Origin of the sequence: Novacetimonas hansenii JCM 7643 (assembly GCF_000964405.1) — a bacterium.
GTDB classification, from domain to species: domain Bacteria; phylum Pseudomonadota; class Alphaproteobacteria; order Acetobacterales; family Acetobacteraceae; genus Novacetimonas; species Novacetimonas hansenii.
Map to the genome: position 1 here is coordinate 1 of NZ_BANE01000050.1, position 57,671 is coordinate 57,671.

At 54.6% G+C, this 57,671-nt stretch carries 46 protein-coding genes (1 of these 46 running past the window's edge); 20 read left to right on the top strand and 26 right to left on the bottom strand.

Going from position 1 to position 57,671, the window contains the following annotated elements; all coding sequences use genetic code 11:
* Positions 1–39 precede the first annotated feature (39 nt).
* Positions 40–2,202 (bottom strand): alpha-ketoacid dehydrogenase subunit alpha/beta, encoded by a 2,163-nt coding sequence (locus tag B7G66_RS03390; RefSeq protein WP_003619239.1) that lies wholly within the window; start codon positions 2,200–2,202, stop codon positions 40–42.
* 221 nt (positions 2,203–2,423) lie between these two features.
* Between B7G66_RS03390 and B7G66_RS18945 the strand changes: the two genes are divergently transcribed.
* Entirely contained in the window at positions 2,424–2,552 is a 129-nt protein-coding gene (locus B7G66_RS18945) for a hypothetical protein (protein ID WP_003619237.1), read from the top strand.
* Positions 2,553–2,842: 290 nt separating this feature from the next.
* On the opposite strand, the gene B7G66_RS03395 is transcribed toward B7G66_RS18945, so the two are convergent.
* The 5 genes from B7G66_RS03395 to B7G66_RS03415 are packed head-to-tail and all read right to left on the bottom strand — an operon-like array spanning position 2,843 to position 8,576.
* The gene (locus B7G66_RS03395; RefSeq protein WP_040510669.1) at positions 2,843–4,345 is read right to left on the bottom strand and encodes an aldehyde dehydrogenase family protein; all 1,503 of its coding nucleotides are present in this window, start codon (positions 4,343–4,345) and stop codon (positions 2,843–2,845) included.
* 18 nt (positions 4,346–4,363) lie between these two features.
* Positions 4,364–5,188, bottom strand: a complete 825-nt coding sequence (locus tag B7G66_RS03400; RefSeq protein ID WP_040511813.1) for an aspartate dehydrogenase — start codon at positions 5,186–5,188, stop codon at positions 4,364–4,366.
* An 8-nt stretch (positions 5,189–5,196) separates the two neighbouring features.
* On the bottom strand, positions 5,197–6,885 hold the full coding sequence (locus tag B7G66_RS03405) for a thiamine pyrophosphate-binding protein (RefSeq protein WP_003619233.1): 1,689 nt from the start codon (positions 6,883–6,885) through the stop codon (positions 5,197–5,199).
* Between the two features lie 13 nt (positions 6,886–6,898).
* Entirely contained in the window at positions 6,899–7,717 is an 819-nt protein-coding gene (locus tag B7G66_RS03410) for an SDR family oxidoreductase (RefSeq protein WP_237700333.1), read from the bottom strand.
* A complete protein-coding gene (locus B7G66_RS03415) occupies positions 7,704–8,576 on the bottom strand; it encodes an IclR family transcriptional regulator (RefSeq protein WP_003619229.1) in 873 nt (290 codons plus the stop codon). The genes B7G66_RS03410 and B7G66_RS03415 overlap by 14 nt, the downstream gene beginning before the upstream one ends.
* A 489-nt stretch (positions 8,577–9,065) precedes the next feature.
* Between B7G66_RS03415 and B7G66_RS03420 the strand changes: the two genes are divergently transcribed.
* Positions 9,066–9,992 carry a cupin domain-containing protein gene (locus B7G66_RS03420; RefSeq protein ID WP_003619227.1) on the top strand — a complete coding sequence of 309 codons (927 nt, stop codon included), beginning with the start codon at positions 9,066–9,068 and terminating at the stop codon, positions 9,990–9,992.
* Positions 9,989–10,828, top strand: coding sequence for an alpha/beta fold hydrolase (locus B7G66_RS03425; RefSeq protein ID WP_003619225.1), 840 nt, complete (start codon positions 9,989–9,991; stop codon positions 10,826–10,828). Before B7G66_RS03420 ends, B7G66_RS03425 begins: the two co-directional genes overlap by 4 nt.
* 9 nt (positions 10,829–10,837) lie before the next feature.
* On the opposite strand, the gene B7G66_RS03430 is transcribed toward B7G66_RS03425, so the two are convergent.
* From B7G66_RS03430 to cofH, 11 genes are all read right to left on the bottom strand, one after another.
* Positions 10,838–11,662, bottom strand: coding sequence for an IclR family transcriptional regulator (locus B7G66_RS03430; RefSeq protein WP_080545428.1), 825 nt, complete (start codon positions 11,660–11,662; stop codon positions 10,838–10,840).
* A gap of 205 nt (positions 11,663–11,867) precedes the next feature.
* A complete protein-coding gene (locus tag B7G66_RS03435; protein ID WP_003619221.1) occupies positions 11,868–12,833 on the bottom strand; it encodes a cupin domain-containing protein in 966 nt (321 codons plus the stop codon).
* A gap of 49 nt (positions 12,834–12,882) precedes the next feature.
* The gene (locus B7G66_RS03440; protein ID WP_003619219.1) at positions 12,883–14,220 is read right to left on the bottom strand and encodes an MFS transporter; all 1,338 of its coding nucleotides are present in this window, start codon (positions 14,218–14,220) and stop codon (positions 12,883–12,885) included.
* 87 nt (positions 14,221–14,307) lie between these two features.
* A complete protein-coding gene (locus B7G66_RS03445) occupies positions 14,308–16,635 on the bottom strand; it encodes a TonB-dependent receptor (protein WP_048858847.1) in 2,328 nt (775 codons plus the stop codon).
* Between the two features lie 453 nt (positions 16,636–17,088).
* A complete protein-coding gene (locus B7G66_RS03450) occupies positions 17,089–17,889 on the bottom strand; it encodes an IclR family transcriptional regulator (RefSeq protein ID WP_003619215.1) in 801 nt (266 codons plus the stop codon).
* Between the two features lie 76 nt (positions 17,890–17,965).
* On the bottom strand, positions 17,966–19,237 hold the full coding sequence (locus B7G66_RS03455) for an MFS transporter (protein ID WP_040510667.1): 1,272 nt from the start codon (positions 19,235–19,237) through the stop codon (positions 17,966–17,968).
* Positions 19,222–19,899: a 2-phospho-L-lactate guanylyltransferase gene (gene cofC, locus B7G66_RS03460; protein WP_003619210.1), complete on the bottom strand. Its 678-nt coding sequence runs from the start codon at positions 19,897–19,899 to the stop codon at positions 19,222–19,224. The genes B7G66_RS03455 and cofC overlap by 16 nt, the downstream gene beginning before the upstream one ends.
* Position 19,900: 1 nt before the next feature.
* Positions 19,901–20,866, bottom strand: coding sequence for a 2-phospho-L-lactate transferase (gene cofD, locus B7G66_RS03465; RefSeq protein WP_003619208.1), 966 nt, complete (start codon positions 20,864–20,866; stop codon positions 19,901–19,903).
* Positions 20,863–21,633, bottom strand: coding sequence for a coenzyme F420-0:L-glutamate ligase (gene cofE, locus B7G66_RS03470; RefSeq protein ID WP_003619206.1), 771 nt, complete (start codon positions 21,631–21,633; stop codon positions 20,863–20,865). Before cofE ends, cofD begins: the two co-directional genes overlap by 4 nt.
* Positions 21,630–22,640, bottom strand: a complete 1,011-nt coding sequence (fgd, locus tag B7G66_RS03475; protein WP_003619205.1) for a glucose-6-phosphate dehydrogenase (coenzyme-F420) — start codon at positions 22,638–22,640, stop codon at positions 21,630–21,632. The genes cofE and fgd overlap by 4 nt, the downstream gene beginning before the upstream one ends.
* A gap of 35 nt (positions 22,641–22,675) precedes the next feature.
* Entirely contained in the window at positions 22,676–25,078 is a 2,403-nt protein-coding gene (gene cofH, locus B7G66_RS03480) for a 5-amino-6-(D-ribitylamino)uracil--L-tyrosine 4-hydroxyphenyl transferase CofH (protein WP_003619203.1), read from the bottom strand.
* 256 nt (positions 25,079–25,334) lie between these two features.
* On the opposite strand from cofH, the gene B7G66_RS03485 reads away from it, so the two are divergent.
* The 7 genes from B7G66_RS03485 (at position 25,335) to B7G66_RS03515 (ending at position 35,188) form a co-directional block, all read left to right on the top strand.
* Entirely contained in the window at positions 25,335–26,606 is a 1,272-nt protein-coding gene (locus B7G66_RS03485) for a threonine synthase (protein ID WP_003619201.1), read from the top strand.
* A 36-nt stretch (positions 26,607–26,642) separates the two neighbouring features.
* Complete coding sequence (locus tag B7G66_RS03490) at positions 26,643–28,721, top strand: hydantoinase/oxoprolinase family protein (RefSeq protein ID WP_040510664.1); 2,079 nt, start codon at positions 26,643–26,645, stop codon at positions 28,719–28,721.
* Positions 28,718–30,499 carry a hydantoinase B/oxoprolinase family protein gene (locus B7G66_RS03495; RefSeq protein ID WP_003619197.1) on the top strand — a complete coding sequence of 594 codons (1,782 nt, stop codon included), beginning with the start codon at positions 28,718–28,720 and terminating at the stop codon, positions 30,497–30,499. The genes B7G66_RS03490 and B7G66_RS03495 overlap by 4 nt, the downstream gene beginning before the upstream one ends.
* A complete protein-coding gene (locus B7G66_RS03500) occupies positions 30,496–31,506 on the top strand; it encodes an LLM class flavin-dependent oxidoreductase (RefSeq protein ID WP_003619196.1) in 1,011 nt (336 codons plus the stop codon). Before B7G66_RS03495 ends, B7G66_RS03500 begins: the two co-directional genes overlap by 4 nt.
* A gap of 4 nt (positions 31,507–31,510) precedes the next feature.
* Positions 31,511–32,479 carry an LLM class flavin-dependent oxidoreductase gene (locus B7G66_RS03505; RefSeq protein ID WP_003619194.1) on the top strand — a complete coding sequence of 323 codons (969 nt, stop codon included), beginning with the start codon at positions 31,511–31,513 and terminating at the stop codon, positions 32,477–32,479.
* 25 nt (positions 32,480–32,504) lie between these two features.
* Complete coding sequence (locus B7G66_RS03510) at positions 32,505–33,794, top strand: C4-dicarboxylate transporter DctA (RefSeq protein ID WP_003619193.1); 1,290 nt, start codon at positions 32,505–32,507, stop codon at positions 33,792–33,794.
* 479 nt (positions 33,795–34,273) lie between these two features.
* Entirely contained in the window at positions 34,274–35,188 is a 915-nt protein-coding gene (locus tag B7G66_RS03515; RefSeq protein WP_003619191.1) for a LysR family transcriptional regulator, read from the top strand.
* 113 nt (positions 35,189–35,301) lie between these two features.
* Here the strand turns inward: B7G66_RS03515 and B7G66_RS03520 are convergent, their stop codons facing one another.
* Both B7G66_RS03520 and B7G66_RS03525 read right to left on the bottom strand, forming a co-directional pair.
* Positions 35,302–35,916 carry a YceI family protein gene (locus tag B7G66_RS03520; protein WP_003619189.1) on the bottom strand — a complete coding sequence of 205 codons (615 nt, stop codon included), beginning with the start codon at positions 35,914–35,916 and terminating at the stop codon, positions 35,302–35,304.
* A gap of 320 nt (positions 35,917–36,236) precedes the next feature.
* Positions 36,237–37,301: a hypothetical protein gene (locus B7G66_RS03525; protein ID WP_003619188.1), complete on the bottom strand. Its 1,065-nt coding sequence runs from the start codon at positions 37,299–37,301 to the stop codon at positions 36,237–36,239.
* Between the two features lie 730 nt (positions 37,302–38,031).
* Between B7G66_RS03525 and B7G66_RS03530 the strand changes: the two genes are divergently transcribed.
* The 3 genes from B7G66_RS03530 (at position 38,032) to B7G66_RS03540 (ending at position 43,119) form a co-directional block, all read left to right on the top strand.
* Positions 38,032–38,487, top strand: coding sequence for a hypothetical protein (locus B7G66_RS03530; RefSeq protein ID WP_003619186.1), 456 nt, complete (start codon positions 38,032–38,034; stop codon positions 38,485–38,487).
* Between the two features lie 722 nt (positions 38,488–39,209).
* Complete coding sequence (locus B7G66_RS03535; RefSeq protein WP_080545423.1) at positions 39,210–41,558, top strand: TonB-dependent receptor; 2,349 nt, start codon at positions 39,210–39,212, stop codon at positions 41,556–41,558.
* A 1-nt stretch (position 41,559) separates the two neighbouring features.
* Positions 41,560–43,119 carry an oligopeptide:H+ symporter gene (locus B7G66_RS03540; protein ID WP_141312801.1) on the top strand — a complete coding sequence of 520 codons (1,560 nt, stop codon included), beginning with the start codon at positions 41,560–41,562 and terminating at the stop codon, positions 43,117–43,119.
* A gap of 210 nt (positions 43,120–43,329) precedes the next feature.
* On the opposite strand, the gene B7G66_RS03545 is transcribed toward B7G66_RS03540, so the two are convergent.
* Positions 43,330–44,553, bottom strand: coding sequence for an MFS transporter (locus tag B7G66_RS03545; protein ID WP_231105574.1), 1,224 nt, complete (start codon positions 44,551–44,553; stop codon positions 43,330–43,332).
* A 119-nt stretch (positions 44,554–44,672) separates the two neighbouring features.
* On the opposite strand from B7G66_RS03545, the gene B7G66_RS03550 reads away from it, so the two are divergent.
* Complete coding sequence (locus B7G66_RS03550; RefSeq protein ID WP_040510655.1) at positions 44,673–45,284, top strand: TetR/AcrR family transcriptional regulator; 612 nt, start codon at positions 44,673–44,675, stop codon at positions 45,282–45,284.
* A 244-nt stretch (positions 45,285–45,528) separates the two neighbouring features.
* On the opposite strand, the gene B7G66_RS03555 is transcribed toward B7G66_RS03550, so the two are convergent.
* The gene (locus B7G66_RS03555) at positions 45,529–46,425 is read right to left on the bottom strand and encodes a LysR family transcriptional regulator (protein WP_003619176.1); all 897 of its coding nucleotides are present in this window, start codon (positions 46,423–46,425) and stop codon (positions 45,529–45,531) included.
* Between the two features lie 115 nt (positions 46,426–46,540).
* Between B7G66_RS03555 and B7G66_RS03560 the strand changes: the two genes are divergently transcribed.
* Entirely contained in the window at positions 46,541–46,936 is a 396-nt protein-coding gene (locus B7G66_RS03560; RefSeq protein ID WP_003619174.1) for a (R)-mandelonitrile lyase, read from the top strand.
* Positions 46,937–46,966: 30 nt separating this feature from the next.
* Positions 46,967–47,710: an SDR family oxidoreductase gene (locus tag B7G66_RS03565; RefSeq protein WP_003619172.1), complete on the top strand. Its 744-nt coding sequence runs from the start codon at positions 46,967–46,969 to the stop codon at positions 47,708–47,710.
* An 87-nt stretch (positions 47,711–47,797) separates the two neighbouring features.
* On the opposite strand, the gene B7G66_RS03570 is transcribed toward B7G66_RS03565, so the two are convergent.
* The gene (locus B7G66_RS03570) at positions 47,798–48,658 is read right to left on the bottom strand and encodes an aldo/keto reductase (protein ID WP_003619170.1); all 861 of its coding nucleotides are present in this window, start codon (positions 48,656–48,658) and stop codon (positions 47,798–47,800) included.
* Positions 48,659–49,579: 921 nt separating this feature from the next.
* On the opposite strand from B7G66_RS03570, the gene B7G66_RS03575 reads away from it, so the two are divergent.
* The gene (locus B7G66_RS03575; protein ID WP_003619165.1) at positions 49,580–50,473 is read left to right on the top strand and encodes a LysR family transcriptional regulator; all 894 of its coding nucleotides are present in this window, start codon (positions 49,580–49,582) and stop codon (positions 50,471–50,473) included.
* A 366-nt stretch (positions 50,474–50,839) separates the two neighbouring features.
* Here the strand turns inward: B7G66_RS03575 and zigA are convergent, their stop codons facing one another.
* Positions 50,840–52,063, bottom strand: coding sequence for a zinc metallochaperone GTPase ZigA (gene zigA, locus B7G66_RS03580; protein WP_003619163.1), 1,224 nt, complete (start codon positions 52,061–52,063; stop codon positions 50,840–50,842).
* Between the two features lie 386 nt (positions 52,064–52,449).
* Between zigA and B7G66_RS03590 the strand changes: the two genes are divergently transcribed.
* A complete protein-coding gene (locus B7G66_RS03590) occupies positions 52,450–53,118 on the top strand; it encodes a DUF1826 domain-containing protein (RefSeq protein WP_159107947.1) in 669 nt (222 codons plus the stop codon).
* 125 nt (positions 53,119–53,243) lie between these two features.
* Here the strand turns inward: B7G66_RS03590 and B7G66_RS03595 are convergent, their stop codons facing one another.
* The 3 genes from B7G66_RS03595 to B7G66_RS19030 all read right to left on the bottom strand — a co-directional run bounded on the left by B7G66_RS03595 (position 53,244) and on the right by B7G66_RS19030 (position 55,464).
* Positions 53,244–54,158, bottom strand: a complete 915-nt coding sequence (locus tag B7G66_RS03595) for a dihydrodipicolinate synthase family protein (protein WP_003619158.1) — start codon at positions 54,156–54,158, stop codon at positions 53,244–53,246.
* 443 nt (positions 54,159–54,601) lie between these two features.
* The gene (locus B7G66_RS03600) at positions 54,602–55,249 is read right to left on the bottom strand and encodes a DMT family transporter (protein WP_307723142.1); all 648 of its coding nucleotides are present in this window, start codon (positions 55,247–55,249) and stop codon (positions 54,602–54,604) included.
* Positions 55,213–55,464: a hypothetical protein gene (locus B7G66_RS19030; RefSeq protein WP_003619155.1), complete on the bottom strand. Its 252-nt coding sequence runs from the start codon at positions 55,462–55,464 to the stop codon at positions 55,213–55,215. The genes B7G66_RS03600 and B7G66_RS19030 overlap by 37 nt, the downstream gene beginning before the upstream one ends.
* Before the next feature lie 170 nt (positions 55,465–55,634).
* Between B7G66_RS19030 and B7G66_RS03605 the strand changes: the two genes are divergently transcribed.
* Complete coding sequence (locus tag B7G66_RS03605) at positions 55,635–56,996, top strand: aminotransferase-like domain-containing protein (RefSeq protein WP_040511794.1); 1,362 nt, start codon at positions 55,635–55,637, stop codon at positions 56,994–56,996.
* A 481-nt stretch (positions 56,997–57,477) separates the two neighbouring features.
* Positions 57,478–57,671, top strand: partial view of an oxidoreductase gene (locus B7G66_RS03610; RefSeq protein WP_003619150.1) — the 5' portion only. Its footprint extends 877 nt past the window's final position; 194 of the gene's 1,071 nt are visible here — the first part of the coding sequence; the start codon lies at positions 57,478–57,480; its stop codon lies off the right edge, out of view.

Genomic DNA, 57,671 nt, shown 5'->3' on the forward strand with positions numbered 1-57,671 from the left:
CTTTGGGAATCCTATGATTCAAGCTATTCGCAGTGCGCTCTAGGCGAGCGCGAGCAGTTCCCCCAGGGCAATACTGATGTCATCCCGTCCGGCACATGCCGCACGTTCCAGAACTTTCGAGATGCTGGGCGAAGCTTCTCCCCCCGTCACCCGCATGACCGGGCTGTCCAGCCAGTCGAACAGACGCCGCTGGATTTCATCTGCCAGCCAGCCGCCATAGGATGTCCCACGTGCGCCCTGTTCCACCAGAAGTACACGGTTTGTCTTACGGATACTTTCCCCTATGGTATCCCAATCAAGGCTGGCCCGATCCAGCCAGCGCAGGTCAATGACATCCACATCCGCATTCAGTTCATCCACGATATCAATTACGGGCTGAACCATCGCCAGATAGGTAATAACAGTGACCTTGTCCCCGGTCCGGCGCAATGCTGCTGAACCGGGCGGGATAATACCATCAAGATCATGCGGCTCCGGCGATATGGTCTGGTAAAGATCAACATGTTCAATAACCAGAACGGGATCATTGATCGTAAGGGCAGCATTCATCAGCCCCACATAATCAGCAGGGCAGGACGGTGCGACAATACGCCACCCCGGAGCCGTCGCGAAAATACCAGCGGGGTCCATGGAATGCTGCGATCCATATCCCGTTCCCATTGCAACCTTGGTACGCAGGACAAGGGGAACATCAATCGCACCACCAAACATATGCCGCGCCTTCCCAACCTGATTAAAGACCTGATCAGCCGCCACCCACATGAAATCGGGATACATGAACTCCACCACCGGCCGGAAACGCCCATCCATGGCAAGGCCGCCTGCAAGGCCCATAAAGGCATTTTCGCTGATTGGTGTTCCAAAGACACGATCAGGAAAGCGCGTCGCAAGGTCACGTGTAGCACCGTTCGTGCCACCTTTGAGACGATGGACATCTTCTCCCAGAACAACGATACGGGGGTCACATTCCATACGTCGGTTCATGACATCTGCAACGATATCAACAAATTTTCGTTTCTTACCTTCAGATGAAACATCTTTCGACAGGATGGGCAGATTACCGATCTCACCAAGGTCACTGCGAATCCCGACATCGCGGAATGATGCTGCAGGCCAAAGCTCAGGTCGGATGCTGCGCTGGTTCCCTTCCATAATCGTCAATTCTGATGATATATTCTCCATAATCGCCCGGCATCGTTCACGCAGGTCGGATATGTCCTGCGATGTGATAAGCTGGCGCCGTATCATTTCACGCCCGACATGCTCTATCGGGTCCCGCTCACGCCAGGCGGCTTCTTCATTCTTGTCACGATAGCCAAAGGCACTGCCAGGAAGTTTTCCATTTTGGTGAAAGTAACGATAAACTGTGGCTTCGATGACCGCCGGACCATTGCCCGCCCGACATACCGCCAGGGCTTCGTTCATCGCCATGAAGGTCGCGACAGGATCCATCCCATCGACCTGCCATGAAGGAATTCCAAAGGCCAGCCCCCGTGACGACAATCGCGCTTCGGCCGTTGCCTCATTCACATGGGTGGAGACCGCATAAAGGTTGTTTTCAATAAAAAAGATCAACGGCAGTTTCCATGCCGCCGCAAGGTTCATGGTTTCAAGGACGGAACCGATATTGACAGCCCCATCCCCAAAATAGGTCACGGATACATTGTGTGTCCCAGCCAGGCGGTCTGCCCACGCTGCCCCTGCGGCAAGCGGGACACCACCACCGACAATGGCGTTTGTTCCCGTTACCCCGGCCTCGGCCCATCGCAGGTGCATAGACCCACCCCGTCCCAGGCAGAACCCGGTACGCAACCCCATGATTTCAGAAAGGGCACCATGCAGTGTTTCCCGGATTGCCCCATCGAAAGGGGCCGTGCATGTCAGCGGTTGATGTTGCGCGACATATCCCAGCGCCTTTGCCAGAAACTGGTGATGACCACGATGGGAACCATTGACCTGATCCCCCGGCAACAGGGGAAGAATGCTTCCCACGGCACCGCCTTCCTGCCCAATCGAAGAATGGGCTGGCCCATGGACCAGACCACTACCAGCAAGATCGAGAACACTTTCTTCAAACGCCCGTATCAGACTTAACCGAACCAGCATTGTATCCAAAATGGCAGGTTCCATCGCATCCCAGTCTTCCTGAGTAGAGCGAAGCTGCACCCATGATGCCTGGGGTTCCAGAGGAATGGTGCGCATCAGGCCTGTTCCTTATATGACGTCCCCCCACACGGGCGGGTAAGGTTGCCCGCAACGAGTATCAGTTAATTGGATACATTCGTATAAATATAACTGTTCTTTATGTAAAAAATAGGTGATATCCATCCCGAGTGGATACATTGTGGCGAAACATATCCACGCGTTTCCCATGGAAGAGGCTCCTGACACAATAAGATGCCAGCCGCCCATGGTATCCAACAATGGAAATGCTCAGGGTGCGCTATGATGGCGATCTGCACGATCATGACATGGCTGTGGTGCGGCTAAAGACCGTGAAGCCGGATCAACACACCGTCAGAAGGGAAATTGAAAAGCCAACTGAAAACTGAAATTTTCGTCCAGTTTCCGAAATGCCCAGCAACCGCAGTCCAATGCCTGAATTGCTTCGGCAGGCCTTTTACCATGGACTATCTGCACGGATTATCCATGATGGACGCTTGCCCATGACACATGCTGTTGATCTGTTGTGCCATTACATCGGGATGGGCGGTTATGTCCTGCCAATTTCAGCGGGCCTGTTCATCAGCCATCTGAAACATTGTGCAGATTTTTCTTTTGGATTTTTTATACAAAAAATCAGGATATGCCGTCCTCAAACAACGGGAATGCGCCTGCATTCTCATGACGCGGCCCAAGGATGCGGGATTTCAGACATACCAATATAATAGGATTTCTGCCGCATGTATGAAAGAAGTCCCTGAAGACCTTTTTCCCTGCCCATGCCGCTTTCCTTCTCTCCGCCAAAAGGCGTGGATATGGAAAACTGCTTATAGGTATTGATCCATACCGTGCCAGTGGTAATACGCCGCCCCACCTGCATGGCCTGCACGTTATCACGTGTCCATATACCGCATGCCAACGCGTAAGGATTATCATTGGCCAATGCAATAACTTCCCCAACATTAGAGAATTTCTGCACCGTCAGCACAGGGCCGAATATTTCCTCCCTACAGGCTTCGGACGTATTTGGCAGTCCAGCAATCACTGTCGGCTGGTAATAGATCCCTGCATCATACATGCTGCCTTCCGGTCGCCGCCCACCTGCAAGGATATCACCACCCGCCTTACGTGCTTTTTCCACCCATCCCTCCACCGTGCGCAGATGTGCGGCATGAACCAGCGGCCCAACCTGAGTCTGTGGGGCGAAGGGGTGTCCGACCTTCAGGCCTTTTGCTGCCCTGACAAGACGCTCCAGAAAACTTTCATATATGTCTTCATGGATGAAAAGTCGTGATCCCGCGACACAGGATTGTCCTGATGAAGAGAAGATACCATAAAGAATCCCGGCGATTGCCACATCCTGATCCGCATCGGCGAATACGATGGTGGGCGATTTCCCACCCAGTTCCAGCGATACCGGGATCATGCATTTTGCGGCATGCAGGGCGATGGCATGCCCGACACGGGTGCCACCGGTAAAAGAAATACGCCTGACCATGGGATGATTGACCAGATATTCGCCAACGATCTCCCCACTTCCGGGCAATACTGAAAACAGACCTTTCGGCAGGCTGGTTGTATCAATGATACGTGCGAATTCCAGCGCAACCAGCGGCGTCCATGTCGCAGTCTTCAGCACCACCGCATTGCCTGCCGCCAGCGCGGGGGCCACTTTCTGCGCATCGCTTGCAATGGGCGAATTCCATGGTGTAATCGCGCAGACAACACCGACCGGCTCATAACAGGACAGTGTCATATAAGGGCCACGGGCTGGCGTTATCGCTTCTTCGCGCGTCTCCACAACGGCGGCATAATAACGGAATGTCGCGGCGGCACTTTGGGCCAGCGCGCGCGTTTCCATCAGGGTCTTGCCTGTATCACGTGTCTGTATCCACGCGATCCTGTCAGCATTGCGTGCAAGTGCCTCCGCAATTTCATACAGATATGATGCACGCTGATGGGGAAGGAGGTTGCGCCAGGCAGGGGCCATCGCCGCCGCCTGCGCCCGTTCGAGTGCGAGCGCCGCATCGGCGGTTCCCGCACCACGCATGACCCGATTGATCCGCATATCCGCTGGAAAATAGGACGTAATTTCCTCGCCAGTACCAACACGGAATTCACCGCCGACATAAATCCTGCCATCGGGCATATCCGTTTCTGGAAAGGGATCTTGTAACGTCATTGCGTTGCTCCGGATTTTTCAGATCACTTCACATGTCACATGGTTTATCACCAGACGCGCCAGGCTGTACCCAGCAGTCTGGGAAGTGCGTGGATTATCAGGGGATGCACGTCCCTCCAAACGGATGGAAACGGTTGTACACCCTGAATCAAAAACAATCTCGTGGATGTTGCCCGTAATACCGGGATCCGCGATCAGCCTGACACGGGTCTTTTCAAAACCAACCCCGGCCAAGGCAATGGCGGCGGCCACATTGGCATTTTTGGGATAATCCAGGGCTGCGGCACGTGCCGTGCCATCAAAAAATACTTCTGGGACAGACAGTGTATCCAGCGACATTTTCTGCTCAGCCAGTGTGCCACGCCATGCCTGTGGTGGCTTGCGGGAATGATAGATCACCTCGCGCAGACCCGACAGACGGGCCGCCACCAGAACATCAAGCGCCCCGATCGCACCTGGCGCAACCAGATAACGTGTGCCGCCAAAAGATGCAGCACGCTGCAGGGATGTACGCACATCATCATCAGCCAATGCCCCGACAGAGGCCAGAACCAGCGGCACGCCCGCCGCCAGAACATCCGCGCCGTACATCGTGACCGCCTGCTGTGAGGCACATTCGACCACGATATCGGGACGGGCCGCCATAAACGCATCATATGTTGTCACGACCGTCGGGCAGGTATCGCCCTCCTGCCATGTTCCGATACGGTCGCGAACCCGCTCCGCACTTCCTTGCGGCACCAGGAATGTCAGGGTCGGGAAACGCATTCCCGCCGCGTACAGGGCCTGCATCATCGTGGCGGCCATCGCACCGCATCCGATCACCCCCATATTGACCCGCATGCATCCCATCAGGCCACACCACTGCCAGCGGCACCTGCGGGGGGGCCCGTAAAGCTGCGTGCGAACGGACCAATCGCAAGCATATCGACCTCCAGCAAGACCGGTCCTTCCATTCGCAAGGTCTGTGCAAATGTGCCGGGAAAATCCTGCGCATCATCGACACGGCGATAAGCCATCCCCATACCTTCCGACAGTTTTGCAAAATCGGGCGTATTCGATAATGTATAACAATGCCGCCCACCGTACTGGGAATCCTGGATATTGCGGATCACGCCATATCCCCGGTCATTCATCAGTACAAAGACAATATCGGCCTGCTGCTCAACAGCCGTGGCCAGTTCACCGATATACAGCATGGCCCCGCCATCCCCCAGCAATGCCACGGTTTTTCTAGAATGTGCGGCGCATGCAGCTCCAATCGCCATTGCGATCCCCTGCCCGATGCCACCGCCAAGCGCATGCACACCCAGATTCGGAGCGGCCAAAGTCACATAACGGTTGCCAAACATGGAATTTGCGATCGTGACATCACGCACGAACGGAAGCTTTTCCTCCGATACATGATGACGCAATGTATCCGCAACGACAGCATAAGGCCCCAGCGCCTGCCGCAGGTCTGCCTCGGCGCTATAACGTGCATGCCTGACATCTTCAAGAAATTTTCTGTCTGTATCAAGATCTTGAGGAATACGATCCACAACCCCCTGTAGTACGAGTTGCGCATCGCCATGCACAAACAGATCAACCGCGTAATTCCGTCCCCCCTGGGTTGCATCCGCATCCACCTGTATACGCGCCTGCCCCAATGGCATTGTATTATTACATGTCTCGTTTCCACGCAGGCGTGACCCGACAATCATGACAAGGTCAGAACGTGCATAGATTTCCTGTGCCGATAGAGACATATTGAATGCCCCCAACGTGGCCGGATGGTTTTCTGGCACGATAGCCCGCCCGTTCGTGCTGGTCACGACAGCGCATCCCCGATCCGCCAGCAAGACAGCCTGAGCCATGGCCTTCCTTGCCCCCCCACCCAACCACAGGACGGGCCGTCGCGCGCGGCGCAACATTGTCGCAAAGTGATCAAGCGCCACCGGATCGGGGATAACTGGCGCAACATATGGACGCGGCATATAGAGGGGAACAGCAGCACGTTCACGCTGGACATCAATCGGGATTTCAATGGAGACCGGCCCCATGGGGGCGCTGAGCGCCGCCGCCGCCGCCGCCGCCAGCATCGGCAGAAGGGTTCGTGCTTCCCACACACGGAACACGGATTTGGATACACCACGCAGCATGACGGGCTGGTGCGGCACATCATGAATGGCCGCACGGTCGCGATCCATCAGGGGGCGATCAACCTGCGTCGTGATATGCAGCACCGGTGAACAGGCGGTCAGGGCCTCTACCTGGCTGCCTGCTGCATTCCCTGCAGCCGTGCCGGTACTGGTAATCACCACCCCCAGACATCCGCTGACACGGGCATAGGCATCGGCCATGTTCATTGCACCTGCCTCCCCCCGCGCGGGAACAAAACGGATGCAGCCCTTTTGATATAATGCGTCCAGTATTGGCATGTTATGGATCGAAATAACGCCGAACACGGTCGTAACCCCGATTGTCTCCAACCATTGCGCAACCTGTTCGCCCACGGACATCCCCGTATCGGGAACCTCCCCGGTCATTGCATTCACCATGAAGTGTTTTCCATCATATCTGGCGTGAAAGACCGCCTGAGACCTCAATTCGGGCACCGGTAATATAATGCGCAGCGGAAGAGCCAAGAAATACGATCGCCTGAGCCACATCTTCCGGTTTTCCCAACCGGCCCAGCGGTATAGTCCTGCGCGCTGCGACATCAGCGAGCCATGCGTCATAACCAAGATTGCGGTTGGCCCGCACTTCGAAACGCCGTCGCCATTGACCGGATTCAATCAACCCGACCACAACCGAATTGACCCGGATGGCAGGCGCCAGTTCGCATGCAAGCGATTTCAAAAGATTCTGCACCCCGGCACGTGCCGCCGAAGTGCATACCATATGGGGTTCCGGCTGATATGCCAGCAATGAGTTCACCGCCACAATAGCCCCTGCGCCATCATGGGACAGGGTTTTACGAAATGCCCTGATCGTGTTTATCTGACTGAAGAATTTTAAATCAAGCTCTTCGCGCCACCCTGCATCATCCGTATCCGCAAATGTGGAAACACGCCCTTGGCCCGCATTATTGACCAGCAGATGGCACCCACCACGCCACGCCATCACCGCATCATGCAATGCCTGCACCTGCCCGCTTTCCAGAACATCGCATTGAACAGCCAATACCCGTCCCGCCCCTGCAAGACCTACCAATTCGGCATGGGCATGGGCCAACCGATTGGCGTCACGACCACAGATGGCTACATAAGCGCCATTACGCAGCAGTTCACGCGCCGTCGCCAGCCCGATCCCCGATGATCCTCCCGTCACGACGGCAACGCGGTCATTCAATCCCATGTTCATAGGAATACCCCCGTCATCTTCCGACATGCAGGTCACAATGGCTGCCGACTGGTGGCGCAGCCTCTTCACGATCACCGATACGCACCGACAATGTATGCGCAGCCTTGCAGACCTGTTCGATGATCTGTGTTTCCCTGCGAAGAGACATCTTGAACAAGGAGGTAGGACCAGTCACATTCAGCGCGGCCAGAACCTTGTGACCATGCCCGAAAATGGGTGCTGCGACAGAACTGACCCCATTGCTGTAGATACCATCACTGACAGAATATCCCATCTCGCGCTCCGCCCGAAGGCGTGCCTCAAGGCTTTCCCAGGTGGTTGGTGTCATGTCCGTATATTGCCCAAGCACACATCCCGCATACATTGCCCGCACTGTCTCTGCATCCATGACGGCAAGGATCGCACGACCCAGTGTGGTTGCATGTGCGCTGATACGCGAACCCACCGTAATATTGCTGGCCAACGGGACATTTGGCACCCGACGGGCAAGGTACATGGCATCCAGACCATCCAGAACCCCAAGATGCGCTGACAGTCCGGTTTCCTCCGCAAGCCGGGCGATCACCGGCATGCCGATCCGCACAAGGTCCTGCCCATAGGCGTGGTCGCCCACCATGCCGACCAGGTCGATACCAATCTGGTAATCCCCACCGCCAGAGACCTTTTCGATAAAACGTTCGGCCTCGAACGTATGCAAAAGCCGCAGCAATGTAGTACGACTTATGTCAAGTTGCGTTGCAACGGCCCTGATGTTCGCAAATGAACCACCCTCTGCAATATATCGCAAAAGCCGGCAGGCACGTTGTACCGGCGGGGACAGGTAATGACTTTCCCCCTCCGGCCTGACCACGGTGACTTCGTGCATATCCTGCCCATATTCGTCCATTTCGCAGCCACGCCTTTCATGTCCAGACAATCCTGCAGCAGCCCTGCCCGTAACTTACGCACACAAGCACATGCTTTTGTAAGCAAGTCAGCGCATCGCAAATATGTTCATATTTGAACATTTAATCACTATATGAACATTTTATATCCCAGATAAATATCTCGATCAACTTATTTCGGCATCACATCATTGGAATGACAACCAGCGTCATTAAAGACAAATTCCATTTATTTTTCTTTATTTAACAACATAATATTCATTTTTAGGCATATACAAGGCAACGTCCATTCAGACGAATTCCTGCAAATTCTGTCAGATTTCCACACAGACTCCGATCCATATATTTGATTGAATACGAACCTATGGTTATATTATGAACAATTATCGGCGTGTGGCAGGCGGCTTACACAAAGACTGAAAGCCTCCATCACGCACCCTCATCACCCGATCCAATCCCGGCATAAGGCCGGCAGGTCAGGAGTTCAGAACATGTCCCTGCAAGACGATTTCCAAGGCCACATACAACGTTATGCAACGCGACAGTTTGATTGGAATGCCTTCCCATCAAACGCCGGATACCCGGAACTGGCCCGCGCACAGATGCGCATGATCGGATCTGGTGGCTCGCCCAAAAATGGCGATACCACCACGTTACGCCCTGAACATTTCACCATGAGCCTGATTTATAAGGAACCGGGGAAATTTGCGGCATGCCACGCCCATGAAATCGAAGAAGCCTTCTTCATCCTGTCCGGCGTGCTGACCGTTGGATGGGAATCAGAGGGTGAAGTGGTAGAAGTCGCACTTGGCCCCAAGGATATGATACTGAATGCCCGTGACATAGCACATGGTTTTCGTAATTCAGGCATAGAACCTGTCATGCTGTCGGTCATGGTCGGGGCTGGAAAACCACTACCACCACGCTATCTTTACCACCCAAAGGATACCAGCGCGGAACTTGCGGCGGCCTTTGGCGCACAGCCTGGGCATACGCATCTGCTGACATCGGCAGATGAACTCCCGTTGCGTGAACTGATGGCCCGCAATGTCATCCGGTATGACAACCAGAAAACGCACTGGCTGCCCGCAGGGTTTGGACGCAAGATTTATGTGGGTGAAGGCGGTGTGAAGGCGACGACCGTGCGTAAGGAGATGTTTCTGATTCCACCCTTCGTCGGGGTCAGGCCTTACTGCCGTGACGTGGAAGAAGCCTTCCTGGTGCTAGAGGGTCACATTACCGTTGGGTGGGAGGAAGACGGCATATGCGTGGAGCAGCAGATCGGCCCACGCGATGTCATCCTTACACCCGCCGGGCGTCGTCACTATTTCCGCAATAATGAACTTACCCCTGTTACGCTGCTTTGCGTTATCGGCACCGCACAGCCCAATGATATCCAGTTCGAGGCACAGTCATGACATATGACATCCGCTCCACCCTTCTGCAGGGTTTGCGCAACGGGCCATTGAACATAAGCTGGGCACACGCCATGCCAGCACAGGAGGCGATGTTACGTCCCCTTGTACTGCTACATGGTATCGGCTCCGACGCCCGGTCATGGCAGGCACAACTAACCTCATTTGGCACCCGACGACAGGTTATCGCATGGAACGCTCCCGGTTATGCCGAAAGTGTGCCTTTTCCCATGGAACGCCCCGTCGTTGATGATTATGCAGATATTCTGAGCAGCCTGCTAGACAATAACGGCATAAAGCAATGTGATCTGGTGGGGCATTCTCTGGGCGCACTGACGGCTGCCCGCATGGCTTTGCGCATCCCATCCCGCGTGGCAAACCTGATCCTTTCTGCACCGGCAAGCGGACTGGGGCTGCCGCCCAACAGCCCCTTTCCGCCGGCATTGCAGGGCCGGATTGACGATATAACCCGCCTGGGACCGGCAGGAATGGCCGCTCAACGCGCCCGACGCACCCTGTCCCCGCAGGCAACAGCACAACAGATTGCCGGAGCAGTGGCCGCAATGGGCCGGGTATCAGTGGCAGGATACACACAGGCGGTGCATCTTCTGGCAACCGGGAACCTGATACAGGATCTGCGGGGACTACAACGACCAGTCTACATCATGACCGGCCGCGAGGATGTGATCGTGCCCATGCGTGCAATACAAGAAATCACCACTGCCGTGCCGGGCTGTATCCTGCGGATCATGGAACAGGCGGGACATGCGTCTTATTACGAATATCCCGAAACCTTTAACAAGGTTCTGGAGGAATTCTGCAAATCCCCTCCCGCCTGAAGCAGGAGATTACGACAGATATCCCATCGCGCGTGAAATATCGCGTACCGTACGTTCCACTGCGGCGCATATCCGGGTTTCAAATTCTTCCCGTGAATAGGTATCAAGCGGGCAGGTCGCATTAATCGCAGCCTCCACCTTACCTGCCCGATTACGGATCGGCACGGCAATCGTCGCGACATCCGGTTCAAAATATCCCCAACTGACAAGGCTGGGGCGATTACGATCCAACTCCAACTGACTCACCAGTTCGCCAAGCGTCCCGACCGTGGACGGGGTGTAGTGGTGAAAAGCATGTTTTTCATATTCCATGACGACTTCAGCCATGGGCAGATGTGCAAGGATCGCCCGCCCCGTCACGGTGGCATAGGCAGGAAAGCGCGTGCCGACAGTAATGCCACTGATCAGTCGCGTATTTCCCGCACAGCGCGCCAGATACACGATATCCTTGCCTTCACGGACGACAAGGTGGGTGGAACACCGCGTCTCGTCACGCAGCCGTTCCAGAAATGGCGTCGCGATATCCACCAGATCCCGACCGGCCAGCAGGCTATATCCCAATGACAGCACCTTGGTCCCAAGGCGATATGTCCTGCCGCTGCCGACACGCTCCAGATAACCCAACATGTCCAGTGTGTAGGTCAGGCGAAAGGCGGTGGCGCGCGACAGGCCTGTCATACGCACCATCTCGGCAATTGACAGTTCCTGTCGTTCCGCCCCGAAACATTCAAGAAGCGCCAGCCCACGCACAAGGCCAGGGACAATATAGCGGTCATCAACGACCGCGCCATCGACGGCACACTCAGGCGACGAAAGATCGGTGGGCATAACCATATACCGATCCTAGGCCGTGATAAAATTTTTTACCAGTCCCACTTTTCCGGGATTAAACACCCAAAATCCCCTTACCCATGTCCTGCAATATATTGCGGCTTTCGTCCTGCCGGGGATTATGATTCAAAAACCCGCATGATCGCTTCATACTGATCGACATGCCCATATTCCCGGCCTGCACGTATTTCTAAACCGCGATGCCCTGTTACGACGCGACACGCTCCATGGCTGTGGAATATACGAAATCGTCCGCGTCCACCCCGCCAATCACAACCCACGCCACTGCCGTCACATCCCCGTCATTGCGGAAATAATGTGCCTGCCCCATTGGCGCCAGCACGAGGTCATGCCGTCCCAGGCGTCGTTCCACACCACCCGCCGCCGACTGCCAGCCCACGACAAGCGCCCCTGCGATCACAAGCATGGCCTCTTCTACTGGCCGCGTAATTGCCATGATCGCACATCCGGGGGGAATGATGAACAATTCCTTGCGCACCGCTGTGGCTGGTGCGCCCCCCACGCCGACATACACCCGGCGTTCAAAACCTGCGGCCTCCGTGATCTGATGGCTGTCAGCGAAACGCACCAGATACGGTGCGATCAGGGTGTGCAGCGGACTGTCGGTCAGCGTTCCCTCCCGCACCGTACATCCCGGTCGCGCGCCAAATGCGCGGGCCACCGTACCCTCGACCTGTGCCGGATGGAAAACGTTATGTGGCGGCAGGGGACGCCCGGAATCAACGGTCACGGACATCAGCACCTTCTGCGCACCATCATTACGAAACCCATGTGGAACATCGCGCAGATTCTGGACCATATCCAGCGGCCCCAAAGTCGCCTCGATGACGGAGCCGTCTTTTTCCCATCCCACCGTCAACTCCCCCTCCAGCACAAGAAAAGATTCCTCGATTTCGTGCGAATGTCCGGCCGCATAGGTACCGGTCTCCTCCTCCAGCAGGCTGAGGGTAAAATGCGTGGGAGGAAGGGTCGTCCTGTCTGAAACTTTAGGGGATCCCCCTCCCCCGATATAGCGCATCTGCCCGCGCGCCAGTTCGGCATAACCAATATTGGCCGGAAAAGCTTCCCAATCAAAAACCTTATCGGCAAAACGCCCGATATGCTGATCCAGACTGATCTGCATATGCACGCATGTGTCAGCGGAATCTGTCATTAACCTGATATCCTGCGAAAAAGGTCGGGACAGGGTCACGGCAATGGCATCACATAACCAGATGCCGGGTCTCCCGAGCCATTACGAAACTTATGCCGCTGACCATCAGGCCAACAGCGGCGAAAAGCATGAACACCCCGGCAATGGAACCGTGGCTCATGCCCAGTCCCACCGCACCGGGCGCAATCATGGACGCAAACCTCAGAACGGCGGCATTAAACCCGGTAAACGCACCCCGCGCCTGCGCGGGACAGAGTTCGGGGGTATAGAGATAAACAGCCAGCATAAGGACAGCGACAAAGAAACTGGTGATAAGGGTCATGAAAAATACCCACCCAGCGGTCATCGCGCTACCCATGAGTGCCAGGGCAACAAGTGGCAATGCCGCACAGAGGAAGCCCCCCATTACGATCTTGCGACGTCCGATGGCGTCGATGGCCAAACTGCACGCGATCGTGCCGATAAAGATGATGACACTGCGAATGATGCTATAATCCAGTGCATCGGACACAGGCAGTCTGAATTGACGTGTGTAGATGATGGGCAACCACGTCGCGAGCCCATAATTAAGTAACCCCAGCGCGAACCATAACGGAACGGTCAACAGCAGCAGGCGCAGGCTATCGCGCGGCAGGAATAAGGGCACGTGCAGGCAACCAGCAGCCCCACCATGGACCGGTGCAGGCAACGGGCCAGGGCCCTGCGGCTTGCCCGTCTCAAGACCACGGACCAGATCAAGGGCATAACGCGCCTGCCCGCGCGCGCATAACCAGCGTGGCGATTCCGGCAGGCGCATGACAAACGGCAGGAGCAGCACACCAGCCACACCAGAAAGCCAGAATATCGACTGCCAGCCGAAAGCCGCCAGGAATATACGGCAGATAACCGCGGCCAGCACATTGCCAACCGCAAAAATGCTTTCATAAAGCAGGACAAACCTGCCCCGTCCGGCCTGACGGGAGATCTCTGTTATATAGGTCGCGGCAATCGGCACATGCCCGCCCAGTCCCAGCCCCTGTATGAACCGCAGGGCCTCGAACTGCGCTGCGGACTGCACCAGCGCGGAGAGGAGTGTGGCCACCGCGAATATAAACACAGCAACCGAAAGTGCACGAATACGACCGTAACGTTCTGAAAAAAAACCGAATACCACAGACCCGATCATCTGCCCCAGAAAACCGATAGAGAACACCATCCCCACCTGCACGGGTGAAAGATGCCACAGGGGCGCCATTACCGGCATGACGAAGGCAATCGAGAATATATCGAAGGAATCAAGGAAAGTTGCCATTCCAACGACCAGACGCACCCGATGCCGCCAACCGTCCGAAGATGGGCTTTCGAGGCGGGCAATACATTCGGCAACACTCCCGTCATCAGCATTCATTATTATGGACACCCGATTGCCTTATCCATGGTTTTTACAACATGCCCGTGCTGCCCCCCCCCTGCGGCAGGCAGCACGCAGTGCGCATCAGAACGAGGAACTGAATGTAAACAATGCGGCAAAGCCGGGATTGATGTAATAGGTCGGGGCACTGATCTTTGCACTGGGCGTAAAGGTGTAGATGCCGGTCCTGTACATGCTGTTGGTCAGGTTCTGAAGGTTAACCTGAAGTTGCGGCACCTTAAGGAACGCAAGCTTGGGGAAGCGATAGCCAAGGGTGATGTTATCGGTGATATAACCCGGGATACTTTCATCATCCATGAATGTTGAATATTGCCTTCCGGTGTAACGCAGGTTCAGGTTCCCGAAAATTCTTCCATCATCGTAATCTATCCCCAGAGCCCCCTGATAGTGTGGCGATCCGATCGCCGTTTTTCCTTTTGTATTGAGGACGGTCGTGCCATACGCCAGATTATTGTCCATCCGGGCATAAAGATATTCAAAAGACACATAGGGACGGAAATGATGGAAAGGTGCCATCCCGATCTGCACATCGACCCCGCGGGACGTCTGACCACCCGCGTTCACATTTTCAGAAACAAGGGTATCATTCTGCCAGACCGGAAGGGCAAGCTGCCGGTTGGTAAAGTTGTAATTGAAGAATGAGACATCTGCCGCAAAAATATGGTTCTGATAGCGATATCCAAGTTCTTCTTCGATGCTATATTCCGACTTCTGGGAGCTTATGCCGGTGCTAAGGGTACCACTGGTGAGATTATAGAGATTATACATATTGGAATCAGAGGGAACATGGAAATTTGTCGAACCGGCAACATAGATCTGCTGATGTGAATCAATGTTGTAATGCGCTGAAAAATATGGGGTTGGAACCTGATACAGGACATGTTTGCGCTGGTTTCCCTGCTCAAGGTAATTATATCCATCCCGGTTCAGGTACGTATACTTGAATCCGGCGCTCAGCGTCAGCCTGTCCTTCAGGAGCTTCAGCGTATCACCAATGAACATCATGTAAGTCTGTGAATAGGTCATGGTGTTTCGCGTATATAAGCGCTGACCTCCGGTCGTATTCAGATAATAGCTGTTGCCCCACATATTCGCAGGCACGCCGGTTGTCTGATCCATCCGCGTGACGCTTCCCAATGAATGGTTGGACATCCATTCATACCAGAACCCTGCGGACAGGGTATTATGGCCCTGCTTCCATGTGAATTTTGTCACGCTTCCGGGACGGAACATCTGCGACACCTGCGCGGTGGACGCAACACCTGTCGTAGCATCCTGGCTAAAACCGCTGGTGACCTTATTGATAAAGACTTTCTGTGTCCCGGAATAAACCGGATTGTTAAGGTTGAGGTTAACCGCACCATCGACAGGACCCCAGCCATAAAAGAAATACGGGGTTTCATCGATACGGAAATGCCCTGCAGTATCAATGTTCCAGACACTCGGCGCACTGACGATCACGTCATTATACGGCAGCAGATGCTGTTTATAATATGAGGTACTCCCCGGAGTGTAGGTGGAGCTATAGTTGGCACTGGCCCCCAATTTGTCAAACTGCGCCTTGGTGGGAAACAGAAGGTTCTGGATAACCTGGTTATCATAGGCGACGGCAAGTGCGATCCGGCTGTTATTATGAAAATCCTTCACAAGCTTGAAATCAAGGTGCTGGCGTTCATTGTCACCTGAACCACGCCATGAATCCGAATCTGTGTGGGAAAAGGACAACCATGCACGGACACCTGTCCTGCCGATATCGCCAGATTCAAGGCGAATGAACTCCCGGTTGGTTTTGTAGGTGCCATAGGCGAAATCAACATAGCCCCCGCGATGATGCGAAGGATCAATCATGAAAATCTGCGACATGCCCCCCGAAGCAGACATCGTGGGTGTGTCATAATTCGCCGAACCGGGCTGCGTTACAAGACTTTGCAGATTTTCCGCATCTGCGACCTCGTTCCCGAACATCAGGTTTGTGGCGGAGTTGTTTCGTGGCATGCCCTCGAAAAGCCAGCCGATTTCACTACTATCAAGTCCACGTATGCGGATCTGCGACATTGACAACCCATAAGGGTCGGCACTGACAACATTGGCCCCAGGGTTCATCGACATCAACGTAATCGGATTCTGTGTGGGGGCCTGCTTGGAGATATAATCGCGCGAAATGGTCTGGACCGAACGGGCCTCATGCTGGCGCGTCATCAATCCGCCCCCCAATGCGGTCCCGGTGACGCCATTACTGGACCGTATGGTACTGCGTACGACACGGATATGTTCCATCTGCCCGGATGGGGCCGTGGTCTTTTCCGTCGTGGCCGCAGATTTTTCATGCGATGGCGCCGCCGAATCCGTAGGGGTCTTGCGCTTCTCCGCGGCCTGCATTTCCGAAGGCATATTAGATAAAAGTGCCGCAAGCGCACACGCGGTTGTCATGCTGACCAGAGGAATTCGACACCTCTCCTGACGGGAAAAATTACGCATTTGTATCATCCTCGCAATGATCAACTAAATAACGGACAGAGAGAACGAAGACGCAAACTGAAAGCCAAAAAAGACAGCAGGAACCATCCTTATGGAAATCGGCGCTTACGGAACTCAAAACAATTGCATTGGCTGCAAACTTGTTCATATATGAACATGTGCTTCAAATATGTTATGTATTCGCTACTTTGCTTGTCAATTATATTTCTTTACCAAAACATATTAATCCAAGCTGTGCAGCATAAGCGCAACATGAACAGATGCATGGCGATACGCCGCCATCTGGCCATATATGAACAGATCTTTCTTTTATATTTATGGTTTTATTTTATATGATGAAGACATACGCAATAATCATGTGTATTTTCAAAAAGAAGCCGGCACAGATCCTGTCATGGGAAACATGGCCTGGACTTTCTCACGCAGATATTGCGTCACAATATCCTGCGCCTGCATGAAATGCGCATATTCCTGTGTGGCAAAACTGACGGATGCAACCGTGTGATTTTCATCATTCCGTAACGGAACGCCAATCGCAAAAATATTTTCCAGGTTCTCGCCCCGACAGAATGCAACATCGTCACGCTGCACCGCCTTGATTTCCTGCATCAGGTTTCGCGTGGATACGATACTTCTGTCGGTACGGGGGGTCAGGTCGATCATCCGCGCAATTGTGTTCAGCTTACGGCTTTCCAATCCCGCCAGCAGGGCCTTTCCCAAAGCCGTAGTATGAAGATAGGTCTGATCTCCCACCGTTGCATCTGCCGTTGTAAAACGTGTTGCAGTGGTCGCGACATAGATCACGCTGTTCCCACGCATCACCCCGACATAGCCATCCATCCCGACATGCTGCGCAAACTGTGTCAGTCTGCCAATCATGCCTTTGTCAAGGAATGCGCAGGCAGGTGGCAGTGACCCCGCCGCGTTGAAGATACGGGCACTGACACGATATTTCGTAGTCACCGGATCCTGTTCAACGTAATTACGTTCACGCAGGCTCACCAGCAGGCGATGGACAATACTCGGGGCGAGGCCAAGTTCACGCGACAGTTCGCGCACCCCCTTGTCCATATGACTTGCCCGCAGCACATCAATCAGGGACAGAGCATTGGAAAGGGACTGGTTTCCTTCCACTTTCAATTCATCATGTCGCTGCGGGCCTGTCATTGGCATAATCCCTGCAAGAATGAACCATCAGGCTGTCAGACCCGAGAGAGCATTTCAACGGGAAAGATGCCACCTGCTATGATGCTTTGCGTGACGGAAGCGGAAGCGCAAGCGTCAACGCAATGCAACCGGCAATCGCATAGGGCACACCGTAGAATACGACGGGTCCCATCCCCACGCCCAGATGTTTCATGACCTGCTGAAACACTGGCCCGGATACCGATGCCGTTCCATAGTAGATACATAACAGGATACCCGTTGCGGTCGGCGCAGCGAATGCCGCCACATGACGCTGTATGATGGCGCAGGCATTCACATAGATCCCCCCCACCCCAATACCAAAAATAATGGCCAGAAACGTTGTGGAAATGGCATGGAATGGCAACATGAAAAGCAGTGTTCCCGCAATCATCTTGGTAAATGCGGAAGCGACGATAACCCGTTTCTGCCCAACGATATCCGCAACCAGACCCAGCGGTGCCCCGCCAAGGATGCTGCCGATGCTAAAAAAACTGAACAGCATCGCGGCACGGGCCAGCGAGAGGGAATTGTAGGTGCGTTCGAAATTCACCAGCATGGTAATCACCGAATAGGTTCCCATGCCACTGATTGCGATGATTGCGTATAAGCGCGGCATCTGCCCGGACATCGCACAGGCGAAGCGTTCCCGAACCGTGGCCGTACTCTGGTTCAAAGCCACGAAAGTCATCTGTCGCAGGGCAAATTTCAGGATGACCCCGAACACCAGCCCGCCACCACCCAGCAGATAGAAAATGGCCCGCCAGTCCCCAAACCCATGCTGTACCGCACCGATCAACGGTGCGCCCACAATGCCCGACAGACCATAAATGGTCGTGGACAGACCAATGAACATGCCCTTGCGCCGTTCCGACAGGCTGGAGAGGAATGACAGCAGGCAGACACTGAAGACCGCTTCGCCAAGTCCCGTTACACACCGCGCCACCAGCAGGTCCGGCGCGGAGATCCCGATGGCCGTATACCCTGTTGCCAGCGAAAACAGGATAATGCTGCCAACAAAGCAGGTCGGTATCCCCAGATAACTGACAACCAGTCCCGCAGGCAGTACGAACAGCGAGATACCAAGCGTGAAGATTGATGAAAGCGTTGCCGCCGTGACAGGTTGTAAGCCATAGGCACGGCTGATTTCCACCAGTTCGACGGGTATCGCCATCCGGTCCCACGCATACAGGATATACACAAGACACAGTACGATCAGTGGCACCAAGGCGTAGGATGTCGCTGTGGGCGATGTCCCTGTGGACCGCCCTGCCATATCTTCCAGCGATTGTCCCGGCACTTCGGAGCGGGTCTCTACATAACCTGACATGGCTTTTCTACCTTGATCTCACCCCTGCGGATGGCCTGCTCCACAAAACGTCCCGTTTCCGTCGGTGACGCCAGCATCCACAGATCATATATATCCAAACTCGTATCGATATCGAATCCAAACCCCGGAAAATCCATCACTGTGTGGGACAGGCCATGGCTGCACGCGAGCTGCCTGTGCCGATGCAGACTGTGTATGCCGAAATGAGGCACCATGACGTCTGGACCGCGTAACAACAGTCCATTTGTACCAATCCCGTCCCGCGCGGCCAGGATGGCAACCTGCATCGCACTGGCCGCAGACAGCACGGCCTGCACCTCACCTGATGTCAGCAGGGGAATATCGGCAGGCAGGATCAGCGCGGCATCCCCCCCCTGTTCCGCAATACGGCATGCGGCCTGCCGGGCAACCCGGTTGTAATCAGTGGGCGTGGGTTCAGCCATGATTTCGACCCCGTACCGACGCCCGATGCGGGTGATTTCCACATCTGGTGTCGGTACCATGATCCCCTCAAGCCCTGGTGCGTGCAGCAGGGCTGTCAGCACATCTTCGAACATGATCAGGGCCAGTTGCCGACGCATCCTGTCGGACATCACCGGGGCAAGCCGGCTTTTTGAAAAATGTGTGTCCTTGATTGGTACGATGGCCCATATCCCCGTCATGTCACCCGTTCCTGCCCATGGCCTGCGCCAGTTGGCACACATGCCGGGCCAGCGCCACACGATCCTCCAGCGTGGTCATCAGCGTTTGCGCCGTTACACAGGGCACATCAATGTCATGACGCAATGCCGCATCCGTTTCATCAAGTACGAACAGATCGACAAAATCGGCATAATGCCGCGCGACAGATGCTGCACTGACCTCCAGCCCCAGTTCAGCCATCAATTTCGCGGTCGGTCCCTTCACCGCCTTTCCGGCAATCACGGGGGATACGGCAATGACCGGTGCGGGCGATTGTCGCAATGCGTCACGCAGGCCAGGCACGGCAAGGATCGGATCAATGCTCAGAAAAGGATTGGAGGGACACAGGATAATCCCCGCCAGCGCCGGATCAGACAGACCGGCCAGGATCTCCGGGTGGGGCTGGACCGCGCCGATGCTTTCGAAGGCAATCCCCGTCGCAACCGGGATGCAGCGTTCACGCACGAAATAGGTCTGGAAATCCAACCGTCCTTCGCTGGTATCAAGAAAAGTTCGCAGGGGGGCATCACTGGCGGGCAGCAAGGTGCAACCTACGCCCATCCGGCGCGTGATGTCGGCCATGATCGCCGACAATCCCTCCCCACGGTGCAGGCGGCGGGTCCGCTCCACATGCAGCGCCAGATCCCCATCCCCCAGCAGAAACCAGGCATCATCCCCGATCTGGCGCAGGACCTGCATGAAGGTCCATGTCTCATCACGACGCCCCCATCCCTGCACAGGATTTGCAACGCCGGACAATGTGTAAAGCAGGGTGTCAAAGTCAGGGCAGATATAAAGCCCGAGATGTTCAAAGTCATCGCCAATATTGGCAATGATACACAGATCCTCCGGTGGCAGGGCATGATATAGCCCAAGTGCGAGCTTGGCGCCCCCGACACCGCCTGAAATTGCCAGGAACCTGCGTCCTGCAACATGGTCATATGTCATCGGAACCGATCCTCCGCAAGCGGACGCACAAGTGCGCGGGCATTGCATTCCGGCACGTCCCAGGCATATCCGCGGATCAGCACAGCCGGTTGCCGCTGTGCCGCCTGCCCCATCAGCAGGGATGCCGCGGCGGCGATTTCATCGCCCAGTCCCACGACGGTGCTGTGCAGGACACGACCATTCATATCGCATTCCCCGCGAAGGTCCTGCACGGCAGGAAACCCTGCCGCCCCCAGGCACACCCCGACGGTGCCCTGTCGCCATGGGCGACCGAAACTGTCATTGACCAGCACCGCGATACGACACCCGGTGCGGGCATACAGGGCATCCGCTACCCTGCGTGCACTTTCATCAGGGTCAACAGGCAGCAACAAGGCGCATGCCTGCCCATCGGGGCTGCTGACATTGGACTGGTCTATGCCTGCATTCGCCATGACAAATCCCAATCGATGCTCAAGGATCAGCAATCCCGGCAGCGCCCGCACGACACGCGCCGATTCCGCAAGCGCAAGAGTGACAAGCCGCGGATCTTTCTTGACGCGGTGCGCCAGGTCGCGGGCTTCGGGCGTGACAGTCACCTCATCAAGGAGGACAACGCGACCTTCCGCCTTAGAGACGATTTTCTGGGCCAACACGATGATATCACCATGCTGCAACACCTGCCCCATCTGATCCAGCGCATCCATGACAATCCGCGCCAGGTCATCCCCTTTGCGCACGTCGGGAATGCCAGGCAGGGCAATGGCGGTGTACTGTGCGGTATTCATGCCGCCCCGAACCGTCGCCGCAGGCGCGGAAGGATCTCTTTCGCATACAGCGACAGGAAACGCTGCTGGTCCGGGCCGGGAGCATGAAACACCAGATGGTTGAAACCACGCCTGATGTAAGCTGCAACCTGTTCCACATGTTCCTCTGGATCGGCAGAGACCTGCCACCGGGCGGCCGCGCGCTCCAGCGGGAGCGCGCGGGCCAGTTCCTCCATTTCCATGGGGTCGGCCACCGAATGCTTTTCCTCGGCGGACAGAGCCAGCGCTGCCCAATGGCGCGTGGCCTCCCGCGCGGCCTTGATGTCCGTATCGAATGACACCTTCATCTCGATCATCCGGCCATAACCGCTGGTCGCGCCCTCCCGCCGTGACAGGCCCTGTTCAATATTTGGAATGATCTTTTCATCATAAAATGCGGGTTCCTTTCCGCTGGTACAGATGAACCCGTCCCCCATATACCCGGCATAACGCGCGACAAGCGGGCCGCCCGCTGCGACATAGACAGGGGGTGCGACATCTGGCCGGTCATACAGGGTGGCGTTCCGGGTATGATAATACTGCCCGTCAAAAGTGACCCGCTCCTGCGTCCACAAGGCACGCATAAGATCGACGGCCTCACGCAGGCGGGCAAAACGTTCGCGGAATTCCGGCCATGCAATACCTGTCGCCGGGACCTCGTTCAGGGATTCACCCGTTCCGACCCCGACGATGAAGCGGTCGGGAAACATGACCCCCAACGTCGCGAACGCCTGCGCCACCATAGCCGGGTGATAGCGGAATGTAGGGGTCAGAACACTGGTGCCCAGCACGATCCTGTCGGTGCGGGCCGCAGCCGCGCCAAGCCATGATAGCGAGAATGGCGCATGCCCGTCCGTATGCTTCCACGGCTGGAAATGATCGCTGATGAAAACGGAATCAAACCCCGCCTCCTCCGCCGCGCAGGCAAGTGCCAGCAGTTGTGTGGGCGAAAACTGTTCTGCCGAAGCCTTGTAACCAAACCTGAGCATTATACCCCCATCCCGATCGGGATAACGTTTGCTTGCTAGAAATGATCCCTGCGTTTTTTCCACGGTGTCTGCACCCTGGCCTCCAATGGGCGCGCCTGCATGCTGCAGGCCCGGCGTTCTTCGTGTACCGCCTGATACAATGTCGTACGCTGCTGGGGCAGCCGCCCCGATGCCACGATTACGTCTTCCATCTGCGCCGGGCTGAACTCCTGCCCATGCACGGCGCCAGCAGCACGCGAGATGCTCTCATCCATCAATGTCCCGCCCAGGTCATTCGCCCCGCACGACAACAACCGCCCGATCCCCGGCGCGCCAAGCTTGACCCATGATGCCTGGATATTGGGGATTGAGAAATTCAGCACCAGCCGCGCGACCGCATGCATCAGGACCACTTCGCGCCAGGTCGGCCCGATGCGCGATTCACCGCGCAGGAACATCGGGGCCTCCATATGTACGAAAGGAAGGCAGACGAACTCGGTAAATCCCCCTGTCCTGCCTTGCAGGTCACGCAGGTGCAGCAGGTGCGCGGCCCAACTGTGGGGGGATTCGATATGGCCGAACATGATCGTGGACGTGGTGCGCAGCCCGACCGCATGCGCGGCCTCCACCACCTCCAGCCATCCGCGCGTTCCCAGCTTACCGGGGGCAAGGCGCTCACGCACCCCATCATCAAGGATCTCGGCCGCTGTCCCTGGCAAGGACCCCAGGCCAGCTTCCTGAAGGCGTTCGAGATATGTTGTCAGCGATACACCGGCCAGCCGGGCGCCATGCGCGATCTCCAGCGGGGAAAATGCATGGACATGCAGCCCGGGTGCTGCCTGCCGGACCGTACGCAACAACTGCATATAGGTCTGATGTGTGTAATCAGGGCTGATCCCGCCCTGCATGCACACCTCCGTTGCCCCGCGTTCCCATGCCTCACGCGCGCGTCGTGCAACTTCTTCCAACGCAAGGTCATAAGGCGCACCGCGCAGATGTTCATGTGTCTTCCCCTTTGAAAACGCACAAAAACGGCAGGAAAGCCCACATACATTGGTATAATTGATGTTACGGGTCACGACATAGCGCACAACATCACCACAGGTCGTACGCCGCAGGTCATCGGCCGCGATGCGTACGGCCTCGACCTCATCCCCACGGGCCTGGAACAGGCGCACGATCTCCGCATGCCCCAACCTGTCACCATGCATCGCACGCCCAAGGATGAACTGCAGGTCACGCCCGACATTGTTCCCGCCCATGGCGGGCGCGGGCAGACCGACATCCAGGCCGGGGCTCCAGCCATCCGTCCGCGCGAAACCTTCCGCATCCATGTTGCGCCGTACCATCGCATGCAGCGCCGGATCGACCCACCGTTCCAGATCCTGCGCATACCGGGGATAAATCGGCAGGCGCTGCGCCAGTTCCAGCCCGTATTCACGGCAGGCACGGGCCAGTTGCGCTACCTGTGGCCATGGTGCCTCGGGATTGACATGATCCGCCGTCACGGGCGAAATGCCGCCCCAGTCAGAAATGCCACTTTCGAGGATACGGGGAAACACGGCATAGGACAGATTGGGGGGCACCTGTATGCTCACCTCATCATCCATGATACGCCGCGCCATGGCTGCGGTCCACAACAGGTCGTCAAGATCCGGCTCTGCGCACCCATGCATACGCGTCTCAGCCTTGGCACGGAAATTCTGGACGATGATTTCCTGAATATGGCCGTATTTACGGTGAAGATCACGCAAGGCAAGAAGCGCGTCGATACGTTCGAGGCGTGTCTCCCCGATCCCGATCAGTATCCCGCTGGTAAAGGGAATAGCCTGTTCCCCCGCCTCGGCGATCATGGCAAGACGGATTTCGGGGCGTTTGTCCGGCGCCCCGAAATGCGGTCCCCCACGTTCACACAACCGCGTCGCCGTACTTTCCAGCATGATCCCTTGCGAGATACTGACCGCACGCAGGCGCTGCATTTCTTCTTTGGATAATATTCCCGCATTTACATGCGGCATCAGCCCTGTCTGCCGCATGATGGCGTCACAGACATGCACCAGATAATCAACCGTGGAGTCAAAACCCATCCGCGCCAGCGCCTCGCGTGCGACGTGATACCGGCTTTCCGGTCGATCCCCCAGCGTCAACAGGGCCTCGTGACAGCCGGCATCCCGCCCGGCCCCTGCGATCGCCAATACCTCCTCGACCGAGAGATACGGCGCGGGCACATCCACCGGGCGCGCGGCGAAAGTGCAATACCCGCACTGATCGCGGCATAGTCGTGTCAGTGGAATAAAAACCTTGCGCGAATAAGTCACGACACGACCGGACAGCGATCGCGCACGGGCGAATGCCCCTGCATGCAAGGACTGTGCCGACATGCCCTGTACTTCACGCAGGAGGGCTTGCGCCTGTGCATGATGTTCCGGGGCGTATTGCGTCGTTTCAAATATGGCCATCACATTGCCCCACGATACACACCTGTTGCGATACATCCGTAACGAAAGCAGGATACCAACCAGAACCAGAAACAAAATGTTCTATATAACGGAACAAAAAACGCGATTTTGTTATTTTCGTGAAATAACTTAAACAATGAATTGACAAGAAAGCAAGTCTCAATTCATCATCGAAACGTGTTCAAGGAAACATATTGTTTATTCCGCTCAGCGGAACAGATTTATTCTTGTGAACCCTGATATCGGGAACGCACGCATGCCTGACACTTATGCCACGGGATTAAGATGCCTGCGATGTGGCACACCCTACCCCCTGCGCGACAGCCTCGACGGATGCACCCGTTGCACGGGGAGCCTCGCGGCTGGCCTGGAAGTTACATATAACCCGGCCCTGACGGCGCCACGTCCGTGTATACCACAGGGACGCGGCCTGTGGCGATATGGCCCCATGCTGCCGGTCGCGGCGCAACAGGCCGTTACCCTTGGCGAAGGGGGAACGCCACTGCTTGCGCTGGACAGGACAGCAGAAGCACTTGGGCTTGCGACATTGCTGCTCAAGGATGAAACGCGCAACCCAACCGGATCGTTCAAGGACCGGCTGGCCTGCGTGGGGGTGTCCTATGCCAGGGCATCGGGCAGATCCGTTATCGTCTCAAGCTCCTCGGGCAATGCTGGGGCATCCGCTGCCGCCTACGCCGCCAGGGCGGGGATGCCCTGCGTGATTTTCACAACACCCGACGCACCACGCAACATGATGACACAGATGCGCGCTCTTGGCGGGATTGTCCTTGTCACTGCACATGCCGACGACCGACTTGCCCTCCTGCGGCAGGGCGTCACGCGGATGGGCTGGTTTGCAATCTCCCCTTTCTGCATGCCGGTGACAGGCAGCAACCCCATCGCGATTGAGGGATACAAGAGCATCGCATATGAAATCGCCGAAGACATGGGCTGGGACATTCCGGAATGGGTTGTACTCCCTGTCTGTTATGGCGACGCGCTTTCGATGATCTGGCGCGGGTTCAAGGAAATGCTTGAAATGGGGTGGACCCGGCGCTTGCCACGCATGGTCGCGGCGGAAAGCTCTGGCTCCCTATGTCATGCCATGGAAACAGGGGCGCAATATACAACCGCCACGCGCCAGAACAGAAGGTCGATCGCGACATCCATCGGGACCGACCGTGGCACGTTCCAGTCACTTCATACCTTGCGGCAAAGCCAAGGGATCGCGGTCAAGGTCGAGGATTCCAGCATGCTGCAATGGCAGGACAGGATTTCACAAACAGAAGGTTCCTGGCTTGAAATTTCTTCTGCCGCTGCATTTTCCGCTGTGGAAAATCTGGTACGCGCAGGCACGATTTCCGCGCATGACCGCGTGGTCGTACTGGGCACCGCGAGTGGTATGAAAACACCCTCCCCCCCACCCATCGCCATGCTGGATTCCGCCATCCTCGACGATGCCCTTGATACGGCACGCGATGTCTATGGCGTGGATCTGGCCTCACTTCATACAGGGCATGGCGCATGACCATGCCGGACACCCAGAATTCAGTCAGGGAATATCATGCGCACTCCGAAACTTTCCGTTGATATAGGCGGGACTTTTACCGACCTTGTATTAAGCGTGGGGGACAGGGTCCACACGCGCAAGGTACTGACAACCCCCGCAATGCCCGATGATGCGTTCCTCCAGGGGATGGACCTGATCCTGCACGATGCAGATGTGGGATATAATGACTTATCCCTCATCATCCATGGCACGACGCTTGCCACCAATGCGCTGATTGAACGCAAGGGCGCACGGTGCGCCATGCTCGTGACAGAGGGTTTTCGTGATTCTGTTGAAATGGCCTATGAAAACCGTTTCGAACAGTACGATATCCTGATGGAACGGCCACCGCCGCTGGTACCGCGTCACCTGCGCCTGCCGATCCGTGAACGGCTGGGGCCTGCGGGCCAGGTCATAACGCCACTGGACGAAGACGCCATCATTGCCGCCATTGACGTCTTTCGGCGCCACGATATCCAGAGCGTGGCAATATGTTTCCTGCATTCCTATGCCAACCTTGTCCATGAAAAACGGGCACGCGAAATTCTCCAATCCCATGCGCCCGACCTTTCCATCACGATGTCGGGACAGGTCTCGCCCGAAATCCGGGAATACGAACGCTGGTCCACCGCCTGTGCGAATGCCTATGTGCAACCGGTGATGGACACCTATCTCGGGCGCCTTGAAACCCGGCTGCATGAACGGGGCGTCATGGCGCCCCTGTTCATGGTGACCTCATCAGGCAGCCTCGCCACATGCGCGCATGCGCGTCACTTTCCGATCAGGCTGGTGGAATCCGGGCCTGCCGGTGGGGCTGTACTGGCCGTGGCACTGGCCGCGCATTATGGCCTGCCGGAAATCGTATCATTCGACATGGGAGGGACGACGGCAAAAATCTGCCTGATTGACAATAACCAGCCCCTCTTTTCACGTTTTTTCGAGGTCGCGCGCCATTACCGCCACCTGAAGGGAAGCGGGCTTCCCATCCGCATTCCTGTCATAGACATGGTGGAAATCGGGGCAGGCGGCGGTTCCGTCGCGACAGTGGACGCGATGAAACGTATCCAGGTCGGGCCGCAAAGCATGGGATCAACCCCAGGTCCGGCCTGTTATGGTCGCGGTGGGACATGCGGGACGGTCACGGACGCCAACGTGGTCTGTGGACGCATTCGTGCCGAAACCTTCGCCGGGGGCAGCATGAAGCTCGATACGACTGCGGCACAGTCGGCCCTTGTTGATGCCGTGGGCATGATCACGGGTCAGTCCCCTGCGGCGGCAGCCAGTTCCGTTATCGAGATTGTCGAGGAATCAATGGCCAATGCCGCGCGTGTACACGCCATGGAAAAAGGTTGTGACCTGACATCACGCACCATGATCGCGTTCGGGGGCGCCGCCCCCCTGCATGCGTCGCGGCTGGCGGAAAAACTTGGTATCCGACAGGTTATTGTCCCAACGGGCGCGGGCGTAGGATCGGCGATCGGCTTTCTGCTGACCCCGATCGCCTGTGACATCGCGCGCACCCATCTGCTGACGCTGGATGCAACCTCCGGGCTGGGTGCCCTTGAACGCCTGCATCAGGGCATGCTTGATGAAGCGCATGCTGTCATCGGCCCGGCGATACGCGGTGATCTCAACAGGCTGGAAGCCCGTTGGGTTGCTGACATGCGCTATCACGGGCAGGGGCATGAAGTGCAGGTACACATCCCGCCCACGCGGATACGCGACCCAGATACCCTGCGCACCTTGTTCGAGGCAGCATACGCCCGGCAGTTCGGGCGGACCATCCCCAACCTTGCGGTACAGATAACGGGATGGACGTTGCGGCTGAGTGCGCCGGTTGATGCCCGGCTGCCCCCGCCATCGGGCATTCCCACCACGGGCACGGCGCAACCGGTCATGGGCAGGATCATTGCCCCCGGCACGTCACGACAGATCGATGTCGCCATATACCAGCGCGCGGAACTGCCGGTTACGACCACCGTCAATGGCCCGGCCCTGATTGTGGAAGATGAAACGACAACTTTTGTATCCGCCTGCTTTGGCGCGACAATAAATGAACTGGGCCATATCGTCATGACAAGGATCGAGGCATGACCAGCCAGGATAAGAACACGCCCCCCCCGCCGACGGACGGCCTGGAACGTATCGGGTTACAGGTCATGTGGGACCGCCTGCTGTCGGTCGTGGAGGAACAGGCATTGATGCTGGTGCGAACAGGGTTCAGCACCTCCACCCGTGAAGCAGGCGATGTGTCCGCAGGGATTTTCGATGTGCAGGGGCGCATGATCGCCCAGGCCGTGACCGGAACCCCGGGCCATGTCAATTCGATGGCACGCGCGATCCGGCATTTCATCGACTGCTTCCCCGTCGCCACAATGCGGGAGGGGGATACGTTCATTACCAACGACCCGTGGAAAGGTACCGGGCATCTTCATGACTTTACCGTTCTGACACCAATTTTCCGCGCAGCGAAAGTCGTGGCGATGGCGGCCAGCACCTGCCATGTGATCGACATTGGCGGTCGCGGCATGGGACCAGAAGGCCGCACCATTTTTGAAGAGGGCCTTTTTGTACCGATCCGTTATCTGACCCGGGGGGGAGAGGTCGACCAGACCCTGATGGACCTCATCCACTGTAACGTGCGTGAACCCGAACAGGTGGTGGGCGATGTCTATTCCCTGATGGGATGCAATACAGTGGCCCAGCAGCGTTTCGTACAGATGCTTGATGAATTCCACCTTGATGACATCGAAATGCTTTCGGAACACATCATCAACACGTCGCGCCTTGCCATGCTGGATGCGATACGCGCCCTGCCCCCTGGCCGCAGCCATTACGAGATGTATTCCGACGGATATGACCTGCCCATAAGGATCCGCGCGACCCTCAGCATCGAAACCGATGGGATCTGTGTCGATTTCGCAGGGTCGTCCCCTCCGTCGCGTTTCGGTATCAACGTCCCGTTCTGCTATACGGAGGCTTATGCCAGTTTTGGCGTGAAATGCATGGTCGCCCCCAGGGTCCCGAACAATGCGGGCTCGCTGGAGGTGATACGCATCTGCGCGCCCGAAGATTCGATCCTTAACGCCCCTTATCCATTACCAGTCGCAACACGGCATATCATAGGACAGCTCCTGCCTGACGTCGTCATCGGGTGCCTGTCACAGATCCTTGGTCCGACTGCCGTACCGGCGGAAGGCACATCATGCCTGTGGAACCTGATTGCCTCTGGCGGCGCAGGGATGGTGGATGTCGCCCCTGCAGAGCTTGCAAATGCACGGACATTCAATGTGATGTCATTCCATTCAGGCGGGACCGGCGCACGACCCGGCCGCGACGGCCTGTCCGCCACCGCATTCCCAAGCGGGGTACGCAACGTGCCGGTGGAAATTACGGAATCCATGTCACCAATCCTGATCCATTCCAAGGAATACCGGACCGATTCCGGGGGGGCGGGCGAATTCCGGGGGGGGCTGGGACAGGTCATGGAAGTCTCCAGCACCGAGCACAGCCCCTTTACCCTGAGCGCGAATTTCGACCGCGTCCTTCACCCGCCACGTGGGCGTGCGGGTGGAATGGATGGGTTGGCCGGGCGGCTGGTGCTGGGCGATTCCACGCCCCTGCGTGGCAAGGGGCGCCAGGTTATCCCGGCAGGCATGCACCTGACCATCAAGATGCCCGGCGGCGGCGGGATCGGTGATCCCACGCGACGGTGCCCCGAACGCGTGGCACACGATGTCAGGAATGGCCTGGTTTCCCCCCGATGTGCCGTCACGCTTTATGGCGTCATACTTGATGCCAATGAACAGGTTGATCTTGACGCAACATATCGACATCGTAATGGCATGGCCAAGGCAGGAACACGAACATGACCGCACTCGTCAGTGTCGGCCTCCCGACCGGGATGGAGGGGCTGACCTTCCCCATCCCATTTTCCGACCCGTCAACGCTGCTACGGATTGCAAAACATGCCGAGGCCCTCGGCTATCATTCCGTGTGGGGCAATGACCACATGACGACCCAGAATTATGTGCGGTCGGAATTCCCCACGCCGCCACGTTTTTGGGAGCCCTTGATAACCTATGCATGGCTGGCCGCGCAGACCACGACGCTACGCTTTGGCACGGGCATCCTTGTCCTGCCGATGCGTCGTGACATTGTGGTGACAGCCAAACAGATCGCAACCCTGGACCACATGTCAGGCGGCCGGCTTGAAATCGGCGTGGGCGTCGGTGCCTACCGGGAGGAGTTCAACGCCCTGTGGCCAGATGCCAAGGTGCATCGTGGCGAGATGGTTGAAGAGGGCGTACGCGCCCTGCGCGAATTGTTTAATGAACGTGAGGCAAGCTTTCAGGGTAAATACTATCATTTTCGCGATGTCGAGTTCTTTCCCAAACCATTGCAACCCGACCTGCCGCTATATTTTGGTGGCAATTCGGTGCAGCACCTGCAACGTGTGGCGCGGTGGGGCAACGGATGGATCCCCGCCGGCATGCCTGCGGGGCAGCTTGGCAACATGGTTTCCATGCTGCGTGACTATACCGCGGCGGAAGGTCGAGACCCCGACACGATCGCCATTGCCCCGCAATTCGTCGCCTATGTCGCCAGGACGGACGAGGAAGCGATTGCAAAATACCAGCAAAGCCAGATGCACAAACACCTGATGTCGCTGCGTTCATCCACCCTGAAGGGACAGTCCGCCACAGGGATGGAGGACATCAACCTTGTCGGTAGCGTGGAGACCGTGGTGGCCAAGATGCATAGGCTGATAGCCGCCGGGGTAACCCATTTCCTTGGTCTGTATTTTGCCGCAAGTTCGCCCGACGAATTATGTGAACAGATGCAGATTTTCGCCGAACAGGTCATCCCGGAGTTATGACGGAATGAAACTCAGCCTGTCGTCCGATGGGGCGACACCTCCCGCCGACCTGACGCAACTGGCCCTTGCGGCGGATGAATGCGGCCTGGCGCGTTATTGGATGGCATCGCACCTGTTCCAGCGCGAACCCATCGTCAACAGCACCATGGCGTTGCAGCAGACGCGACGGCTGGGTATCGCGCTGATGGCCATGAGTCCCTACACCGTTCACCCGGTCTATGCCACGATGGCGGCGGCTGCGCTGGATGAATGGTTTCCCGGCCGTGTGGTCCTGTGCTTTGGCACGGGATCACCACGCGACCTTGAATCCATATCCATGCAGGCGGCCCGTCCGTTGCAGACCATGCGTGAGACCATCGAGATCGCCCGCCGGCTTCTTGATGGCGGCAACGTTACTTATGCGGGCCAATGTTTCACGATCGCCGGTCGTACCCTTTCCGCCCGGCCGCACGATATTCCCATCATGGTGGCCGCGTCAGGGCCACGCATGCTTGAACTGGCCGGGGCACAGGCCGATGGCGTACTGATCAGTGCGGGCACTTCACCACAATTCATCGCCCGTGCGCTTGATCACGTCAGGGCGGGCGAGGCACGCAGTGGACGGACGGTGTATAAATCGGCACTCGTTTACACCGCCGTCGCCCCCGATGGTGACGAAGCCCGCCAGCAGGTCCGCCGCGCTCTGGCCTTTGTCCTGCGTGGGGAACATCATCGCGAAAACCTTGCCTGCGCGGGCAGCACCCTGGACCAGAATGCATTACGCGAAGCCTATGCCGCATGCGACTGGGCACGGGTGGACGACCTGATTGACGATCGCATTATCGCCAACCATGCCGCTGCAGGCACGGCAAGGGAAGTCCGTACCGCCATCGACGCCTACCGGGATATAGGGCTTGACGAACTTGTCCTGTCATCGCTCCGCTTTCCCGACGAACTGCGGCAAATCATCGCCCCTCCTGCCCCTACCGCCTGACCGGCCCCTTCCCGAGGATAGCTGCATGAACACCGCCCCCCTTTCCCCCAGCGGGACAGCACATCGCACATGGCGTCCCGGCATGTTCTGGCAGGTTGTCATCGGCAGCGTGCTGGGCCTGGGGCTCGGGGTGATCGACCCTGCCCTCGCCATGCAGACACGTTGGGTCACGGACATTTTCCTGCGCCTGATCGTGATGGCCGTGGGGCCTTTGCTGTTCTGCATCGTGACGATGGGCATTGTGGGGGCTGGCTCCCTGCGCAACGTCGGGCGTCTTGGGGCGAAAGCCCTGCTCTATTTCGAGGGCATGACCACATTCGTGCTTCTTGGCTCGGTCGGGGTGGCCATGCTGCTCCAGCCCGGCAGGACCATTGTCTTTACCCCGACGGACGAAGACACCCGCATGGTGGCGTCTTATGCGCATAATGCCAGCCTCCTGCATGATGGTGGCATTACGGGGTTCATCGTATCACTGGTCCCACATTCGCCCGCCGACGCCTTTGCCCAGGCCAACATCTTGCAAATCCTGTTCTTTGCGATCCTGTTTGGATGCTGCCTCAGCCTGATCGGCCCGGCGGGAACGCCGCTTGTGCATCTGCTGGAGGCCCTTTCCACCCTGTTTTCACGCATGATGCGCGTTATCATCTCGCTTGCCCCGCTGGGGGTCTTTGGCGCGATGGCAACGACAACCGCACGCTATGGCATAAATGCGATCATGCACCTGGCGGCATTCGTCGGGCTGTACTATCTTGTCATCATCGTGTTCCTGACCGTGGTGCTGGGCGGCTGCCTGCGGATGGCAGGGGTCAGGCCTTTGCGTTTTGCACGCTACTTCCGCGAAGAACTGGCCATCACCTTCACGACCACCACATCTGATGCGGTGCTACCCAGTGTCATGGCAAAACTGGAACGGCTGGGTGTATCCTCACAGGTTGTCGGGATTGTGGTTCCGGCGGGATATTCCTTTAACCTTGACGCCCTGTCGATCTACCTCGGGCTTGCGGTGATCTTCCTTGCGCAGGCAACGGGAACGCACCTGAGCTTCTGGCAGATGGCCATCATGCTGACGGCGGCACTGTTTACATCCAAGGGTGCACATGGTGTGCCCGGCATCGCGATCGTAGTGCTGGCCGCAACCCTGCAGGCCATGCCCTCCATCCCGCTCGCCAGCCTGACCATGTTACTGGCGGTGGATTGGTTTATCGGGATTGCCCGTGCCGTGGGCAACCTGGCGGGGAACTGCGTCGCCCCGGTCATTATCGGTGCGTGGGAAGGCAAGCTGGACCGTGAAAAAATGGCACGCGAACTTGGATAGGCACGGGCCGGAAATGGCGGGACAAGCCAGTTAGGGCAGATCATGTTTGGATGCGTGCATTCAAACAGGTGAAGATGCGCGTAAAAACAATAAACCGGAGCATTTTCACCGAACCGGTTTTCGATGGAAATGCTCCAGACAGCAGGCTTTTAGCCCTGCGCCCCTTCGTCCGCCCCGGACACAGGGATTACAAGTGCGGGCTTGCGCATGAATCACCCACATCATCTTTCGTGCGTCCCGGCCACACCGGATGGCATCTCACCGACATTCAGAGACCGTTCAAAAACAACCCATTGATAAGCAAAGGGAACATTCCAGACGTTATCTTATCCCTTGATAAAGCGATACCTCTCAAAACTTTTGGCAGAAGCATCACAAAAACTTTTATAATCCCAGTATGTTATCAGACCCATATTTTTCAACAGTCCCTTACATGCCTGCCTGCTATCTTTTTGGGGCATCTGCTATAATGATGCTCCATGGTTGATCGTCTGAACCTTGACCGACTGTTTGTCGCCATTCTGGAGACGGGAAGTTTTGTCGCCGCATCTGAACGCATCGGCGTCAGCAGCGGGCAGGCATCCAAGATGCTGTCCCGCCTGGAATCCGAACTGGGCGTACAACTGATACAGCGGACGACGCGCGCACTGTCCCCAACGGAAATCGGGCAGGCCTATTACGAGCGGATCAAGGTCATCCTCGCACAACGCGACGACCTGGATGCTTCCATACGTAATATCTCCGGCACTCCATCAGGACGGTTGCGAATCACCGCGCCAATGTCATTTGGCAATATCCAGTTGATGCCTGCCCTGCTTGCCTTTGCGGACCGCTACTCCAGCATTCGTCTCGACGTCAGTTTTTCGGATCACCTGGCTGACCTTGTGGAGGATGGCTTTGATCTTGCCGTGCGCATCGGGCGGCTTTCCGACAGCAGTCTGATCGCACGCAGGTTATGCGACACCCGGATCGTTACCGTCGCCTCGCCCGGGTACCTTGCGATACACGGCGTCCCAACCCACCCGGACGAACTGTCACGCCATGCCTGTATCATCGATACCAATTTTCGAACGCCCAACATCTGGTCCTTCTGCAACCCGACTTCGCGTCAGCCTATGTCAGTGCCCATCTCGGGGAGGATTGCATTTTCAAACGGTGAAGCCTGCATGACTGCCGCGGAACGGGGGTTGGGCATCGCATGCCTGCCAAGCTTCATCGCTGGTCCCGGAATTTACAAAGGCACGCTGGTTACGCTTCTGCGCGATGCTGAACCACCTGCGCTTGGTGTTCACGCACTATATCCTTCAGCACGCCATCTTGCCTTAAAGGTCCGCGTACTATCAGATTTTCTTGCCGATCACTTCAAGGGCAAAGCAGAATGGGATATGCACTAACCACAAGCAACCTTCCACAAAGGCGGCTGGACATCAGCCGCACACAGCCTGCTTTCACCCGGCCTGCCGGAACCAGTGGCTTCGGCAGGCCCGATGCAGGGAGATGCAAAACGTCATTCCTGCTTTTCAAATGCGCCTGCGATACGCAACTTCACTTCATCACCGACATAGGGGACGTACGTCTTCACACCGAAATCGCTACGCCTTATTGTACCTGTTGCTTCGAATCCAGCAGTGTATTTTTTGTCCATCGGGTTGGTGCCCGCACCGATGAAATGTACCTTCAATATCTCGGATTTCGTCACACCATGCAGGGTCAGATTGCCCTTGACCACGGCGTCGGCCTTACCAATTGACTTTACCTCTGTGGAAATGAATGTTGCGGTTGGGAATTTCGCGGCATCAAACCATTGCTCCCCCTTGAGCTCCGCCGTAAGCTTATCACTTGTTGTCTGCACGGAGGCAATCGGGATCGTTACAGACAGCTTCGATTGTGCAGGGACCCTGGCATTCAGATCCAGTGTCCCGGAAACATTCGAAAACATACCATCATAATAGGTAAACCCGAAATGCAGGAGTGAAAAACCAACCTGTGTATGGCCGGATTCGATGGTGTAGGCACCCGATTGGACCTGTGCGGGATCGGCAACAGCCTGGGCAGAGGCAAAGGTCGGGATGGCGGAAATGGATGCCACCAGCAGGACAGTGCGGGACAGACGTTGATACATGGCAAAGATCCTTAACCACAGCATGAAACCACAGCATGCAAGGCCTCAAGAGCTTACCTGCATGCCAAGCATGGTCATTGTGCCCATGTAGGGGCTATTGATCCATGAAAAGTGCGGAAGGTCATTCCATCCATACAGGAAACAATACTACACCAGCCACGCCGGAGAGAAGGGATAAGACGTCCATGGCTTCCGACGAAATGAAGGACCGCCCCCCTCTTCCCGATCCCAGCCAGAGTGGTAGATAGTAGATGTCTTGGAATAAAATTCACCCATCAAAAAAAATAAAACTCTCTTTCTATATAAAGAAAAATAAAAGACTATCCATTTACAGGTATTGTAAGAACCGCACCTGGATTTTTTGTGGTTTTTGAAAGTTCCATAAGTATCTGAAGCATTGTAAAACCAAGCTTGCTAGGAAAATCCGTATCAGAAATATAATAGAATTTTTTATTGTATTTTATCTCAACAAATGATACACGAGGGATTTCATTGCTGACATGAATAAAAACTGTAGGTTTTGTATTGCGACCAATTGATATTATTTTTGGAAGCGTGCGCCCAGAATCAATGTCTTCTTGGGGAACATCAATCTGATATGCAATCTGCCCCAGAACCCCCAGCATTGTGCGGGTCAGAAGCCTGATCTGGCCATGTTGCGGTTTTCCTGCACCATATACCACTTCCACACGCTCATCCTTTGGACCCATTTCAAAGAAACGACGCGTAGCCTTCACAACTTCGGCCAGAAGTGGATCGTTGGTTGGTGACACCGTAAGGAATACCCGATCAAACGCAGGGGTCTTCCCCGGTATTTCCTCACTATGTTCAAGCTGAATCCCTAAAAGGCCAGCTATCTGCAAGCGACGAAGGTCATAGATAAGTTCAAAAAATTCGGGCGAACCTTTCCCGACATCTCCCCCTATGGAACCCGCGTTATTAATCAGATTAACAGACTGAACCGCCAGACGGAACAAGATGTCTATCGGCAATCCCCCCATCGCCAGGGGCAGCAGGCTACCTGGAGGAAGCGGACGCAAAAACGTCTGGGCATAAGCATCCCCTGTCACCGGCTGGAATGTAAAAGTCGGGCTTTCTTGTATCTGCGCCCCGATAGAGCCTGCAGGTCGCAGCGGATTAGAGTCTGACCCCACCCCGATGGAAATGTTGCGTTGCAATTGGTACCCAGAAATCAGTTGGGTTGTATCCAGAAATCCTGGCGTATCCGCATATCTCAAGCGTACGACATTCAAAAGCGTTTGCTGCTTGGAAGAGCCAATCAGTGCTTGGGAATAATCGAGTTGATCACGATCCAGTCTCTGGGAACCGACACCAGAACAGCTACTCAATAACAGAATGAGCGGCACCATCGTAAGTTTTTTCATAAAAATATAACTCTGTATCTCTCAATATGGTGCGTCATATCGTATTTCGAATATTCTAGGGCATTGACTGAACACTTGCCGTTACAAATAACCCGGTCATTTCATATCATATAACATGTGCTTCTCTTAAATTTATATCAGAATTAGACTTCATCTCTCAACGAGCATAACCAGACCTGTCATCATTGCAGGCATATTCATTGAGGATGCAGGTCAGAGCCTCAGTCTCAAGTTACAAAAAAGCAACATATCATTGATGATGGATCTCATCACATATTGGCCTACATAAAATTACAGCCGGGTTTATTAACCTATCACCTGACTTATCTTGATATGTCGCATTCTGCGCCCCATATCGCGACAGTCGGTAAAGCACTGGATGAAATTTTTTGTAACTTCGATGCGAGGGAGATCAGGCCCGTTCAACCGGAACTGCATTTTCCCACCAAAGCCATAGCGGACAAAAACATGCCAAGGGATGATATAACATGCCACCGTCATGCATTGCACTGGATGCACGATATATCCCCACAAATGCCATCGCCGGGCCTCATATGGCACTCCACCTCACTCAATGGAAAGATTTTCCAAAGGGAATATGTTATTATAAGATCGTATGTTAACTGACCGATGCTGGTACGCGTATCCTGTGGGGAGAAATTTAAACCATCAGATAGGATTGTGAGTTTATCGTAATTCTCCATAAGGTGTCTCTGTAACTATGAGAAAAATGTTTTTTGCCCTTGTTCCAGCGTTGACAATGATTGGTCACGCATATGCGACCGATGTGAAACTGCCCGATGGCACCCCGGCCAGCGTGACAACCCAATCGCCCTGCACCAGTGATAGCTATAAGGAATACGGAACATGTATTTCCGCCATCCTGAGCATTCCGTCCAACCGCGGGGGGGACGTGGATATCCGCGCGATTGAAACATTGCTGCCGAAAGATATCCAAAAGGCTGCCATCATAAGCGGTATTACCGCCACATCATCTATGCCTATGACGGTGTCTTTGAAGCATTATGATGACAAAAACATTACATGGCCTGCAACAGATACACCACTCGACCATATTATCATTCCCAATAATGGAACATATCAGGTTGTTCTCACAACAAATGATGCCGGGAAGACATGGGGCATAAGGGTTATTATCGAACAGTCCGGGTCAATAGATCAGTAATGAAAATCTGCCACAGATTTTCACAGGAAAACCAACGATTACTGAACATTGACTCTACAACCCTGACCTTTCTCGGGTTTGCTTAAACGTAAGCCCGATACAAGGACACACGAAAACATCGTGCCATGCCCCAAAGCCAGTGGTGGCCCGAGTGACGGTTCAAGCCTCCATAATGCCCGGCCTTGCCTGTTCAGAGCAGGTTGCAAGATTTTACCCAAGGTTGAATGCCTTGAAAATAGGCAGCCGACAGCAAACTTCCGGTTTATTTTTACGTAAACCAAAGACTATTTATCATGTTTTTTCGTGAAATTTGACGTGTTCGATCTGATAATAAAATCAGACAGTATGGAGCAGATTCAACACTACAAATTGACAACAAGAAATACATATAAAATAAAACAAATATAAAAACAAAAATAAGCACCATTAAAAACTTTATTATTATACAATTTAACTGCATAAATTACACATAAATACATTGCAAAAACCCGCAATAACTTGGTACCATTTTTTACTACCATAATGCCAAAGCCGTATCAGATCAGGCAACAAATGCCTTTACAGTTACATATAGAAATCTGCTGGACGTGATATCTCCCATAAATAGCTATAAAATATAGTGTTTATATATTGTTATTTCATATATTAATCAATTGACATGATATATGTCGAAAGATAGAAGCCAAAAACAACTTTTAAAAAGTTAATTTTGGATTCCACTCATGAAAACGTTTAGTCTGTTCCTATTCTCAACGGTCATCATATGGACTGGACGGTCCTACGGAGCGGACGTTGCCCTCACACATCGTACGATCAGTGGTGGGAATAAGGCACGTCATCACGACAGGCAGCAACAGCCACACCCTGATACCGCACCGAGCATGGAATCCATTGCTGTATCAGGGAACCGGCATGTCTCCCACGGGCCAGAACAGTTCGTCAGCCGCGAAGTCATGGATCGCTTCGTGCCTGGCACAAGCCCGCTCCAGATCCTTGCCGCAACCACGCCTGGCGTCAGCTTCGGTTCGGATGATCCTTTCGGCCTCGATGGGGTTGCCAATACGCTATATCTGCGTGGGTTCACCCAATCGCAGATCGGGGCAACGCTGGATGGCATTCCTCTGGGGGATCAGGGGTTCATGCAATATAATGGCCTCGATATTAACGAAGCCGTGATTCAGGACAATATTTCATCGATTGGTGTTTCACAGGGGGCCGGGGCCGTGGATGTTCCATCGGCGCAAAACCTGGGCGGCGTGATCCGGTATTTTACATCCGATCCAGCGGACAAAGCCGGAGGGAACCTGTCACAGACATTTGGCAGCAACGCAACATTCCGCACATTTGGTAGCGTTGACAGTGGTGCCCTTAATGCAACAGGCACAAAATTCCGTGCCAGTTTTGCCCGCACCGACAACGACAAATGGAAGGGGTACGGCGACCAGCTAGAGTATCAGGCGAACTTCAAACTTGTCCAGCCGATCCAGGATCGGGGCAAGATCAGCGCCATCTTCGACTGGTCCGAATTCAACCAGTACAATTACATGAATTACAGCCTGAACATGCTAAAGAAATTTGGGGCGACAGGCTCTGACTTCCTGACACCCAATTATGCGGAGGCATATGCTGCGGCACAGGGCAACTACACATCCAACATCGCCTCACTGGGCAATGCGACGGATGAATCAAATGCCACACAATATGACGGAGCACAGATCCAGCGTAATTATCTGTCCGCCATTACCAGCCAATTGACTCTGGCCCCGCATCTTGAAGAAAATACGGTCCTGTATGCCCATGTGTCCAGTGGTGACTATGAAGCAAGCCCGACGTTCCCATCCCCGACCGGGGCACCATTTTCCCAACTCGTCAGCCACCAGGGCATTCGCAGGATCGGGTTCACGCAGTCTTTTCGTTATACGATCGCCGGAAATCACATTGACACCGGCGTATGGTATGAAAACAATTCATACTCGTTCCCTGCCGAACTCTACAGTCAGCCAGCCCTTGGCCAGGGAACGCCACGCAATGCGATGGGCCCTTTCCGTAATCCCTATGCAACATGGTTTTCGGATTCCTTCAACACCAACACTTTCCAGTTTCACTTGCAGGACACTTACGACATCCTGCCCAATCTCCAGATCAGTGCGGGTTTCCGCTCCCTGATAACGACGACCCATGGCGGTGCAAGCTATAATAACCAGTCCCTGACCGGACAGGCCGAACTTCCCCGCGGCAGCCTGACAGCCGCCAGCGCCTTTCTCCCGCATGTTTCATTAGATTATCATTTCCTCAGCCATCACGAATTCTATATCGACATTGCGGAAAACATGCGCGCCTATACTTATAATCCTTTCCTGATGTCCGATGGCGCGTGGTCGGTTGAAAACCAGTCTGAATTCCAGTCTGTCAAAACAAAAATCCGCCCTGAACGTACCTGGACCTTCCTTGGAGGTTATCGTTACAATGGCGCAAAAATTTCAGCACAGGCAGATGCCTACCACGTTGAGTATTACAACCGGCTGGAAAATATCACGGCGGGAACACCAACCGATCCCATCAATTCCTTCGTCAATACAGGCAAGGAGGCAATCACCGGCGTGGATGCATCCCTGACGTTACGTCCGGTCAAGGGGCTCGAATTCTTCAACAGCCTGAGCTACGCCAAGGAACAATATGGCGGTGGCGTTGACTATGAGGGGACCTATTATAACCTGAAGGGGAAAAAGCAGGTGGGTTATCCAAGCTGGATGTACAAAACCAGCCTGTCCTATGCCTATCGCCGGGCACGCGTGACCTTCAATGCAACTTATACCGGCTCCCGCCCGCTTTCCTATGTCAACGATACCCATGTTGCGCCATACTGGCTGGCCGGTCTGTCGGCATCCTATAATTTCGGATCAATCGGGTTCATGAAAAACTTCGGCATCAATTTCAACATCTATAACCTTTTCAACACCACCTATGTCGGCGGCATGGGGCTGTTCGGCTATCCCATCTCCGGGGATTCTCCAACCCTGTTCATTGGCGCACCCCGACAGTTCTTCGGATCCGTGCACGCGTCTTTCTAACATGCCCCCCAAAATACCGGGCAGCCCCCTGCCAGCCACCTTACCAGCGCGACAATACGGTCTGGGGGTGGCCCTGTTCCTGGAAGCTGCCGAGCGGTTCAGCTTCTATGGCATGCTCAGCATTCTGCTGATCTACCTGCTGGATATACGCGGGCTGCCCGCGCCGCAGGCCAACCTGTTCGTTGGCAGCTTCAACGCTCTTGCACTGGTCAGCACACTGCTGGGCAGCCGTCTGGGCGAGGCGCTACTTGGCCCCACGCGAACGGTCCTTTATGGCTGCCTTATCCAGTTTACAGCCCTCGTCCTGCTCGGTCTGTCTACGACATGGCCCATGCTCTTCCTTCCGGCCACGGCAACCATCGCGGTTACGAACGGCCTGACACGCACGAACATGGCAATGCTGGTCCTACGCCATGCAACCAAGGAACGATCGGCAGACGGTCTTGCGACCCTTTATACCTTTGCCGTCAATCTTGGGGCCATGTTCTCATTTCTCCTCGTGCCATGGATCGGCAAGCGGTATGGCTATGCCACTGCATTCGGGATATGTGCGACGGGGCTGTTCCTCGGCGCGATAACGGCCCTGCTTAACAGACGCAGCCTCGGCGGTGAACCGCAAGGGGGCACCACAACAAATCGTGCTGGCGAAAGGCCTGACGCGGGACAGGCCGTCCCCCGGGCGATGGGCGAGATCGTCCTTGTCGCCCTTTTCTACTGGATTATCCTGAATTTCCCGGCGGGCGGTCATTGGATATTCTGGATCGTTACCAGCGCAATCCCGGTATTCTGGACCGTGCTATGGCACAATGCCACAGTCACGGAGCGTCCAGGCATCATACTCTGTCTGATCCTGGTTGCGGAGGCCATGTTCTACGGCATTTTCGATGAACAGACGACTTCGACCTTTGTGCTTTATGCCTTACATAACCTCAACCGCCAGTTCAGCCTGGGGGGGATTACGCTCTTCCAGCTTGATGCACCGCAGATTGTCGCCATCAATGCGGGTCTGACCATGCTGATCGGGCCAGCATTCGTCGCGCTTTACCGCTTTCTGGATAAAAAGTTCGGCACCATTGCACTCTCGACGAAATATGCATGCGGATCACTTTTCATCGTCATAGGCTTTCTGATCCTATACATGAATACGGCGGGTCCGGCATCCGGGCTCCGCGCCCCATGGGGCATGTTCGGGGCCTATGCCGCCATCTCGGTGGCTGGACTGATCATGAATGGCCTCGGCCTGTCGGTCATCATGACTTACCTGGCCCCACGTGTGCGCAATATGTCCGTTGCCGTCTATTATATTTCCACCGGTGTGGCGATGTATGGCGGCAGCGTACTGGCAAATACAATGGGCATCCGCCATCTGCACACCACGGCGTCTATCAGGGACAGCCTCTCCATCTTCCATACATTTTTTCAGGGTTTCACCCTGCTGGCCGCCGCGGGGGCGGTAATGATTATCCTCCTGTTACCAGTGCTGCGCATACTGGAAAAACGCACGCGTCCCATCCCGACACATCAGGACAGGTACAAGAAAAATGAAACAGCCCCGAATTGATGAAAAACAGTGGATTACATGATGTCCCGATGGGACAGCCATAGCAACACAACCTGAGAAACTGCTTGAATAGCCGTTGCCCGTATCAAGGGAGTTCAGCCCACAAGGCAACGGCGCACCTGTAGGGAGAGCAGCACCCAACGCCCCCAAAAGTCATGCGGTCCCATCCTGTCAAATGTTGCATGATCCGTATTGCTGTCCCCCATTTGTTCAGCTCACGGGCTTTGGCAAATTCCGATGACTGCCGATACCTATGGCAAGGAAGGCGGCCATCACGCCTGCGAGACCCGCAAGCACAAGCATATCCTGATAACTTCCCTGCGCCTCTCGCAGCAGGCCGGCGAGAGACGCAGCGCAGGCAGCCCCGATCTGATGTCCGAAAACGATCCAGCCAAACACAATGGGGGCCGAATGCTCACCAAACGCAATGTTGCTTAGACGCAGGGTTGGCGGGACTGTTGCGATCCAGTCGAGACCATAGAATATTCCAAAGATGGTCAGGCTTTCGGGCGAAAAATCGATGAAGGGTAGCGCAATGAGCGACACACCCCGTAGGCCGTAATAGGAAAACAGCAACCAGCGCGCATCCAGCCGATCCGTCAGCCACCCAGAAAATGTGGTGCCAAAAAGGTCAAACATCCCCATCATGGCAAGATATCCCGCCGCCGGGACCTCACCGATACCATGATCGGCACATATCGCGATGAAGTGCGTGCCAATCAGGCCATTGGTGGTGAAGCCGCAGACAAAAAAGGTGGCAAACAAAAACCAGAAATCCCGCTTTCGTGCGGCCATCACCAATGCTGTGATGGCTGTTTGTAATGGGTTCTGGTCCATATATCGCAACGGCGCATGATCCGGCGCGGCCCCATGGGGCACCAACCCACGATCTTGCGGATGTTCGGGCAGGAAAAAAGCCACAAGCGGCACCAATATCAGGGTCATTGCGGCAACAGCCATGACTGCGGCCTGCCACCCGAACTGATGAACAAGTGCGGCCAGGCCTGGCAGGAACAGTAATGAACCGGTTGCCGTGCTGGCGGCCAGCAGGCCCATGATCGTACCGCGCCGGGCCACAAACCAGCGGTTTACCACCGTGGCCCCCAGCACCATTGCCACCGCCCCGGTGCCGAAACCGGTCAATACGCCCCAGGTCAGAAAAAACTGCCACGGCTGTGTCATATCCAGTGACAGCAATGCGGACAGGCCAATCAGCAACAATGCACCGATCAACATGCGGCGGATTCCGAATTTCTGCATAAGAGCCGCGGAAAATGGCCCGACAAGACCATAAAGAAAGATTCCTACAGCGGCAGAAATGGAAATGCTGCTCCGGCTCCAGCCCAATGTTTCCTGCAACGGCATTATCAGAACACCCGGTGTCGCCCGCACACCGGCAGAAACCAGCAGAGAGAGAAACGTAAGCCCAACCACCAGAACGAAAACATGTGGTCGTTGTGTTCTCTTGTTTCGGGGAACGGAAATCTTCATATTACTGACCGGTAAGTTCTGTTATCCCAACCATAAGTACCGATCGGTAACATCGTCAAGTCATGAGTTTGGAAATGTCGTCTCACAAAGCTGTGCCCCACCCCTGTGCCGCAGATAAAATCCGCAGTTCGGCGCGTGAACTGTTCTATAATCAGGGGATACGTGCGGTTGGGGTCGATGAGATCGTTCAGAAAGCTGGCGTCACCAAACCCTCCCTCTACAGGGCTTTTGAATCCAAGGATGGGCTGACGACTGCGTACCTGATTGATTACCAGCAGACGTTCTGGGGGCGGATCGACGCAATCTGTCACAACCACCCAGATAACCCCCGCGCACAGATTCTGGCCTATTTCGACGATCTGGCCCTGCGGGCAGCCCAACCCGGCTATCGTGGTTGTGCGCTGACCAATGCAATTGTCGAATATCCAGATCCAGACCATCCCGTACGCCGGGAGGCTGCACGTCTGAAACACGAAATACGCGAATGGATACAGCAGAAAGTATCTAACCTGAAAGCAAATGACCCCGATCTACTGACGGACGGATTGATCCTGTTAATAGAAGGCGTCTATACCGCCGGCCAAGTCTTTTACCCTCCCGGACCTGTGATAAAGGCCGGAAAACTGGCACGACTGCTTCTTCAATCATCAGGCATATCGGCGGATCAAGAATGATTTTTGAATATGCCTGTTCCACAAAGAGATGCAGGATAAGGCGATTATTATACAATGCTCTTTTCCCGACAGAGAGATCTTCTGGATTTATCAGGAATGCCGTTTTCATTCCATATTGCAGAATTTTCAATAAATACAGATCAGAAAATCACAATTTTCATGAGGATGTTTCATCCCATCACATCACCATAGAATGAATGGGCAATCCGATCATGAAGGTTTCTGCCAAATCCCCACTTCATGATTAGCTTCGATAACGCATTGCCTCGACAAACGCCGCGAAAGCCGGTGAATGCAAACGTCTGCTGGGATAATAAAGATAGGGCCCTTCACACTCCAAACTCCAATCAGATAGAACCTCCATTAATTTCCCTGCTTCGATATAGGGTTTTGCAAGATCATAAGGGACATATCCAAGGCCAATACCATCAATGGCCGCGCCCAGGACCAGCATTGAATTGCTGAATGTCGTTTGTCCCGAAACGCGAAGTGCAATCTCCCGCCCCTTTGGTTCACGGAATTCCCATCTAAGATTTCCACCAGCAGTTGTCATCCGCATATTAATGCAGTTGTGGTTGCCCAATTCACGAGGCATGACAGGTGCGGGACAGCGATCAAAATAATCCGGCGATCCGATAACACAAAAACGCCAATCTGGACCTATGCGTGTGGCACACATATCCTTTTCCACAGATTCACCAATACGAACACCAGCATCAAAACGTTCCGAAACGATATCGACGAAGGCATAATCCATACTCAGTTCGACATGGATATCTGGATATTTCCGCAAAAATTCTGCCAGTTTTGGTCGAAACACCAGTTCTATGGCTGCATCCGTACATGTAATACGAAGTGAGCCGGCAGGTTTTTCACGAAGAGATGTGATGAGGTCAAGTTCAGCGGAAACCTGCTCGAGCAGTGGCCCCACACGTCTGAGCAACCGTTCCCCGGCATCTGTTGTTGCCACATTCCTTGTGGTACGAGATAGCAGACGGAGTCCAAGCCGTTCCTCCAGCCCCCGCACCGTATGACTCAATGCAGAAGGCGTCACGCCAAGTTCCGCGGCAGCGCGCGTAAAGCTTCGTTCCCTGGCGACGGTCAGGAAGGCCGTCATTTCGTTGATATGATCGCGTGGCATTGCTGAACTTATTTCAATGATGCACGTACGCCAAACAGTCTAATCAGGCGTAACAAGATACTTTACCTGTTTTCAGGCTTGGCCAGTCAGCCACCCAAACAGACAGGAACATATCATGGAAATTTTCCGCGTAGGTCATACAGCATCTCTCAAGGGGCCCGCCGATTGGTTCACGGGGACGGTTCGTGTTGATATGCTTTTCAATCCGACAGCCCCCGATCGGGTGCAGGGCGCGAACGTAACATTCGAACCGGGTGCGCGCACAGCATGGCATACGCATCCGCTTGGCCAGACCATCATTGTGACATCAGGCGTTGGTCGTGTGCAACGATGGAATGGAACTATCGAAGAAATATATCCTGGCGATGTCGTATTCTTTGCACCAGGGGAGAAGCATTGGCATGGGGCGGCACCACAAACAGCCATGACGCATATAGCCATTCAGGAAGTGGAGAATGGGAAGGTCGTCGACTGGATGGAGCAGGTTTCCGATCAACAATATGGCGCCTGAATAAAGGCATTTATAGAAAGTATCCATTCAATGATCAAAGATAAGGTTGTGGTCATAACCGGTGCATCATCAGGCATCGGCGAAGCAACAGCACGCCTTCTGGCGCAGCAGGGGGCAAAGGTTGTTCTTGGTGCGCGCAGAGAGGGCCGCCTTCAGACGATTGTCAGTGCTATCGAAGCACAAGGGGGCACAGCCACCTATGCTGTAACGGATGTGACGAAAGCGGCAGATAATGAAGCGCTGATCAACACCGCCATAAAAAAATACGGCCATATTGATGTCATCTTTCTCAATGCCGGTTTCATGCCAACAGCACCTGTATCTGCCTTGAAAACAGATGAATGGAATGCTGCCGTTGATATTAACATCAAAGGAGTGTTGAACGGCGTCGCCGCCGTCATGCCACACTTCCTGAAGCAGAAATCAGGACAGGTGATTGCCGTTTCCTCAGTCGCTGGCCTCAAGGCCTATCCGGGCAGTGCGATCTATGGCGGCACCAAGTGGTTTGTTCGTGATTTCATGGAGGTCCTGCGCATGGAATCCGCACTGGAAGGCACCAATATCCGGACTTCCACGATTTATCCCGCAGCCGTAAAGACCGAGCTGCTTGGCGGTATCTCTGATCCACGATCTGCACTCGCCATGCAGAAACTTTACGATCAGCATGCCATCCCTGCCGAGCGGGTCGCCAATGTCGTCGCATTTGCCATCTCAGCCCCGGCAGATACAACAATTAACGAATTTACAGTCGGTCCCACGAATCAGGCATGGTAAAGTACCACTCCATAGAAAAAATCCTTCTGATACCATAAAATTTAAAATATGCTGCGTTGGCGTTGGCAGACCAACGCAGCACCGACATCAGGTCTTGAAGCGTATCTTGGCAATTTTCTTGATACGCTCTGGATCACGATGGTCGGTAAAAGCACTCTCCCCGGTATCCAACGTAGCAATTGACATCATATCTTCTGTATCAAGGTCAAAATCAAAGATCGAGAAATTTTCTCGAATACGCTCTGCATTGACTGACTTTGGGATGGACACCACCTGTCTGTGCAACAGCCATCGCAACACGACCTGCGCGACGGAACGATTATGCCTGGACGCGATCTCCGTTAATACAGGATTACTGAACAAATTGTTCCTGCCCTCGGCAAAAGGTCCCCAGGATTCGATCTGAACACCATTTTCGCGCAGGAATTCCTGTGTTGCTCTCTGCTGATGAAAAGGGTGCGTCTCGATCTGATTGATCGCGGGCCTGATCCGGTTAAAGGCAATCAGGTCCATGATCCGATCAGGATGAAAGTTGCTTACTCCAATCGCACGGGTCCTGCCAGATTCCTGAAGCTCCTCCATTGCACGCCAAGACCCATACACATCCCCATACGGCTGGTGGATCAGATAGAGATCGAGATAGTCGAGTTTCAAACGCGCAAGGGAACGGTGAAACGCTGCCTTGGCATTTTCATAGCCCGCATCCTGCACCCAAAGCTTTGTGGTAACAAAAATCTCGCTTCGTGGAATCCCACTCGCAGCGATTGCACGTCCTACTGCTTCTTCATTCTCATAAGCAGCAGCAGTATCAATCAGGCGATAACCTGTTTGCAAAGCTTCCAGTACAGCGGTTTCACACTCAACCGCATCCGCCATCTGATAAACACCGAACCCGAGCAGGGGCATTTCCACGCCGTTATTCAGTGTCACAATGGGACATTGCGTCATGTCATACGCCTCCTTATCCAAACAGGTCAAAGCCGATGATGTGGACGCCCACCATCATCAGGGCAGGGCATAAGGACACGCCTTGATCGTCACGATCCGTCACATGCCATGCAACCGGAGCCTGCACCTGCATTCCTTAACACTTGCAGTTTTGCGCCTATCCCCCAACAATCCGGCATAGGATCTGGTTACGACTGGCCTGATACCTGAATGCACAAAATGGTCCGTCCCAACTCCTACCGCCACTGAGACGCATGTGTTGCACATCGCATACACCACACATGTCAATCATTTGCTGGGTGCCCTTATTTATCAATACACCTCACTGACCACTAGCGCATCAAATCAGCATGTTGTTATGAGAAAAATTCATCAATCAGGAATAAGGGCGATACGCTCCCTTGTTCGGTAAATAAGAATACCTCCCACACAATATACATCAAGAAAATATCATAACTTAGCAGCCCATACTGCATTAATATTATTAAATACAAATTAATTACAAACAAATAAAAATTAATTATTTTGCAATAATTTGTAAATCCGTAGTTTTAAACAAAAATCAGAACTTAATAAATAAAAACTCTAGACCAATGCCGTGTCTAGAAAGAACATAAACGGATATGCTGCAAATGATGGCATAGCTCTGATCTTTTCGATCCGTATTGTGAACATGCCCCCCGGTAAATAGCCAGACGTCAGCCCCCCTCCCCTCTCTAAACGCACATTATCAGTGACCGTCCTCATTCCCACAACGACCCACCTGTCATCTGCCAAGCCCCCTGATCCCGCAGGACAGATGCATCGGCTCTCTGCCCTCCGCCTTGCTCATTTCAACAGTATGCAAAGAACCACCTACCGGTTGCCCGTCTTTTCAATTAAACACTACATCCCGCACATCAGGATGAGGATATTTCATAAATGCCGCGCGAGAACCTCAATGATCTGCAAGTTTTCCTGTCCGTCGCGCGGGAAAGGAGCTTTACCAGAGCAGCAGCCAAAATCGGCATCTCGCAATCAGCCCTCAGCCATACCATACGTCATCTTGAATCCAGGCTGGGCATCCGGCTCCTGACCCGCACAACCCGGGCTGTATCCCCGACCGAGGCTGGCGAACGGCTGTTAAACAGGGTGGGACCACTGCTTGATGAGGTCGATGCCCATATTGATGCACTTAGCGAGTTACGTGACAAGCCTGCTGGCACCATTCGCCTCAGTGCGTCGGACCATGCAATCAAGCACATCCTGTGGCCCAAATTACGGACCATCCTGCACCAATACCCGGACATCAAGGTGGAACTTGTACAGGACAATGGGCTTACGGATATCGTAACCGAACGCCTGGATGCAGGCGTCCGCATGGGCGATCAACTGGCCAAGGACATGATCTCTGCCCGGATCAGTCCCGATATCCGGTTTGCGGTCGTCGGCGCGCCATCCTACCTCAAGAATAATCCAGCACCGCTTCATCCCCGCGATCTGGTCAGCCACACCTGCATCAACAATCGCCTGCCGACATTGGGTGGCTTCTGGCCTTGGGAGTTTCAGGAGAAAGACGGACCAGAGATCAAGATACGGGTCGATGGTCAGCTTGCCTTCAACAATATTTTTAATATCATCGAGGCAGCGCTTGACGGCTTTGGCCTTGCCTACCTGCCGGAAGACCTTGCACTTCCCTATATCTCTCAGGGACGCCTTGTTCGTGTCCTCGAAAAATGGTCGCCTTACTGGGATGGCTATTACATTTATTATCCCAGCAGGCGCCAATCTTCACCGGCTTTTCTTACCCTGGTTGAAGCATTACGCTACCGTTGAAATATAAAAATGAGACAAGAGGAATATAATATATCAGTATTAATTACAAAGAAATATATATGATATTCCAGATAAATATATCATATATAATATAATTAAATACCATAAATATATACCCATGACACATCAACAGAAGCAGAACGTATCTCCCAGCCTGTCACCGCGTCGCATGATGGCAGATGGTTTACGGTTCGGGATCTGCCGGTATTATTGATACAGTCCCACCGTCATGATCGAAAATGACAGGGGACTGCGCCACGAGATCATATCCTGAACATATTAAGCACTCAGTTCATGACCATGACCTACGCCAGATCAAGGCCAATAATATCCCAGGGATAACTATATGCGTGGTGATCTCATCGGTCAGGCTGGTTCATGATTTTCGACCTGCCGCCGCCAAATGGGAAACGGGTCCGCCAAACCGGTATAAAGATCCGGATCAAAAAATCTCACCTCTGCGACAAGGCAGGCATCGAGATCACGACGCAAAGCGATCTCATCCATCTCTCCCGTCCCAATAAAGACAATTTCCTGCCGACGATCGCCGTAAACTGGATCCCAGTTCCCCAGAACAAAGTCACGCCATTGATCGCTGTCTGGCCATTGGTTTTTTGGAATTGAGGCCCACCATAATCCCATGGCCTCGCTGCGCACCAGCGCACCTGCCTGGCTCATCTCCCCCACCCATTCAGGACGTGTCGCCAGCCAGAAATGCCCTTTTGCACGGACAACCCCGGACCAACTTCTGTCCAGAAATGCCTGAAATTTCTCAGGCACGAAGGGACGACGCGCACGATAAACGAAATTACGGATGCCATATTCATCGGTTTCTGGCATATGATTGGAAAAACCATACAGTTCCTTGAACCACAATGGATGCTGATGCGCCTTGTCATAATCAAAACGCCCGGTATTCAGTATCCGGTTGATTGGAACCTGCCCCATATCGGTTTCGATGATATCGGCATCTGAATTCAGGGCACGAATGATCTTGCGGGCTGCATCCACCTGATCGGGCATGGCGGTAGAGACCTTGTTGATCACGACGACATCCGCAAATTCAATCTGCTGGACCAGAAGGTCAACCAAAGCGCGCTCATCATCCTCGCCCGCAGTTTCGCCGCGATCCCTGAGGAAATCACGCGAAGAGTAGTCACGTAGCAGGTTCACCGCATCCACCACCGTAACCATCGTATCAAGCCGCGCAATATCACTCAGGCTGATATTATTTTCATCACGGAATTCGAACGTAGCTGCCACTGGCAATGGTTCGGCGATCCCTGTCGATTCAATAAGGAGATAATCGAATTTATTCTCCCCTGCGAGACGTCGCACTTCTTGTAAAAGATCGTCACGCAAGGTGCAGCAGATACAGCCATTGGTCATCTCGACCAGCTTTTCATCTGTACGCGACAGATTACTGCCGCCCTCACGCACCAGATCAGCATCAATATTGACCTCGCTCATGTCATTTACGATAACCGCAACCTTATGTCCCTGGCGATTGTTCAGGACATGATTAAGCAGGGTCGTCTTGCCCGCGCCAAGAAAGCCGGACAGTACGGTAACGGGAAGCCTGTTATCCATCAGAGATCGTCCTTCAGTGCTGTGTCAGGTTCGGCACATCGCCGCACGCGAAAGTCGGGCCAAAAACCTTCTGTATGTTGCAAAAAACAAGACGGGCTAATGGCACCGGAACAGCATAATCGGCAGGAAGATCGACATGCCGATAAAAGCAGTTCCAATCCCCCACATGGCAGTTTTCCCCGAAGCCAGCCGTACTGACCCATGATATCCGGGCGAGCATCCGCGACGATGGATGCATCTCGACGGTTGTGTCCATTAGGCCCTCGTGATCGGCGTTGAAAAACATTATGTTATAATATAACAATATAGGCGACCATCACATAACGTCAAGCATCCGATTCATACCTTCGCTTCCCCGGACATAGCCTTTTATGGAAAGACACCCCATGGAGTTCCAAGCGGCCCTCGACATCCCGCCCCAGAAAACTCAACAATACGGCACCGCCATGCTGTTCATGGAAAGCTGGCCGGCTCCAGCACTCGGCGATACCGCCCCTCCTCCCTCGGCGTATCCTGCCCCTCATGTGATTGCCTGCGCCCATGCTGCGGTCCTGCTGGATCTGCATCGCGCAGAAATCGACATGGTCGTCTGGGGGCGCAGGGTTCCGAACACATGGCAGATGGCATTGGGGAAGCCCGCTTCGTCCGGGACGATCTTTGACATGTTGGCCAGTTCCACTGAGATTGCCAATGTCCTTGCATCAAAAGCCGCAAACCGGGAGCTGTCGCCGCTGGTCCTTGGCGATGCAATCGAATTATCGAGCCTGTTTTCGGCGATCACACATGACAGCCGACAACACCTCAGATTATTGGTGGGGGCCACGGATGGGCCCGAGTTTGCGCCTGCCCCCAACAGGCTCAGGCTTGTATGCTGCTATGGGTCCAGCAGCACAGAGTGGCGCAGTTCAGCGGGTATCACGTCCCTGCCACCATACGCCGTGGCGTTAATCAAAGGGACGCGTGACAGTGGGCATGGATGTCTGCATCGCTTCTGTCGTGCGGCCCCTGACGAGACGACATCTGGCATTCACCTCATCATTGATACCGTCATCTGATGACGCACACGGAGATGGAGATACCCCGCTTTTTCATTGCGCCCTCGCATGTCACAGGACATGCGACCATCACGGCTCAACATCAGTCCATATGAAGTCATAAGCGCACCATCATCATACATGCGTCACGACATAATCATCGCGCCATCATGGCCAAGGCATGCCTGCAGTGCCTCAACAACTCTGTTCTGGTTGTGGGAGTCGAGTGGCAGGATCGGCAAAGGCGGTCGGGCCGTCAAAAGCCCCATGGCATTGGTCGCGGCATAAGCCACACGCAGGCTTCCAAACTCCCTGAAGAGCAGCCACATCGGCTGCAGGGTTTGCTGGTAATGGTTCACTGCATGAACATCACCTGCATAGGCCGCAGTCACCAGTGCCTTGGCCAGTTTTGGCAGGAAACCACCCAGCACACTAAACCATGCATCACATCCGGCCAGCAGGGCTTCGGCCGCAATCCAGTCCCCGCTGTAGCCGATGTTGAGTTTTCCAACCGGGCTGCCCCGTAATGCCGTCAACTCCTGTGCCAATGCCCCCTCTGGCAGAGGGGGCATTTTTATGGCCGCGATATTAGGGACATCAGACAGCCGCTCCAGTAACTCACGCCCGAAACTGAAACGGGTCGTGCTGGGGTTATTATAAATGCACAGCGGCAAAGACGTGACACCGGCCACCGCAACATAATGCTGGTACACTTCGTCCTGTGTCAGGGGGGTATAGGAAACCGGGGCCATCAATAATCCATCCGCCCCTTCGGCTGCGGCATCACTTGCAAGGTTCTGCGCATCATCAGTACGCAGCGCACCAATCCCCACGATCAGGGGCGTTTTCCCCCCGACAGCCTTGACCGCAGCACGAACAGCGCGACGCCGCTCGACACGGCTTAGATAGGCATAAGTTCCGGTACTGCCCAACAGGCCAATGGAATCCACGCCATTGATCGACAGATGATCTGTCAGACGCATGACACCTTCCGCATCAACGGCACCATGTTCATTGGCTGGTGTAATGGGAAACGCCGACAGACCATGAAAAATAGACATGTTAAATATCATTCCCTGATGAAACATTGAGGCCCATCGATTTCAGATAACGCCTGATTCAGCACGTCACCTGGCAAAGACGCTGTTTGTTTACCACCACTACGACACAGGCAGAACCTTCGCCCTGAGCACGATATCCAATCGCTGCGACAGCCGCCACCCTGGCATGGGCACAGAGGCCGTCTGGAAAACTCCAGACTCCCCAGATATGTAAGCACTGGCGGCACAAGTGCCCATGTGCACATGCAGGCATCTGGCGCGGAACTATCCCCTTCCAGAGCAGGAAAAACTCCCGAATAGCACATTACGCCGACGATGATGGAATTACCTGTTGCATTCCATAATATCCTGCGGGTGGTCCGCCGCCCGCAGTCGTTGGTTTCGGCAAGGACATAGGTCGGCAGAAGTCGTGATTATACAATGATCTGTATTATCCACCACAGTCAGGAAAAATGTTTTGCACCAGCCACACACAAAACAACGATAAACGTTGAAGCCAGCATAGTCCACGCAATCGGTTCATGAAGCAAAAATGCGGCAAGCAGCAGCCCGAAAAAAGGTTGAAGCAACTGAAGCTGCCCGACACTAGCAATCCCCCCCATCGCCAGACCACGATACCAGAAGATAAAGCCGATCAGCATGCTGAAAATTGAAACATAACCAAGGCCAATCCATGAAGAGACATGGATATTCCCCCAACTGGTGGGCAGGTAGGCCAGGCCAATCAGCGCCATGAGCGGTAGAGACAACAGCAGGGACCATGAAATGACCTGCCATCCCCCCAGGCGGCGGGAGAGTGTTGCCCCTTCCGCGTATCCAAGACCACAGACAAGAATGGCCGCCACCATCAGGAGATCACCTGTAAAATTCCCGGCCTGACTGCCATAAAATGCAAACCCGGCGACAGCAGTCGCACCAATAATGGAGAATAACCAGAAAGCAGGCTTTGGTCGCTCGCCACCACGCAAAACCCCGAAAATTGCTGTTGCCAGTGGTAACAAGCCGATAAACACAATTGAATAGGCAGCGGTAATATGCTGCAGCGCCAGTGCCGTCAGCAGTGGAAAACCAACCACCCCACCGACCGCCACGAGAATGAGCGGAACACTATCGCATCGTTGCGGCCGAGGCTGACGGAATGCGCCCAGGAAAATCCCCCCCCCAGCAGGGCAGCAATCACGGCCCGTGCATAGGTCAGGAAAATCGGGGAAAAATCAGCAACCGCAACCCGCGTTGCAGGAAGAGAACCGCTGAAGATGATGACAGCGAGCAAACCGCTGCCCCATCCTTCTGTTGTCCGTTTCATCGACGGGAATCCTTGGTATCATGATGTCTGCGTATATTCGAAATTATGAAGATAAAATTCCCCGGACCAGCCACAATCTGATACAGTTATGAAAAACTGTATTGGTAATAATACCCATACACTTTCCGGGGCTGGCATTGGGACATCCACAGATACGCACATCCACCATCATGGAGGCGATCAGACAGCGCATAGCAACCCGCGCCCTTGTTCCTGGTGATCGCCTGCCATCCATCCGACAGTTGGCCAGAACCATGCAGGCCTCCCCTTCCACCATCGTGCAGGCTTATGATCGGCTTGCTGCCGAGGGAGTTATTGCACCACGTCAGGGATCGGGTTTTTATGTGACAGGGCGCGCACTTCCTCCTCTGGCGCTGGCAGATGCCACGACACCGGCGGCAAGGGCCATCGACCCGTTCTGGGTATCGCGCCAGTCCCTTGATTCCGACCCTACAGTTCTAAAGCCGGGATGCGGCTGGCTTCCGACGGAATGGATGCCCAATGCAGCCCTGCGCAAGGCATTTCGGGCCGTGGCACGTAGAGAAAACGTCATTCTGTCAGAATATGGCAGTACCAGGGGCGCAATACGCCTGCGCCGCTTCCTGACAGCCCAGTTTGCTGAAGAAGGGCTGGAGATCAGCCCCGATCAGGTTCTGCTGACAGGTTCGGGTACGCAGGCTGTTGACCTGATCTGCCGCCTACTGCTGCGTCGCGGTGATACGGTACTGGTGGATGATCCATGTTACTTCAATTTCCAAGCCTTGCTCCGGGCACATGAAATCCGGATTATAGGGGTTCCATATACCGCGACTGGCCCGGACATCGAAGCTTTCGAACGGATTGTCCTGCATGAAAAACCGCATCTTTATCTTACCAACTCGGTGCTGCACAATCCTACGGGGGCGATGGTTTCACCCCAGACTGCCTTTCGCCTTTTAAATACTGCTTCTGCTGCGGGTCTCCTGATTGTTGAAGATGATATCTTCGCAGATTTCGAAACGATACCCTCCCCCCGACTGGCTGTGATGGATGGGCTGGATCATGTGATCCGGGTTGGAAGTTTTTCAAAAACGCTTTCTGCCTCCGTCAGGTGTGGCTATATCTCTGCGCGCAAGGATCTGATTGACGGCCTGATTGATCTGCAAGTAGCAACCAGTTTTGGCGGCCCCAGTCCCGTGATTACCGAAGTAATCTCCGATGTGCTGGAAGGGGGGAGCTATCGCAAACACATGCTTGAAATTCAACGACATCTGGAGAAATCCCGCAAAACAGTAATACATAAATTGGAAATGCTGGGGATATGTCCCTGGGTCGTACCAAAGGGCGGTTTTTATTTATGGGGTCGACTGCCCGATGGGCAGGATTCCACACAGATCGCCCTACGTAGCTTGGATGACAAAATCATTCATGCCCCAGGGAACGTCTTTAGTGTCAGTCAGTCAGCTTCTTCATTCATGCGTTTCAATGTCACGCAATGCATGGATGAAAAGATCTTTCATTCTCTTGAAAACATACTGACAGGCCGTCGATAATTTTTATCCCACAAATTCCATACAAGGAAAAACAGAAGGGGCTGGCATAGGTACGCCAATAAAGGCTTGGTATGTCACATGAAAGCACGTCATCGTGGGCGGCTGCCTGTCAGCATCCAAAAATACCTTCTGGAGCACTTTGTTGCGGACCCGCCGGTCTGGGGGGCCGGCGAGCTTGTCGGTGTCAATCGTAATACCGCAACCCTATATTATCGTAAATTGCGAGAGATCATCACGAAACAGATTGCTCATGGGGCGCCGGTATCTCCGGGCTGTATATATTATTGGCGGCAGGACAGACAAAGACCATCGCATGGCAGCTTGCCGATCATCCCGAATTCGGTCACGTACAATCTGTACCCCGTGATAATCCCGGCACGATTCGTCTGCTGCTTTTCGCCAGGCACTTCCCGGCCAGAACCGGGGCAAGGCAGGCACGGCCAGGGATTCATCATTGCAGCCTGAAGGGATATATCCGATCATGAGCCAGCTTCCTTCCACCATCCGTGTTGGCCTGATTGGCTACGGATTTGCGGGCAAGACATTTCACAAACCTCTGCTGATGGCGGAACCGCGCATGCGGATCACCCGTGTCGCATCCAGTGATAGTGCAAAGGTGCATGCCGACCTGCCGGACGTTACGGTTGATGCTGATCCCGCGGCCCTTATCGCATG

What these genes read in the sequence shown, in the direction of transcription:
- B7G66_RS03595 (WP_003619158.1), bottom strand. Translation starts at nt 54,158, where the DNA reads ATGTCTATTTTTCATGGTCTGTCGGCGTTTCCCATTACACCAGCCAAT.
- B7G66_RS03525 (WP_003619188.1), bottom strand. Translation starts at nt 37,301, where the DNA reads ATGAAAAAACTTACGATGGTGCCGCTCATTCTGTTATTGAGTAGCTGT.
- B7G66_RS03510 (WP_003619193.1), top strand. Translation starts at nt 32,505, where the DNA reads ATGAACACCGCCCCCCTTTCCCCCAGCGGGACAGCACATCGCACATGG.
- B7G66_RS03515 (WP_003619191.1), top strand. Translation starts at nt 34,274, where the DNA reads ATGGTTGATCGTCTGAACCTTGACCGACTGTTTGTCGCCATTCTGGAG.
- B7G66_RS03535 (WP_080545423.1), top strand. Translation starts at nt 39,210, where the DNA reads ATGAAAACGTTTAGTCTGTTCCTATTCTCAACGGTCATCATATGGACT.
- B7G66_RS03495 (WP_003619197.1), top strand. Translation starts at nt 28,718, where the DNA reads ATGACCAGCCAGGATAAGAACACGCCCCCCCCGCCGACGGACGGCCTG.
- B7G66_RS03420 (WP_003619227.1), top strand. Translation starts at nt 9,066, where the DNA reads ATGTCCCTGCAAGACGATTTCCAAGGCCACATACAACGTTATGCAACG.
- B7G66_RS03445 (WP_048858847.1), bottom strand. Translation starts at nt 16,635, where the DNA reads ATGCCTTCGGAAATGCAGGCCGCGGAGAAGCGCAAGACCCCTACGGAT.
- B7G66_RS03540 (WP_141312801.1), top strand. Translation starts at nt 41,560, where the DNA reads ATGCCCCCCAAAATACCGGGCAGCCCCCTGCCAGCCACCTTACCAGCG.
- B7G66_RS03575 (WP_003619165.1), top strand. Translation starts at nt 49,580, where the DNA reads ATGCCGCGCGAGAACCTCAATGATCTGCAAGTTTTCCTGTCCGTCGCG.
- cofE (WP_003619206.1), bottom strand. Translation starts at nt 21,633, where the DNA reads ATGAATACCGCACAGTACACCGCCATTGCCCTGCCTGGCATTCCCGAC.
- B7G66_RS03395 (WP_040510669.1), bottom strand. Translation starts at nt 4,345, where the DNA reads ATGACGTTACAAGATCCCTTTCCAGAAACGGATATGCCCGATGGCAGG.
- B7G66_RS03450 (WP_003619215.1), bottom strand. Translation starts at nt 17,889, where the DNA reads ATGACAGGCCCGCAGCGACATGATGAATTGAAAGTGGAAGGAAACCAG.
- B7G66_RS03550 (WP_040510655.1), top strand. Translation starts at nt 44,673, where the DNA reads ATGAGTTTGGAAATGTCGTCTCACAAAGCTGTGCCCCACCCCTGTGCC.
- B7G66_RS03520 (WP_003619189.1), bottom strand. Translation starts at nt 35,916, where the DNA reads ATGTATCAACGTCTGTCCCGCACTGTCCTGCTGGTGGCATCCATTTCC.
- B7G66_RS03555 (WP_003619176.1), bottom strand. Translation starts at nt 46,425, where the DNA reads ATGCCACGCGATCATATCAACGAAATGACGGCCTTCCTGACCGTCGCC.
- B7G66_RS03570 (WP_003619170.1), bottom strand. Translation starts at nt 48,658, where the DNA reads ATGACGCAATGTCCCATTGTGACACTGAATAACGGCGTGGAAATGCCC.
- B7G66_RS03455 (WP_040510667.1), bottom strand. Translation starts at nt 19,237, where the DNA reads ATGTCAGGTTATGTAGAGACCCGCTCCGAAGTGCCGGGACAATCGCTG.
- cofC (WP_003619210.1), bottom strand. Translation starts at nt 19,899, where the DNA reads ATGACGGGGATATGGGCCATCGTACCAATCAAGGACACACATTTTTCA.
- B7G66_RS03500 (WP_003619196.1), top strand. Translation starts at nt 30,496, where the DNA reads ATGACCGCACTCGTCAGTGTCGGCCTCCCGACCGGGATGGAGGGGCTG.
- B7G66_RS03605 (WP_040511794.1), top strand. Translation starts at nt 55,635, where the DNA reads ATGGAGGCGATCAGACAGCGCATAGCAACCCGCGCCCTTGTTCCTGGT.
- B7G66_RS03560 (WP_003619174.1), top strand. Translation starts at nt 46,541, where the DNA reads ATGGAAATTTTCCGCGTAGGTCATACAGCATCTCTCAAGGGGCCCGCC.
- B7G66_RS03565 (WP_003619172.1), top strand. Translation starts at nt 46,967, where the DNA reads ATGATCAAAGATAAGGTTGTGGTCATAACCGGTGCATCATCAGGCATC.
- cofH (WP_003619203.1), bottom strand. Translation starts at nt 25,078, where the DNA reads ATGGCCATATTTGAAACGACGCAATACGCCCCGGAACATCATGCACAG.
- B7G66_RS03430 (WP_080545428.1), bottom strand. Translation starts at nt 11,662, where the DNA reads ATGGTTATGCCCACCGATCTTTCGTCGCCTGAGTGTGCCGTCGATGGC.
- B7G66_RS03425 (WP_003619225.1), top strand. Translation starts at nt 9,989, where the DNA reads ATGACATATGACATCCGCTCCACCCTTCTGCAGGGTTTGCGCAACGGG.
- B7G66_RS03485 (WP_003619201.1), top strand. Translation starts at nt 25,335, where the DNA reads ATGCCTGACACTTATGCCACGGGATTAAGATGCCTGCGATGTGGCACA.
- B7G66_RS03490 (WP_040510664.1), top strand. Translation starts at nt 26,643, where the DNA reads ATGCGCACTCCGAAACTTTCCGTTGATATAGGCGGGACTTTTACCGAC.
- zigA (WP_003619163.1), bottom strand. Translation starts at nt 52,063, where the DNA reads ATGGATAACAGGCTTCCCGTTACCGTACTGTCCGGCTTTCTTGGCGCG.
- B7G66_RS03530 (WP_003619186.1), top strand. Translation starts at nt 38,032, where the DNA reads ATGTTTTTTGCCCTTGTTCCAGCGTTGACAATGATTGGTCACGCATAT.
- cofD (WP_003619208.1), bottom strand. Translation starts at nt 20,866, where the DNA reads ATGACATATGACCATGTTGCAGGACGCAGGTTCCTGGCAATTTCAGGC.
- B7G66_RS18945 (WP_003619237.1), top strand. Translation starts at nt 2,424, where the DNA reads ATGGAAATGCTCAGGGTGCGCTATGATGGCGATCTGCACGATCATGAC.
- B7G66_RS03400 (WP_040511813.1), bottom strand. Translation starts at nt 5,188, where the DNA reads ATGCGGGTCAATATGGGGGTGATCGGATGCGGTGCGATGGCCGCCACG.
- B7G66_RS03435 (WP_003619221.1), bottom strand. Translation starts at nt 12,833, where the DNA reads ATGACAGATTCCGCTGACACATGCGTGCATATGCAGATCAGTCTGGAT.
- B7G66_RS03410 (WP_237700333.1), bottom strand. Translation starts at nt 7,717, where the DNA reads ATGTCGGAAGATGACGGGGGTATTCCTATGAACATGGGATTGAATGAC.
- B7G66_RS03440 (WP_003619219.1), bottom strand. Translation starts at nt 14,220, where the DNA reads ATGAATGCTGATGACGGGAGTGTTGCCGAATGTATTGCCCGCCTCGAA.
- B7G66_RS03590 (WP_159107947.1), top strand. Translation starts at nt 52,450, where the DNA reads ATGGAGTTCCAAGCGGCCCTCGACATCCCGCCCCAGAAAACTCAACAA.
- fgd (WP_003619205.1), bottom strand. Translation starts at nt 22,640, where the DNA reads ATGCTCAGGTTTGGTTACAAGGCTTCGGCAGAACAGTTTTCGCCCACA.
- B7G66_RS03405 (WP_003619233.1), bottom strand. Translation starts at nt 6,885, where the DNA reads ATGGTGAATGCAATGACCGGGGAGGTTCCCGATACGGGGATGTCCGTG.
- B7G66_RS03505 (WP_003619194.1), top strand. Translation starts at nt 31,511, where the DNA reads ATGAAACTCAGCCTGTCGTCCGATGGGGCGACACCTCCCGCCGACCTG.
- B7G66_RS03415 (WP_003619229.1), bottom strand. Translation starts at nt 8,576, where the DNA reads ATGGACGAATATGGGCAGGATATGCACGAAGTCACCGTGGTCAGGCCG.
- B7G66_RS03390 (WP_003619239.1), bottom strand. Translation starts at nt 2,202, where the DNA reads ATGCGCACCATTCCTCTGGAACCCCAGGCATCATGGGTGCAGCTTCGC.
- B7G66_RS19030 (WP_003619155.1), bottom strand. Translation starts at nt 55,464, where the DNA reads ATGAAACGGACAACAGAAGGATGGGGCAGCGGTTTGCTCGCTGTCATC.